At 73.6% G+C, this 56594-nt stretch carries 54 protein-coding genes and 2 pseudogenes (2 of these 56 only partly in view); 38 read left to right on the forward strand and 18 right to left on the reverse strand.

The window, feature by feature from the left end:
- From ACIRO3_RS25245 to ACIRO3_RS25305, 13 genes are all read left to right on the forward strand, one after another.
- Window positions 1-94, forward strand: partial view of a phospholipase gene (locus ACIRO3_RS25245; RefSeq protein ID WP_404140561.1) — the 3' end only. It extends 1514 nt beyond the left edge of the window; 94 of the gene's 1608 nt are visible here — the last part of the coding sequence; its start codon lies off the left edge, out of view; it ends in the stop codon at window positions 92-94.
- A gap of 302 nt (window positions 95-396) precedes the next feature.
- On the forward strand, window positions 397-2244 hold the full coding sequence (locus ACIRO3_RS25250; RefSeq protein ID WP_404140564.1) for a VanW family protein: 1848 nt from the start codon (window positions 397-399) through the stop codon (window positions 2242-2244).
- A 97-nt stretch (window positions 2245-2341) separates the two neighbouring features.
- A complete protein-coding gene (locus ACIRO3_RS25255) occupies window positions 2342-2806 on the forward strand; it encodes a hypothetical protein (RefSeq protein WP_404140567.1) in 465 nt (154 codons plus the stop codon).
- 147 nt (window positions 2807-2953) lie between these two features.
- On the forward strand, window positions 2954-3562 hold the full coding sequence (gene sigK / locus ACIRO3_RS25260; RefSeq protein WP_361771872.1) for an ECF RNA polymerase sigma factor SigK: 609 nt from the start codon (window positions 2954-2956) through the stop codon (window positions 3560-3562).
- Window positions 3559-4377, forward strand: a complete 819-nt coding sequence (locus tag ACIRO3_RS25265) for an anti-sigma factor domain-containing protein (protein ID WP_404140570.1) — start codon at window positions 3559-3561, stop codon at window positions 4375-4377. The genes sigK and ACIRO3_RS25265 overlap by 4 nt, the downstream gene beginning before the upstream one ends.
- 54 nt (window positions 4378-4431) lie before the next feature.
- The gene (locus tag ACIRO3_RS25270) at window positions 4432-5514 is read left to right on the forward strand and encodes a polyprenyl synthetase family protein (RefSeq protein ID WP_404140573.1); all 1083 of its coding nucleotides are present in this window, start codon (window positions 4432-4434) and stop codon (window positions 5512-5514) included.
- A 110-nt stretch (window positions 5515-5624) separates the two neighbouring features.
- On the forward strand, window positions 5625-6257 hold the full coding sequence (locus ACIRO3_RS25275; RefSeq protein ID WP_361771869.1) for a hypothetical protein: 633 nt from the start codon (window positions 5625-5627) through the stop codon (window positions 6255-6257).
- Between the two features lie 104 nt (window positions 6258-6361).
- Window positions 6362-6607 (forward strand): ferredoxin, encoded by a 246-nt coding sequence (locus ACIRO3_RS25280; protein WP_361771935.1) that lies wholly within the window; start codon window positions 6362-6364, stop codon window positions 6605-6607.
- Window positions 6600-7991, forward strand: a complete 1392-nt coding sequence (locus ACIRO3_RS25285; protein WP_404140576.1) for an NAD(P)/FAD-dependent oxidoreductase — start codon at window positions 6600-6602, stop codon at window positions 7989-7991. Before ACIRO3_RS25280 ends, ACIRO3_RS25285 begins: the two co-directional genes overlap by 8 nt.
- 23 nt (window positions 7992-8014) lie before the next feature.
- Window positions 8015-9262 (forward strand): cytochrome P450, encoded by a 1248-nt coding sequence (locus ACIRO3_RS25290; protein WP_404140578.1) that lies wholly within the window; start codon window positions 8015-8017, stop codon window positions 9260-9262.
- A 215-nt stretch (window positions 9263-9477) separates the two neighbouring features.
- On the forward strand, window positions 9478-9909 hold the full coding sequence (locus ACIRO3_RS25295) for a hypothetical protein (protein ID WP_361771866.1): 432 nt from the start codon (window positions 9478-9480) through the stop codon (window positions 9907-9909).
- A gap of 107 nt (window positions 9910-10016) precedes the next feature.
- Window positions 10017-10871, forward strand: a complete 855-nt coding sequence (locus tag ACIRO3_RS25300) for a class I SAM-dependent methyltransferase (RefSeq protein WP_404140581.1) — start codon at window positions 10017-10019, stop codon at window positions 10869-10871.
- A gap of 152 nt (window positions 10872-11023) precedes the next feature.
- Window positions 11024-12217 (forward strand): Gfo/Idh/MocA family protein, encoded by a 1194-nt coding sequence (locus ACIRO3_RS25305; protein WP_404140584.1) that lies wholly within the window; start codon window positions 11024-11026, stop codon window positions 12215-12217.
- A 203-nt stretch (window positions 12218-12420) separates the two neighbouring features.
- On the opposite strand, the gene ACIRO3_RS25310 is transcribed toward ACIRO3_RS25305, so the two are convergent.
- Window positions 12421-12657: a hypothetical protein gene (locus tag ACIRO3_RS25310; RefSeq protein ID WP_361771863.1), complete on the reverse strand. Its 237-nt coding sequence runs from the start codon at window positions 12655-12657 to the stop codon at window positions 12421-12423.
- Window positions 12658-12879: 222 nt separating this feature from the next.
- Here ACIRO3_RS25310 and ACIRO3_RS25315 point away from each other — a divergent pair, with 222 nt between their 5' ends.
- Window positions 12880-13173, forward strand: a complete 294-nt coding sequence (locus tag ACIRO3_RS25315) for a hypothetical protein (RefSeq protein WP_361771862.1) — start codon at window positions 12880-12882, stop codon at window positions 13171-13173.
- A gap of 329 nt (window positions 13174-13502) precedes the next feature.
- Here the strand turns inward: ACIRO3_RS25315 and ACIRO3_RS25320 are convergent, their stop codons facing one another.
- The 4 genes from ACIRO3_RS25320 to ACIRO3_RS25335 all read right to left on the reverse strand — a co-directional run bounded on the left by ACIRO3_RS25320 (window position 13503) and on the right by ACIRO3_RS25335 (window position 16589).
- Window positions 13503-13889, reverse strand: a complete 387-nt coding sequence (locus tag ACIRO3_RS25320) for a VOC family protein (RefSeq protein ID WP_404140588.1) — start codon at window positions 13887-13889, stop codon at window positions 13503-13505.
- Between the two features lie 244 nt (window positions 13890-14133).
- Window positions 14134-14931 (reverse strand): 3-hydroxybutyrate dehydrogenase, encoded by a 798-nt coding sequence (locus ACIRO3_RS25325; protein ID WP_404140591.1) that lies wholly within the window; start codon window positions 14929-14931, stop codon window positions 14134-14136.
- Window positions 14932-15110: 179 nt separating this feature from the next.
- Window positions 15111-15710 (reverse strand): sigma-70 family RNA polymerase sigma factor, encoded by a 600-nt coding sequence (locus ACIRO3_RS25330; RefSeq protein WP_366147982.1) that lies wholly within the window; start codon window positions 15708-15710, stop codon window positions 15111-15113.
- Window positions 15711-15854: 144 nt separating this feature from the next.
- Window positions 15855-16589: a hypothetical protein gene (locus ACIRO3_RS25335; protein ID WP_404140594.1), complete on the reverse strand. Its 735-nt coding sequence runs from the start codon at window positions 16587-16589 to the stop codon at window positions 15855-15857.
- 301 nt (window positions 16590-16890) lie between these two features.
- Here ACIRO3_RS25335 and ACIRO3_RS25340 point away from each other — a divergent pair, with 301 nt between their 5' ends.
- Both ACIRO3_RS25340 and ACIRO3_RS25345 read left to right on the forward strand, forming a co-directional pair.
- The gene (locus tag ACIRO3_RS25340) at window positions 16891-18048 is read left to right on the forward strand and encodes an MFS transporter (RefSeq protein WP_404140597.1); all 1158 of its coding nucleotides are present in this window, start codon (window positions 16891-16893) and stop codon (window positions 18046-18048) included.
- Window positions 18045-19136 carry a sugar ABC transporter permease gene (locus ACIRO3_RS25345; protein WP_404140600.1) on the forward strand — a complete coding sequence of 364 codons (1092 nt, stop codon included), beginning with the start codon at window positions 18045-18047 and terminating at the stop codon, window positions 19134-19136. Before ACIRO3_RS25340 ends, ACIRO3_RS25345 begins: the two co-directional genes overlap by 4 nt.
- 19 nt (window positions 19137-19155) lie before the next feature.
- Here the strand turns inward: ACIRO3_RS25345 and ACIRO3_RS25350 are convergent, their stop codons facing one another.
- On the reverse strand, window positions 19156-20304 hold the full coding sequence (locus ACIRO3_RS25350; protein ID WP_404140798.1) for an acyl-CoA dehydrogenase family protein: 1149 nt from the start codon (window positions 20302-20304) through the stop codon (window positions 19156-19158).
- Between the two features lie 277 nt (window positions 20305-20581).
- On the opposite strand from ACIRO3_RS25350, the gene ACIRO3_RS25355 reads away from it, so the two are divergent.
- Both ACIRO3_RS25355 and ACIRO3_RS25360 read left to right on the forward strand, forming a co-directional pair.
- Entirely contained in the window at window positions 20582-22459 is a 1878-nt protein-coding gene (locus tag ACIRO3_RS25355) for a CoA transferase (RefSeq protein ID WP_404140603.1), read from the forward strand.
- On the forward strand, window positions 22456-24111 hold the full coding sequence (locus tag ACIRO3_RS25360; RefSeq protein ID WP_404140606.1) for a class I adenylate-forming enzyme family protein: 1656 nt from the start codon (window positions 22456-22458) through the stop codon (window positions 24109-24111). The genes ACIRO3_RS25355 and ACIRO3_RS25360 overlap by 4 nt, the downstream gene beginning before the upstream one ends.
- Before the next feature lie 92 nt (window positions 24112-24203).
- Here the strand turns inward: ACIRO3_RS25360 and ACIRO3_RS25365 are convergent, their stop codons facing one another.
- The 3 genes from ACIRO3_RS25365 to ACIRO3_RS25375 are packed head-to-tail and all read right to left on the reverse strand — an operon-like array spanning window position 24204 to window position 26475.
- The gene (locus tag ACIRO3_RS25365; RefSeq protein WP_404140609.1) at window positions 24204-25019 is read right to left on the reverse strand and encodes an ABC transporter substrate-binding protein; all 816 of its coding nucleotides are present in this window, start codon (window positions 25017-25019) and stop codon (window positions 24204-24206) included.
- A complete protein-coding gene (locus ACIRO3_RS25370; protein ID WP_404140612.1) occupies window positions 24977-25843 on the reverse strand; it encodes a metal ABC transporter permease in 867 nt (288 codons plus the stop codon). The genes ACIRO3_RS25365 and ACIRO3_RS25370 overlap by 43 nt, the downstream gene beginning before the upstream one ends.
- Complete coding sequence (locus tag ACIRO3_RS25375; RefSeq protein WP_404140615.1) at window positions 25840-26475, reverse strand: ATP-binding cassette domain-containing protein; 636 nt, start codon at window positions 26473-26475, stop codon at window positions 25840-25842. The genes ACIRO3_RS25370 and ACIRO3_RS25375 overlap by 4 nt, the downstream gene beginning before the upstream one ends.
- A 190-nt stretch (window positions 26476-26665) precedes the next feature.
- Between ACIRO3_RS25375 and ACIRO3_RS25380 the strand changes: the two genes are divergently transcribed.
- From ACIRO3_RS25380 to ACIRO3_RS25410, 7 genes are all read left to right on the forward strand, one after another.
- Complete coding sequence (locus tag ACIRO3_RS25380) at window positions 26666-27613, forward strand: ABC transporter ATP-binding protein (RefSeq protein ID WP_365998718.1); 948 nt, start codon at window positions 26666-26668, stop codon at window positions 27611-27613.
- On the forward strand, window positions 27610-28596 hold the full coding sequence (locus ACIRO3_RS25385; RefSeq protein WP_404140618.1) for an ABC transporter permease: 987 nt from the start codon (window positions 27610-27612) through the stop codon (window positions 28594-28596). The genes ACIRO3_RS25380 and ACIRO3_RS25385 overlap by 4 nt, the downstream gene beginning before the upstream one ends.
- Before the next feature lie 52 nt (window positions 28597-28648).
- The gene (locus ACIRO3_RS25390) at window positions 28649-29044 is read left to right on the forward strand and encodes a GntR family transcriptional regulator (protein WP_361771848.1); all 396 of its coding nucleotides are present in this window, start codon (window positions 28649-28651) and stop codon (window positions 29042-29044) included.
- Window positions 29045-29159: 115 nt separating this feature from the next.
- The gene (locus ACIRO3_RS25395) at window positions 29160-30434 is read left to right on the forward strand and encodes a VWA domain-containing protein (protein WP_404140621.1); all 1275 of its coding nucleotides are present in this window, start codon (window positions 29160-29162) and stop codon (window positions 30432-30434) included.
- Entirely contained in the window at window positions 30434-31243 is an 810-nt protein-coding gene (locus ACIRO3_RS25400; RefSeq protein ID WP_404140624.1) for a hypothetical protein, read from the forward strand. Before ACIRO3_RS25395 ends, ACIRO3_RS25400 begins: the two co-directional genes overlap by 1 nt.
- 200 nt (window positions 31244-31443) lie before the next feature.
- The gene (locus tag ACIRO3_RS25405) at window positions 31444-33300 is read left to right on the forward strand and encodes a galactose oxidase-like domain-containing protein (RefSeq protein WP_404140627.1); all 1857 of its coding nucleotides are present in this window, start codon (window positions 31444-31446) and stop codon (window positions 33298-33300) included.
- Between the two features lie 220 nt (window positions 33301-33520).
- Complete coding sequence (locus ACIRO3_RS25410; RefSeq protein WP_366147994.1) at window positions 33521-33766, forward strand: hypothetical protein; 246 nt, start codon at window positions 33521-33523, stop codon at window positions 33764-33766.
- 7 nt (window positions 33767-33773) lie between these two features.
- Here the strand turns inward: ACIRO3_RS25410 and ACIRO3_RS25415 are convergent, their stop codons facing one another.
- A complete protein-coding gene (locus ACIRO3_RS25415) occupies window positions 33774-34763 on the reverse strand; it encodes a heme A synthase (RefSeq protein ID WP_404140631.1) in 990 nt (329 codons plus the stop codon).
- Between the two features lie 270 nt (window positions 34764-35033).
- Here ACIRO3_RS25415 and ACIRO3_RS25420 point away from each other — a divergent pair, with 270 nt between their 5' ends.
- The 8 genes and pseudogenes from ACIRO3_RS25420 (at window position 35034) to ACIRO3_RS25455 (ending at window position 43694) form a co-directional block, all read left to right on the forward strand.
- On the forward strand, window positions 35034-35696 hold the full coding sequence (locus ACIRO3_RS25420) for a hydrolase (RefSeq protein ID WP_404140634.1): 663 nt from the start codon (window positions 35034-35036) through the stop codon (window positions 35694-35696).
- Window positions 35697-35702: 6 nt separating this feature from the next.
- Window positions 35703-35951, forward strand: a pseudogene (locus ACIRO3_RS25425) (DoxX family membrane protein); the annotation flags it as partial.
- Between the two features lie 304 nt (window positions 35952-36255).
- Window positions 36256-37086 carry an alpha/beta fold hydrolase gene (locus tag ACIRO3_RS25430; RefSeq protein WP_404140637.1) on the forward strand — a complete coding sequence of 277 codons (831 nt, stop codon included), beginning with the start codon at window positions 36256-36258 and terminating at the stop codon, window positions 37084-37086.
- Between the two features lie 281 nt (window positions 37087-37367).
- On the forward strand, window positions 37368-38324 hold the full coding sequence (locus ACIRO3_RS25435) for an alpha/beta hydrolase (RefSeq protein WP_361771839.1): 957 nt from the start codon (window positions 37368-37370) through the stop codon (window positions 38322-38324).
- 8 nt (window positions 38325-38332) lie between these two features.
- Window positions 38333-40223, forward strand: a pseudogene (locus ACIRO3_RS25440) (amidohydrolase).
- Window positions 40224-40302: 79 nt separating this feature from the next.
- On the forward strand, window positions 40303-41028 hold the full coding sequence (locus ACIRO3_RS25445; RefSeq protein ID WP_404140640.1) for a GPR1/FUN34/YaaH family transporter: 726 nt from the start codon (window positions 40303-40305) through the stop codon (window positions 41026-41028).
- Window positions 41029-41196: 168 nt separating this feature from the next.
- The gene (locus ACIRO3_RS25450; RefSeq protein ID WP_361771837.1) at window positions 41197-42642 is read left to right on the forward strand and encodes a glyceraldehyde-3-phosphate dehydrogenase; all 1446 of its coding nucleotides are present in this window, start codon (window positions 41197-41199) and stop codon (window positions 42640-42642) included.
- 185 nt (window positions 42643-42827) lie between these two features.
- Window positions 42828-43694 (forward strand): S1 family peptidase, encoded by an 867-nt coding sequence (locus ACIRO3_RS25455; RefSeq protein WP_404140643.1) that lies wholly within the window; start codon window positions 42828-42830, stop codon window positions 43692-43694.
- Between the two features lie 41 nt (window positions 43695-43735).
- On the opposite strand, the gene ACIRO3_RS25460 is transcribed toward ACIRO3_RS25455, so the two are convergent.
- The 6 genes from ACIRO3_RS25460 to ACIRO3_RS25485 form a co-directional block, all read right to left on the reverse strand.
- Window positions 43736-44707, reverse strand: coding sequence for an NAD(P)-dependent alcohol dehydrogenase (locus ACIRO3_RS25460; RefSeq protein WP_404140646.1), 972 nt, complete (start codon window positions 44705-44707; stop codon window positions 43736-43738).
- Window positions 44704-44877 (reverse strand): helix-turn-helix transcriptional regulator, encoded by a 174-nt coding sequence (locus tag ACIRO3_RS25465; RefSeq protein ID WP_404140800.1) that lies wholly within the window; start codon window positions 44875-44877, stop codon window positions 44704-44706. The genes ACIRO3_RS25460 and ACIRO3_RS25465 overlap by 4 nt, the downstream gene beginning before the upstream one ends.
- 53 nt (window positions 44878-44930) lie before the next feature.
- Window positions 44931-45398: a hypothetical protein gene (locus tag ACIRO3_RS25470; RefSeq protein ID WP_404140649.1), complete on the reverse strand. Its 468-nt coding sequence runs from the start codon at window positions 45396-45398 to the stop codon at window positions 44931-44933.
- Between the two features lie 40 nt (window positions 45399-45438).
- On the reverse strand, window positions 45439-46611 hold the full coding sequence (locus ACIRO3_RS25475; RefSeq protein WP_404140652.1) for a GDSL-type esterase/lipase family protein: 1173 nt from the start codon (window positions 46609-46611) through the stop codon (window positions 45439-45441).
- Between the two features lie 144 nt (window positions 46612-46755).
- Complete coding sequence (locus tag ACIRO3_RS25480) at window positions 46756-47823, reverse strand: biotin/lipoate A/B protein ligase family protein (RefSeq protein WP_404140655.1); 1068 nt, start codon at window positions 47821-47823, stop codon at window positions 46756-46758.
- 60 nt (window positions 47824-47883) lie between these two features.
- Window positions 47884-48816 carry a helix-turn-helix transcriptional regulator gene (locus tag ACIRO3_RS25485; protein ID WP_404140658.1) on the reverse strand — a complete coding sequence of 311 codons (933 nt, stop codon included), beginning with the start codon at window positions 48814-48816 and terminating at the stop codon, window positions 47884-47886.
- 112 nt (window positions 48817-48928) lie between these two features.
- Here ACIRO3_RS25485 and ACIRO3_RS25490 point away from each other — a divergent pair, with 112 nt between their 5' ends.
- The gene (locus tag ACIRO3_RS25490; RefSeq protein ID WP_404140661.1) at window positions 48929-50395 is read left to right on the forward strand and encodes an MFS transporter; all 1467 of its coding nucleotides are present in this window, start codon (window positions 48929-48931) and stop codon (window positions 50393-50395) included.
- A 69-nt stretch (window positions 50396-50464) separates the two neighbouring features.
- On the opposite strand, the gene ACIRO3_RS25495 is transcribed toward ACIRO3_RS25490, so the two are convergent.
- Together ACIRO3_RS25495 and ACIRO3_RS25500 are read right to left on the reverse strand one after the other, a co-directional pair.
- Window positions 50465-51658 (reverse strand): anhydro-N-acetylmuramic acid kinase, encoded by a 1194-nt coding sequence (locus ACIRO3_RS25495; RefSeq protein WP_361771829.1) that lies wholly within the window; start codon window positions 51656-51658, stop codon window positions 50465-50467.
- Window positions 51655-53031 carry an MFS transporter gene (locus ACIRO3_RS25500; protein ID WP_404140665.1) on the reverse strand — a complete coding sequence of 459 codons (1377 nt, stop codon included), beginning with the start codon at window positions 53029-53031 and terminating at the stop codon, window positions 51655-51657. The genes ACIRO3_RS25495 and ACIRO3_RS25500 overlap by 4 nt, the downstream gene beginning before the upstream one ends.
- Before the next feature lie 748 nt (window positions 53032-53779).
- On the opposite strand from ACIRO3_RS25500, the gene ACIRO3_RS25505 reads away from it, so the two are divergent.
- The 4 genes from ACIRO3_RS25505 to ACIRO3_RS25520 form a co-directional block, all read left to right on the forward strand.
- Complete coding sequence (locus ACIRO3_RS25505; protein ID WP_361771827.1) at window positions 53780-53932, forward strand: hypothetical protein; 153 nt, start codon at window positions 53780-53782, stop codon at window positions 53930-53932.
- A 340-nt stretch (window positions 53933-54272) separates the two neighbouring features.
- Window positions 54273-55766, forward strand: a complete 1494-nt coding sequence (locus ACIRO3_RS25510; protein ID WP_404140668.1) for a UDP-N-acetylmuramoyl-L-alanyl-D-glutamate--2,6-diaminopimelate ligase — start codon at window positions 54273-54275, stop codon at window positions 55764-55766.
- Window positions 55767-55960: 194 nt separating this feature from the next.
- Window positions 55961-56140 (forward strand): hypothetical protein, encoded by a 180-nt coding sequence (locus tag ACIRO3_RS25515; RefSeq protein WP_404140671.1) that lies wholly within the window; start codon window positions 55961-55963, stop codon window positions 56138-56140.
- 41 nt (window positions 56141-56181) lie between these two features.
- Window positions 56182-56594, forward strand: partial view of a hypothetical protein gene (locus ACIRO3_RS25520; protein ID WP_404140674.1) — the 5' portion only. It continues 40 nt past the right edge of the window; only the first 413 of its 453 coding nucleotides appear in the window; its start codon is at window positions 56182-56184; its stop codon lies off the right edge, out of view.

Genomic DNA, 56594 nt, shown 5'->3' on the forward strand with positions numbered 1-56594 from the left:
CCGGCAGCTCACGGACCAGCTCCTGAGCCCGCAGTGGCAGTACTCGCGGCAGACCGCCACCGTCGACCACGAGCGGGGCGTCTGCCCCTCCTGACCCGGTTCCCCGCGTCTTCTGCCCTCCTGACCCGGTTCTCCGTCTCTCTCTGCCCGTCCTGCGGACGGCCGCCCGCGCACCGTGCGCGGGCGGCCGTCCGCTGCGTTTCCTCGGGGCCGCCACGCCCGCCTCGGTACGGGGCCGGGCAGCGTGAGAACGGGCACATTTTGCCCGATATGGCGGCTATCTCCTTCATGCTGGTCAGTGGTCTGGCGCGTTTCAGGTTTTCGGGTGGGGTGCCAGGCGCCGCTTCGACGTACCGGAACCACCGCGTACCCAGAACCACCGCCACCGGGAGAGACATGCGACGTGACAACCGCCGGACGCCCCGCAACCTGCGGATCGCCCTGACCTTGGCGGGCGGAGCCGCCGTCCTCGGTTTCGGAGGTCTCTACGCCACCGGTCTCATCCTGACGGGCGACTCCGTCGCCGACGGCACGCGCGTCCACGGTGTCGACATCGGCGGAATGAGCCGCACGGAGGCCGAGGCGGCCCTGGACCGCACGCTCGGCCCGGTCGCCACCACCCCCCTGGAGCTGCGGATCGGCGACCGGACGGAGCGGATCGCCCCGGCCTCCTTCGGCCTGTCCCTCGACGCCGCGGCCACCGTCGACCAGGCCGCGGACACCGGATCCGACCCGTTCACCGTCATCGGGCGACTCTTCGCTCCGACCCGGGAACGCGCCGTCGAGCCCGTGACCCGCGTGGACGAGGCCGAGAGCGCCGCCGCGGTCGACCGGCTCGTCGCCGGCGACCGCAAGGCCCGCGACGGCGCCATCACCTTCAGCGACGGCAAGCCGCAGGTCACCCAGCCCGTCACCGGCGTCGCACTGCGCGCCGAGGGCGTGGCGCGGGCCGTGCGCGCCGCCTACCTGGGCCCGCAGACCGGCCCCGTCGTCCTCCCCGTCGACCGGACGGACCCGGCCATAGACCGCCGGGAGACCGATCGCGCGCTGCGTGAGTTCGCCGCGCCCGCGATGTCCGGTCCCGTCACGCTCAACCTCGCGGGCCGGCCGATATCGATATCGCCGGCCGTGCTCGGCGACCACTTGGACGTCGATGCCGACGGCCAGGGCCGCCTGAAGCCCCGACTCGACGCCAAGTCCCTGCTGGCCGACCCCGCGGTCGCCCACCAGGTGGACGCCGCCACCCCCGAGCCGCGCAACGCCACGTTCCGGGTCGACTCCGCCGACCGGGCGGTCCTCGCGTCCGACGGACGCAGCGGGACCAAGGTCACGGACAAGGCCCTCGGCGCGGCCGTCGAACCGCTGCTGACCCGCACCGGCGCCGCCGCCCGCACCGCCGAGCTCAGCGGGACGCCGATTCACCCGGCCCTGACGGCCAAGGACGCGCAGCGCCTGGGGATCAAGGAGAAGATGTCGTCCTTCACGGTCGACTTTCCCGCCGCGCCCTACCGCACCACGAACATAGGCCGGGCGGTGGACCTGATCAACGGCTCCGTCGTCATGCCCGGCGAGACCTGGAGCTTCAACAAGACGGTCGGCGAGCGCACCAAGGAGAACGGGTTCGTCGACGGGATCATGATCAATGACGGGCAGTACGTGAAATCGCCCGGCGGCGGTGTCTCGGCCGTCGCGACGACCATGTACAACGCCCTGTTCTTCGCCGGCGTCAAGCCGTTGGAGCACGGCGCCCACTCCTTCTACATCGAGCGCTACCCCGAGGGCCGCGAGGCCACCGTCGCCTGGGGCACGCTCGACCTGCGCTGGAAGAACGACTCCGGCCACGCGATCTACATCCAGGCCCGGTCCACCGACACCTCGCTGACCATCAGCTTCCTCGGCACGAAGAAGTACGACGAGATACGCGCCACCCAGGGCCCGCGCACCGCGATCACGCCCCCGGGCAAGCGCACCGGATCCGGCCCCACCTGTGAGGTGCAGACCCCGCTGGAGGGCTTCGACGTGGCCGTCGACCGCGTCTTCGTGCAGGGCGGTCAGGAGGCCAAGCGGGAGACGTACACGACGCACTACACCCCGCGCGACGAGGTCACCTGCACCCCCCAGACCCCCGCCCCCTCGGGTGCCCCGACCGCGCCGACCACCCCGACGGGCTCGTCCGCTCCGGCGGCACCGGCCGCCGCGGAGGCGACCGCGTCCCCCGTCACGGGTTCGGCGCGCCGAACCTGACGCGAACTCATCCCATCCAGACCCACCGCCTGCATCGAATTACTTGTGTCACATCACTCACTGCTCTCACTCGGGTGAGGGCGAGGAGGTGGGATCCATGTCCGTTCCCATCCGTGTCAGACACATGGCGGTGGCCGTGGCCTCGACCGGCGTACTCGTCGGCGGCGCGGCGCTCGGAGCCGCGGCCCCCGCGATGGCCGCGCCGGCCGCGACACAGACCGTGGGGGCTTCCGTCACCGGGGACCGCGGCGAGCAGTGCGTCTGGAAGAAGGCCCACTGGGAGAAGCGGTGGGTCAAGGGCCACTGGGAGAAGCGCTGGGTCAAGGACCACTGGAAGCACGACAACGGCAACGGGAACGGACACGGCGACGGCAACGGGAACGGACACGGCGACGGCAACGGCAAGTGGGACCGCGACCGGGACCGCGGCCAGGGCCAAGACCAGGACCACGGTGACTCCTGGCGAGGCGGCCAGGGCCACTGGAAGTGGGTGTACGTCTCCGGCCACTGGGACAAGGACTGGGTCAAGGGGCACTGGGACTGCTCGTACAAGCACCGCTGACAGCTGTTTCTCCCGCACGACGGTTGGTTGACGAGGGCCCGCGCCGCGGGCCCTCGTCGCTCTTTTCCCCCGCCCCTCCGGATGCGCCCGGCCCCCAACGGTGATGGGATCGGAAGCCGGTGCACCCGAAGGAGCACGGGACCTCTGATGGCGGACAGGACCGACAGGACCGAAAGGGCGGACAGCCCGGACGACGTGAGCGACGGCCCGGCCGACGGGCCGGACGAGCTGCTCCTGCGGGTGGCCCACGGCGACGGAGAAGCCTTCGCCCCCCTCTACGACGCGATGTGCGGGCCCGTGATGGGGCTGGTCTGCCGGGTCCTGCGGGACGAGGACCAGGCGGCCGAGGTGACCCAGGAGGTGATGATCGAGGTGTGGCGCACCGCCGGCCGGTTCCGCCCGGAACTCGGCACCGCGAAGGCCTGGGTGATGGTGCTGGCCCACCGCCGGGCCGTGGACCGCGTACGGTCCGCCCAGGCCCGGGGGGCGCGCGAGGAGAAGGCGGCCCTCCTCGACCGGATGCCCGCCTTCGACGAGGTGGCGGACGAGGTCGAGGGCAGGGAGGAGTACCGGCAGGTGCGCCGCTGCCTGGACGGCCTGAGCGCCCCCCAGCGGCAGGCGGTACGGATGGCCTTCTACGAGGGGATGACCTACCGGGAGGTGGCCCGCTCGCTGGAGTCGCCCGAGGGCACGGTCAAATCGAGGCTCCGCGACGGACTGCACCGGCTGCGCGACTGTCTGGAGGCATCCCGATGAGCATCGCGCCCGACCCCCACGCCCCTCTCGGCGCGTACCTCCTGCACGCCATGGCGCCCGACGAGGAAGCCGCCTTCGCGCGGCACCTGGCCGGCTGCGTGTCCTGCCGCCGCGAAGCCGCCGCGCTGACCCCGGTCGTCGCCGACCTGTGCGGCACGCCCCCGGTGTCGCCCCCCGCCGACCTGCGCCGCACGGTCCTCGAACGGATCGCGGGCACCCCCCAGGAGCCCGCCCTGCCGCCGGTCGTCGTGCCGCCGCCGGCCCCCGTCGCCCTCCACGCCCCGGGCGCGGCCTGGCCGCAGACCCGCCCGGGAGCCCGCCCGGGCCGTCCGGGGCGGCGCGGGCGCTGGGTCCTCGCGGCGTGTCTGGCCGCGGCGGTCGGCTTCGGCGGCATCGCCCTGTGGCAGCACCAGGAGGCCGTACAGGCACGGAGCAGCCTCATCGAGTCCACCCGCCGCACCGGCCCCGTCGCGGAACTCGCCGACGTGCTCGCGGCCCCCGACGCGAAGGTCAGCGCCGCCCGGTTCGAGGACGGGGCCACCGGCTGCGTGATCGTCTCCCGCAGCGAGAGCAGGGCCGCCTTCATCGCCTCGGGGCTGCCGAAGCTCCCCGACGACCAGGTGTACAAGCTCTGGTACGACGACGCGGGCACCACCCGCCCGGCCGGCACCCTGCGGGGCGGCGACAACTGGCACGTCAAACTCCTGGACGGGCCCGTCGACCGGGCGACCTCCGTCGGCGTCACGATCGAATCCGCCGCCGGTTCCGTGGGTCCCACCACCGAACCGGTCGGCGTCATCGACATCCCCGCCTGAGCGCGGGTGCCGCCGGCTTCCGGGAGCGTCGGCGCACACCCGATACTGATCTTCATGGACGCCACGGCCACCGCCACCACCCTGGAACGGATATCCGGACACCGCCGCCGGTTCGACGCGCACTTCGCGCGGTACTTCGACACCCTCGGCCAACGGCTCGACACCCCGCCGCTGAGCGGGTTCGCCCCCCGGTGCCTGGAACTCCTGCGGGACCTGTCCCTGCGCGGAGGCAAGCGCCTGCGCGTCGTCCTCCTCCACGAGGCGGCCCGGCTGGTCACCACCGACGAGGTGCCGGGACTGACGGAAGCCGCCCTGAGCATCGAACTGCTGCAGACCCACGGGCTCGTCCACGACGACATCATCGACGACGCGCCCCTGCGCCGCGGCGGGCCCTCCACCCACCAGGCCTACCGCGAGGAGTTCCCCGACCACGCCCCCACCGCCCTCGGCCTGGCCGTGCTCGCCGGGGACCTCGCGGCGTTCCTCTCGATGCAGGTCCTGCTGGAGGCCGACGTTCCCGCCGAACTCCGCCAGAGCCTCCTGGGCGTACAGCTGCGGACCGCGGCGGAGACGGTGGTCGGACAGATCGTGGACCTGGAGCGCGACACCCACGCCCGGCCCGACGAGGAGTTCCTGCACACCGTCACCGACTTCAAGAGCGCCCGCTACTCGCTCCTGGCGCCGCTGACCATGGGACTGCTGGCCGCGGGCGAGGATCCCGCGCCGCACCACGACCGGCTGCACCGGTACGCACGCCTGGTGGGGATCGCCGAGCAGATGCGCGACGACCACCTCGACCTGTTCGGCGATGACGCGGGGCTCGGCAAGTCGACGGGGGCCGACATCCGATCCGGCCGACGCACCTACGCGGTCGCCGCGGTACTCGCCCGCGCGACCGGGTCCGACGCGGCCCTCGTGGAATCCGCGCTCGGCGACCCGCACTGCACCGACGCCACGATCGCCCGGATCCGGGACATCGCCCGCCGCTCCGGCGCGGACCGGCGGCTGCGCGAGGAGATGCGCTCCCACGCGGAGGCCGCCGCCGCGGAGGCCGCCTCCTGGGAGGCGTACTGGCGCCCGGAAGCCGTCGCCTTCTTCCGCACCCTGCCGATGTGGAGCATGGACCGGACGGGCTGACCCGCCCAACCGGCCGCTCGCCCGCGCGCCGCCCGCCCGGAAGGTCCCTCCCGTCACCCGACCGCCCGGCCCCGCTGGCACACCGGGCCCGGGCCCGGCTTGCTGGAGCCATGAGACAGGGACCACCGGGCGCGATCCCGGCACAGAGCCTGAGCAGCCCGCGCGCCGCGGGACTGGCGGGCATCGTCTTCGCCCTGCTGCTGGCGGCGGCGATCGTGCTCGCCCGGATCGGTCTGCCCGCCGGGGCGGGCGGCGACGACGTCGCCGTCACCTCGGGCCAACGGAGCGCCGTCACCACGGCGGTGGAACTCGTACCGTTCGCCGGCATCGCCTTCCTCTGGTTCATGGGCGCCCTGCGCGCCCACACCGGCGACTCCGAGGACCGGTTCGTCGCCACCGCCTTCCTGGGCAGCGGCCTGGTCTTCGTCGCCTCGCTGTTCGGGGCCGCCGCGGCCGCCGGGACGGTACTGGAAGCCACCCAGCCCCAGGACTTCGGCCGGCACTTCGCGTACACCCTGCTCACGACCTACGCGATGCGGATGGCCGCCGTCTTCGTCTTCGCCACCTCGACCATGGGGCGCAAGCTCGGCGTCTTCCCTCGCCCGCTGACCCTGCTCGGCTACGCCGTCGGCCTGGTCCTGCTGGTGTTCGGCTCCAACCTGCCGTGGTCCGAGATGGTCTTCCCGGCCTGGGCCCTGCTCGTCAGCGCGTACATCCTGCGGGCGGGCCGCCGCCCCGCCTGACGCGTCCCGCCTCACCCCAATGGCTTTCCGGACGCGCCGTGACCGGCGCCGCCGCGCACGCTGGATCCGGTAGCCGCGGGGGTCACCGAAAGGACCGCACCTTGTTGAGGCTTGTCGTCGACCTGAACCGGTGCCAGGGGTACGCCCAGTGCGCATTCCTCGCGCCCGACGTCTTCGCGATGCACGGGGACGAAGGACTGCTCTACGACCCGGCGGCCGAGGAGGCCCAGCGCGAGCGCGTGGCCCAGGCCGTCGCCGCCTGCCCCGTGCAGGCGATCCTCGTGGACGAGATGGACATGGCCGCCGCGGGACGGACCGCCGCGAGCGGTGGGGAGGCCCCCCATGCATGACGGGTCCCTGGACCAGCTGAAGCGCGAGGGACGGATCGTCGTCGTCGGCGCGTCGCTGGCCGGTCTGCGCGCCGCCGAGACGCTCCGGGACAAGGGCTTCCAGGGAACGCTCACGATGATCGGCGACGAACCCCACGAACCGTACGACCGGCCGCCCCTGTCCAAGCAGGTCCTGCTCGGCAGGGCCACCGCCGAGCACACCGCGCTGCCCCGCCGCCGGGAGATCGACGCCGTGTGGCGACTGGGCGTGGCGGCCAGTGGGCTCGACATGGCGGCCCGGCGCGTCAAGCTGGCCGACGGCGACGAGGTGCCCTACGACCGCCTGATGATCGCCACCGGCGTCCGCGCCCGGCCCTGGCCGAACGAGGTCGAGGGCGAACTCGACGGGGTCTTCGTACTCCGCACCCGCGACGACGGGGCGGGCCTGGCCCGCCGCCTCGACGCGGGCCCCAAGCGGGTCCTGGTCATCGGCGCCGGGTTCACCGGCTCCGAGATCGCCTCGGCCTGCCGCGAACGCGGCCTGGAGGTCACCGTCGCCGAGCGCGGCGACGCCCCCCTGGTCGGCGCGCTCGGCGGGGTGATCGGCGCGGTGGCAGCCGAAATGCACCGGGAGAACGGCGTCGACCTGCGCACCGGCGTCATGGTCACCCGCCTGGAGGGCGACGCGACCGGACGGGTCCGCGCCGCCCACTTCTCGGACGGCACCACCCTGGAGTGCGACGTCGTGGTGGTCTCCCTCGGCGCCCAGCGCAACACCGATTGGCTGGCCGGCTCCGGCCTCGGAGCGGGCCCGCGCGGCATCGCCTGCGACGCCGGCTGTCGGGTCTTCGACATCCGGGGCATCGTCACCGACGACATCTACGTGGCGGGCGACGTGGCACGCTCCCCGCACCCGCTGTTCGGCTACCAGTTCCTGTCGCTGGAGCACTGGGGCAACGCCGTCGCCCAGGCCGAGACGGCCGCGCACAACATGCTCAGCGAAAGCAGCGACCGGCGCCCCCACATCTGGGTGCCGGCCTTCTGGTCCTCGCAGTTCGGAGTGAACATCAAGTCGGTCGGCGTGCCCTCCATGGGCACCGAGATCATGTTCACCCAGGGTTCGCGCGCCGAGCGCCGCTTCACCGGCGTCTACGGCTACCAGGGCCGCGTCATCGGCGCGGTCACCTTCGACAACTGCCGCTGGCTCCAGTTCTACGAGCAGCAGATCGAGGCGACCGCGCCCTTCCCGCCGCCGTTCCCCACGGTCGACCGGCGCTCCGACGGGCAGCGCCCCATCCCCGCGGACTTCCCCGACCCCTCCGTGCCCACGCACGGCCCCACCATCACCCTCAGCGGGTACTCGCCGGCCGACCGCCGGATGACCTTCACCCCCGCCGGGCACTGACCCGCACGCCCCGGAGGACCGACATGGCCGAAGGCATCCTGAAGCAGATCCTGGACTACTCGAACCGCGCGAACCCCTACCCCCTGTACGAGGAACTGCGCAAGACCCCCGTCTTCCACGACGGAACCGGGCCGTACGTCATCAGCACCTACCACGACATCCAGAGCCTGCTGCACGACCCGCGGCTCAGCTCCGACGCCCACAACCTCGCCGCGGCGGCCGGCGACCCGTTGGCCGACGGCGAGGGCGGGGGCGGGGGCGAGGAGGCGGCGCTGCCCCCGAGCTTCCTGAAGCTCGACCCCCCGGAGCACGACCGACTGCGACGGATGACCAACCGGCCCTTCGGGCCGCCGCACTCCCCGCACCGCATCGAGAACATGCGCGACGACCTCCACGGCATCGTCACCGGCCTCATCGACAACCTCGGCGACCCCGGCCGCATCGACCTGGTGGACCAGTTCGCCTATCCGTTCCCCGTCACCATGATCTGTCGGCTGCTGGGCGTGCCGCGCGAGGACGAGCCCCGCTTCCACACCTGGGCCGACACCATCGCCGCCGGCCTGGACCCCGACCCGGACGCCGACCCCGCCGAGCGGCTCCGGGTCACCCACGACGCCCGCATGGAACTGGGCATGTACCTGGCCGGGTTGATCGAGGAACGACGCAAGAACCCCCAGGACGACATGCTCTCCGAACTGGCCGCCGGACACGGCCAGGACGACACGATGAGCACGATGGAACTGCTCAGCACCTCCGCCCTGCTGCTCATCGCCGGCCACGAGACCACCGTCAACCTCATCACCAACGGCATGCTCACGCTGCTGCGCCACCCGGACGTCCTGGCGGACCTGCGCGAGAACCCGGAGCTCGCCGTGCCGCTGGTGGAGGAACTGCTGCGCTACGAGCCCCCGGTGCAACTGCTCCCGCAGCGGACCCCGCTCGTCGACATCGAGGTCCGCGGCGTCACCATTCCCAAGGGCTCGTCGATGTGGCTGATCCTGGCCTCGGGCAACCGGGACCCGAACCGCTTCGAGGACCCCGACCGCTTCGACCCGTACCGCAAGGACATCCAGCACCTGGGACTCGGCAGCGGCATCCACAGCTGCTTCGGCGCGCCGCTGGCCCGCCTGGAGGCCCAACTCGCGCTCAGTGAACTGGCCCGCCGCCTGGACAACCCCCGACTCGTCGAGGACCCGCCGCCCTACCGCCGGAACGCGGTACTGCGCGGTCCTCGCCACCTGGAGATCACCTGCGACGGGATCCGCCCCTGAGGGGCCCCGCCAACCTGTCGAACCTGTCGAACCTGTCGAACCGCCGGTGTCCGCCCTGGTCACCGGCGGTTTCGGCATGTTCGGGCGACCGCGGTCCGAGCCGGTCCGCGATTGCGGGCGGGCTCGCCCCATGCCAACGTGGATAGCCGGGGAGCTCGGGGAACGGGGGAGCGGGGCTTCATCCCGGCAAGGATCCCGAAGAGGGGAATCACAACATGAAGCGCATTCTGAGCACAGCCGTGGCCACCGCGGCCACGATCGTCCTGGCCGCCTCAGGAGCGTCCGCGGCGTTCGCGGACCCGAGTGACGACCCGAGCAGCGCCGCGGCGGAGTTGTGCACCAACCTGACCGAACTCAACTCCGACACCGCGGCTCTGCGTGCGCTCAACCCTGCGAACGCCACCAAGGACCAGATCAAGGAAGCGTACGACGACGTCCAGAAGAGCTGGTCGGAAGTGGACAAGTCCACGGCCACCTGGGACGCCGCGAAGAAGGACTCCGTGAAGAAGGCCGCCGAGGACCTGAAGAAGGCCTACGAGGGCCTGCCCGGCGACACGACCGGCAAGGACGCCGCGAGCAAGCTCGCCCCGAGCGTGATGACCCTGGACGACGCGACGAAGTCCGCCAAGAGCGGCCTCACCTGCTGACCGAGCGAGCCGAACCAGGAGAGCCAGAACCGAGGAGAGCCGCCGGGACCCCCGGCGGCTCTCGCCGGACCGGCTCCGAACCCCGTTGGAACGGCGGTGACTTGCACGTGTGCGCAGAAGCCAGGCCCCCCGACGGGCCGAGACCCGGGCCCCGCACCGCGGGCCGGTACGGCGAAGACGTCTTCCCGCCCGATCTGGACGGCGAGGGCGACCGCATCGACCTCGGAGCCCTCACCTACGACGACGTCACCCTGGCCCGCCTGCGCGACCTCGGGGTCGGACCGGGATGGAACTGCCTCGACCTGGGCGCCGGAACGGGAACGGTCGGCAGGCGACTGCTGCGGGAGAAGAACGTCGACTCCGTCCTCGCCGTCGACCGTGACGTGCGCTTCCTGACCGCCCACCCCGTCCCCGGACTCGACGTCATGGAAGCGGACATCACCGCCGCGGACTTCGACCCCGGCCGCCGGTTCCACCTGGTGCACGCCCGGTTCGTCCTCATGCACCTTCGCGAACGCCCGCGCCTGATCTCCGGTCTCGCCCAACTCCTGCTGCCAGGAGGTTGGTTGGTCATCAGCGACGCCTTCGACCCGAACGGCGTCGACCCGAGCGGCGCGGACCCGACGCCGTACACCCGGGTCATGCGGGCCATGTGGCGGGGGCTGCGGGACACCATCGGCACCGACGTCTCCCGGATCACGGACCATCCGCACCTGCTGCACGCCGCCGGACTCACCCGTGTGGGAGCGGAGATCCGGGTGCCCCCACTGTTGCCCGGGAGCCCCATCAGCCGCTTCTGGGCCGACACATGGGAGCGGGCGAGAGCGGCGATCGTGGCGACGGGGCAGGTGGACGACGCGACCGTCGACGCGGCGATCGCGTACCTCGACTCGCCCGACTGCGCGGACCTGTCGGCCGGCATGCTCACCGCCTGGGGCCGGCGCGATCCCGCGCCCGGGTGAACGCGCCCGGGTGAACGGGCCCGGGTGCACGCGCCCCGGTGCACGCTCCCGACGGCCGAACGCGCCCGGTTGTGGTGCGCCGGTGAGGGGAAGCGTCACGAGGCCCGCCGGCGCCTGCGCCGGGACCACGCCCGACGCGAAGGAAGCCGACCTTGACCGACATCCGTATCGGTGTCCTCGGATACGGCTTGCGCGGCAGCCTCGCGCGCACCGCCCACCGCCCCGGCCGGGGCGCCGCCGTCACCGCCGTCGCGGACCCCGATCCGCGCGCCCGGGCGGCCGCCGCGGCGGCGTTCCCGGACGCGCGCGTCACCGCCGACCACCTCACGGTGATCGAGGACCCCGGAACCGACGCCGTCCTCGTCCTCACCCCCGACCACACGCACGCCGACCTGGCCTGCCGGGTCCTCAGGGCCCGCAAACCGGTGTTCGTCGAGAAACCCCTCGACATCTCCGTGGCCGGCTGCGACACCATCCTGCGCACCGCCCGCGAAACGGGCACACGGCTGTACGTCGGCCACAACATGCGGCACATGCCCGTGGTGCGGCTGATGCGCGAGCTCATCGAGCGCGGCACCGTCGGCCGCGTCAGGACGATCTGGGTCCGCCACTTCGTGGGCTACGGCGGGGACTGGTACTTCAAGGACTGGCACGCCGAACGTCGTCACACCACCGGTCTGTTGCTCCAGAAGGCGGCGCACGACATCGACGTCCTGCACTGGCTCGCGGGGTCCTACACCCGTGACGTGCAGGCGATGGGCGACCTGATGGTCTACGGAGAGAACCCGCACCGCCGCGCCCACGGCGAACCCAAACACGAGGACTGGTACACCGAGGACGGGCACTGGCCGCCGCACACCCAGCGCGGCCTCAATCCGGTCATCGACGTGGAGGACGTCTCGCTGCTGAACCTGAGGCTCGCCAACGGCGTCCTGGCCGCCTACCAGCAGTGCCACTTCACCCCCGACTACTGGCGCAACTACACCGTCATCGGTGACGCCGGTCGTCTGGAGAACTTCGGTGACATCCCGGGCGGCGAGGTACGGGTCTGGAACAGCCGGCGGTCCGGGTACCGGGCCGCCCCGGACGCCTCCCACGCCATCGCCGCCCCCTCGGGCGGCGGCGAGCACGGCGGCGCCGATCCGCTCCTGATCGACGAGTTCCTGCGCTTCGCCCGCCACGGGGGACCGACCGACACCTCACCCGTCGCGGCCCGCATGGCGGTCGCGGCGGGCTGCCTCGCCACCGAATCACTGCGGGACGGGGGTACTCCGCGACGGGTACCCCCGCTCGATCCGGGGCCGGCGGCGTACTTCGAACAGGGCCGGCGCCCCGACGCCGGTTGACCGCGCGCACCGGAGCCCGGGCGCGCGGTCGGGGGCGGGGTAGGTCGTCTCTTTCGGATCTTGCCGGGGTCGCGGCGCCCGGTGCCGCCCCTGGCGGCGTTGTCGGGGCACCCGAGTACGTCCAGTACACGGGTGCCCCTCCGCCTTGCCAGGCACGGCACCGGATACCGCGACCCCGACCGACAAGATCCGAAAGAGACGACCTAGTCGCCCGTGCTCGTGGGGGAGAGGGCAGGGCTCGTGGAGCGGTGCACGGCCTTGCCGAAGGCGTCCATGCAGGGAGCGCAGTACCGCTCCGAGCCGGGCTCGGTCATCGCCTTCGCGGCTTGGTCAGGACCGAGCTGGAAGCCGCACAGGGTGTTGAGGGTCGCTTCCTTGGCGATCACGTGCCACAGCAGTTGGTGGCGGTCGGAGGTGGACTCGGCGCGCATTTCGTACATGGGCGTACCCTTCCGTGCTCGACGCGGGCAGCGGGACCGGCGTGCTTTCCATGAGAGCCCCCTGTGAGCGATGGGGCCAATGGGGGTAGACCAAGAGGAGGGAAATGAGGTGGTGGAGGTTTGAGCGGGGACGCCGGTGGTGATCGTGGACGGCCGGTGCGCAGGCCCCGAGTCCCGCCTCCGACGTCTCGCCGATCGCTGCAGGAAGGAGGTGGGTGCCGAATGGCCTGGGCCTCATGGACGACCACGGGGATCTACCCGGAGGCAGGCGGTGTCCGCACCACGGAGGTGGGCGTCATCTCCGGGAACCTGACCGTGCACACGACCTGGACGGGCGCGCGGGCACAGGTGGCGGTGCAGTACAGCGGTTCCTCGGACTGGTTCACCCTGTCCGGCAGCCCGGTGGAGTGCATCTCGGAAGAAGAGAGCCGGGACCTCCATCAGGCTGTGGTCGAGACGGTACGCGCAGGTCGGGGAGCCGAAGTTCCCCGCCACTGGGCCAGACGCGTCGCGTGATCCCGTACGGCGGCCGAGCCCCTCGCGGACCGGGACCCGGCCGCCGTACGGGGCGGCCCCGTCGCTCCCCGCTGCCCGCCCTGGGGCCGAACGGGTGATCCGGGCCACCGCCAGGCGTACCCGCTCCTCCGCCGCCCGGAGCTCGGAGCGCCGAGGGGACGCCGCGCCGGGCCGTCAGGGCGCGGGCTGTAGGCGCGCGGGCCTGATGACGCGGCGTGACCTCCCGTCACCGAGGGCTACAGGGGTACCCTGCCCGGCTCGGGCGGCGCTCGTCCTGGACCGGGATACGCCGGGTACGCCGCGTACGCCGCGTACGTCGCGGTACGGCCTCAGGGACGGAACCGCAGTGGATGGTCGGCGGGCACCTCCACCACGGCGATCCGCACTCCGTCCGGATCCGCGATCCACATCTCGATCAGGCCCCAGGGCTCGCGCAGCGGGGGACGCAGCACCTCGACGCCCCGGCCGAGCAGCTCCTCGTGGGTTTCCTGCGCGTCCGCGACCTGGAGCCACAGTCGAAGCCCGGGCGCGGGCGGGGTGTCGGCGCGGCCCGAGAGTTCCAGGAAGCCGCCGCCCAGGAAGTAGACGGTCCCCCGCTCGGGTCCGGTGCCGAACTCCCGGTGGACGGCGAGCCCCAGGGCCTCGCCGTAGAAGGCGCGGGAGCGTTCGGGGTCGGTGGGTGTCAGCAGGATCCTGCCGGCGAGTACGTGCACCATGCAGACGCGTCCAGTCCTGTCGGGGCAGTCCGCCGGGCCGCGGCCGAACTGCCGTGGGGTGGCCGAAGGGGTGAGAATCGCAGCCGGTCCGGCGGGAGTCCCGACCGGGCGCGGGGCCATGGCACATGATGGCGCGAGAACGGACCCCCGGACCCCGAGATCCGAGGGTCCGTTTGGCGTGTCGGGCCGCCGGGCGGGCGCGCGACCCGCCTCCCCGCAGCGCCGCCGGGCACGATCACCGCGTTCAGTTCGCGCCCCAGCCACCGTCCAAGGAGACCGAGGTGCCGGTGACGTAACCGGTGTGGGGGCCGCAGAGCCACAGGACCGCCGCGGCGACCTCCTCCGGCTCGATGAGCCGCTTGATCGGCGAGCGGGCGAGCAGCACGTCCGACAGGACGTCCTCGGGGCTCACCCCGTGGGCCGCGGCCTGGTCCCGGACCTGCCCCTCCACCAGGGGCGTACGGACGTAGCCGGGGCTGACGCAGTTGCTGGTCACCCCGTGGCCGGCCCCCTCGATCGCGGTGACCTTGCTCAGCCCCTCCAGGGCGTGTTTGGCCGCCACGTAGGCGGACTTGTACGCGCTGGCCCGCAGCCCGTGCACGCTGGAGATGTTGACCACCCGGCCCCAGCCGCCCGCGTACATGTGCGGCAGCACGTGACGCAGGAGCAGGAAGGGCGCGGTGACCATCACCTGCTGGATGAGGGCGAAGCGTTCCGGGGGGAACTCGGTGATCGGGGCGACGTGCTGGAGACCCGCGCAGTTGACCAGGATGTCGACGTGGGTGGGCAGCGCGGAGATGGCCGCCGGGTCGGCCAGGTCCGCGGTGTGGGCCCGGCCGCCGATCGCCGCCGCGACCTCGCGGGCCGGCTCCCGCGCGATGTCGACGACGTGCACCGTCGCGCCGGCCGCGGCGAGGGCGACGGCGCAGGCCCGGCCGATGCCGCTGCCGCCGCCCGTCACCAGCGCGACCCGCCCCCGCGGATCCGTGCCGGCCGGGTCCGGGGCCGGTGGGGGATGGGGGAGGGAAAGTCTGCTCGTCATGCGGGAACACTAGGGACGGCGGCCGCCCTCCGCCCATGGCGCCGCACCACACAGTCCGGGCCCGCGACATGGTGCGACCGCCCATGCGGCGGCCGCGCGCGGGCCGGTGACCGGGTGGTCGCCGGCCCGCGTCGACTGGGGTCTGTTTTTCGGATCAGGCCGGATCAGGGAGACAGCCCCTACGCGCGCAGCAGCGCGATCAGGGACGTGCGGGCACGCGCCACCCGCGAACGGACGGTGCCGATCGGACAGCCCAGGGCCACGGCGGCCTCCGCGTAGGGGAGTCCCAGTACCTGGGTGAGGACGAAGACGTCCCGGCGTTCGGCGGGAATCGCGCCGAGGAGCTCCGCCAGCGCGATGCCGTCCTCGAACCCCGGCAGATCCAACGGCTGGGTCTGTTCGGCCGCGGTCTGCCAGTCGTCCCGCCCGGAGAGCCTGGGCCGGGCGGCCTTGTACCGGAGGTTGTCGACCACCGTGCGCCGCGCTATGGACAGCAGCCAGGTACGGGCGGACGACCGCCCCTCGAAGCGGTGCAGGCTGCCCAGGGCCCGCAGGAACGTCTCCTGGGTGAGGTCGTCCGCGGCCTGCGGGTCCGCGCTGAGGTAGGCGACGTAGCGCCACACGTCGCGCTGGAGGGCGCGGACGAAGCGGTCCACCGCGTCCGGGTCGCCGTCACGGGCGGCGAGCGCGAGCCGCGTGGTGGGCTCGTCCGATCCGGCGGTGTGTCGCGCGGGCGCGGTCTCGGCGGTGATCGGGCGGGGGAGCAGGGCAGGGGTCATCGCCTGATGTCCTTCCGGGAATCCGGGATGTGCCGCCGCGCCGATCGGCGGCGGCGGCGCCGGTGAGGGGTACGGCCCGCCGGACGGCAGGACCGATGCCCGGTACGCGCGGCCGGGGGCCGTCGCGGTCCGGGGAGCCGGCTGTCAGTTGACAGCGGTCCCCGGAGGCGGGCCCCGTGAGGTGATGGCGTGGACGAGGAGCAGACCGCGCAGCGGCCGGGACCGGTGGTCGCGACGGGTGCGGACCCGGGGCCGGTGCGCGGGAGGGGGAAGGTGGAAGAGGAGCCCGAGAGGGAGACGGATCCGGCGCACCACGGCGCGCAGCACGCGGAACGCGCCCTGCTCGCCGTAGGCGAGCCAGAGGCCGCACAGCAGGGCGGCGAGCAGGTGGGCGGCGAGCATCCCGGTCGAGGAGACGTCGGCCATCGGGGCCATGGCGTTCATCCCGGCCGCGCCGCCGGGCACGGGGATTCCCGTCGCCCCGTCCACGGCGGTCGCGGTACCCGGGGGAACCGCGCCCGCCATGTGGTGGCCGGTGTGGGCCATGACGGCGCCGTGGGCCGTGACCGCGCCGTGGGACAGCGTCCCCGGCGGGTGGGCGAGGGCCCCGCCGGTGGTGGCGGTTCCCGCCTGGACCAGCGAGAACCCGTAGTGCAGGGCGCCTTGGGCGGCGACCGCCGCCGAGGTCACGGAGAACAGGCCCCGTTCGTGGCCGGCGAGGATCCAGGCGCTCGCCCCGACGCCGGCGAACCCGGCGGCCATGGCCCACCAGGGGACGGCCCTGTCCGACATGAGGACGTGTCCGACGGCCGCGAGCAGCACGCAGGTGGCCGCGAACATCGCGGCCCGCAACGCTCGGCAACATCGACCCGGTGTCATGGCGGGCTCATCGTCGCATTCCCTTCACGGCATCCCCAGGGGAGCGCCCGAACTTGCCCCGACCTGACAAAAAGTGGTGTGGCGCAGGCCACAACAGGGCTCCGGAACCACGGAGTCGGCTCCCTCGACTCCTGTCCCGACCGCAGCGTCGACCGGATGACCGACGGGGCGACATGACTGACCGGGCGACCGGGCGACCGGGCGGGCGGGCGGGCGGACGGCCGATCGAGGAACGGGGCAACGGGTGGCGGATCGAGAGCAGGCGGCGCGGGAAGGGCAACCACCACGGGGGGAGCACCGGTTGACGGCCCTCCTCACCTGCTCCATGGCGTTCTCCATGCTCCAGTTGTTCCTGCTCGGCGCGCTCGGACCACGGCTGGTGGACGAACTGCACGTGTCGACGACCGTGTTGGGCCTGACGACGACCATCGGTTTCGGTACGGCGGCCGTACTCTCGCCGTTCGGCGGTCGGCTCGTCGACCGGATCGGGCCACGCCGGTCCCTGGTGCTCCTGCTCCTCGTCTCCGGCGGGGCGCTCGCGCTGATCGGCTCCGCGCCCGGCACCGGGTTCCTGCTCGCCGCCGTCGCCCTGGGCGGACTGCCCCAGGCACTGGCCAACCCCGCCACCAACAAGGCGATCCTGACCGCCGTCCCCCCGGCCCGGCGCGGCGCGGTCACCGGGACGAAGCAATCCGGGGTCCAGGCGGGGGCCTTCGCCGCCGGGCTGCCGCTGGCGGCGCTCGCCGGCGGAGTGGGATGGCGGGTCGCGGTGTGGACCGCCGCCGCGGCCGCCGCCGTCGTGGCCCTGTGGGCCTGGCGCGCGCTGCCCGCCGACCCGCCCGCACCCGCCGCCCCCTCGCGGTTCTCGGCGGTACCCCGGGGCGCCATCGCCTGGCTCACCGTCTTCTCCGTCCTGCTCGGCTGCGGGATCGCCTCCGTGAACACCTACGTCGCCCTGTTCGGTGTCCGGCGGCTCGGCATGGGCGCCACGACGGCCGCCGCCCTCGTGGCGGTGCTCGGAGCCGCGGGCATCGTCGGCCGCATCGGCTGGGCGAAGGCGGCCCGGCCCGGGCGGGCCGAGTGGCTGCCCGGGTTGCTGGCGGCCGGCGCGGTGGTGGCGGCCGGGCTGCTGGCCGCGTCCCTCCGGACGGCCCCGCTGGTCTGGGTGGCGGCGGTGGCCGTCGGTGTGTTCGCCGTCTCGGGCAACGCCGTGTCCATGGTGCTGGTGATGCAGCGGGCCGGCCCCGGGCGGGCCGGACAGGACTCGGCGCTCGTCTCGGCCGGGTTCTTCGCCGGGTTCGCGGTGGGCCCGCCGCTGTTCGGCGTGCTCGCGGAGACCGGCCGGTACGGCGCCGGGTGGTTGCTCGTCGCCGCCGAGTTCGCGGCCGCCTGCGCCGTCGCGACCGCCTGGGCGGTACGGGAGCGCCGTGCGCGCGCCCGGGCCGCGGTGACGACGTGATCGGGCCCCGATGGGCCGACGCGGCGCTGGACGACGTGCTGGGGCGGGTGGCCGGCACCCGCGCCGAGGTCGGGGAGCGGTTCCCGCTGCACGCCGACCCGGACACGGGCCGGTGGGTCACCACCGCCCGGGGCGCGTGGACCGGCGGGTTCTGGGCCGGGCTGCTGTGGCTCCTGGCCCGGCGCACCGGGGCCGAGGAGGACCGGGCCGCCGCCGCCGCGTGCACGGCGCGGCTCGCCGAATGGGTGGCCGCCGACACCGCGACCCGCGGGCTGATCCTCTGGTACGGCACCGCGCTCGCCGCCGACGACGCCGTGGCACGGGAGCTGCGGATCCGGGCGGCCCGGGCCTGCGCCGCCGCGTTCGACCCCGAACTCGGCGCGGTGCCCTGGGGGTCGGCCTTCGGCGGCCCCCGCACGCTGGTCCGGGTCGACGGGGCGCCCGGGATGGCGCCGCTGCTCGCCGCGGCCGGCCCCGCCGGGGAGCGGGCCGCCGCGGCCCACCTCGAACGGCACCTCGACCTCTGCCTGCGCGGGGACGGCGTCGTGCTCCCCGCCTGGCAGTTCGAGCGGGAGACGGGCCCGCGGGTACGCGAGGACCCGCCCGTCGGCTGGAGCCGGGGTCGGGCCTGGCTGCTGCTCGCCGCGGCCGACGCGGTGCACCGCCCCGCCGTTCCGCCGGGGACCAGGCGACGGTGCGCGGCCGCGGCCGAGCTGCTGGCCCGCGGGCCGACGCGAGCCGCCGCGCGCCTCGTACCGTACGACCGCGAGAGCGGCCACGAGTCCGGGACCGGCGGCCCGCTGGACACCTCCGCCGCCGCCATCACGGCCGTCGCCCTGCTCAAACTGGGGCACGCCGCCGGGCCCCTGGCCGGGCGGCATCGGGAGCGGGCCGTGGCGATCCTGCGCCGGCTGACCGACGCCCACCTGACACGGGCCGGCGGGAACCGCCCCGCGGGCATGCTGCTGGACGGCTGCCACGACGCGGGGCGGGACGTCGCGACCCGGCACGAGCTGGTCTGGGGCGACTTCTTCCTCGCGGTGGGGCTGGCCGCGCTGACCGGGCGGGTCGACGTCCGAGGGCTGTGACCCGCCCGGCCGGGCCCGCTCAGGCCCGGTGGTCGCGCAGCACCCGGCGGGCCACCGCGCCGATGTGCACCTCGTCCGGGCCGTCCAGGATCCGGGCGGCGCGCCCGGTGCGGAAGAGGGCGGGCAGCGGGGTGTCGGGACCGAGCCCCGTCGCGCCGTGGACCTGGATGGCCGAGTCCGTCACCTGCTGGAGCATGCGCGCGGCGGCCACCTTCGCCAACCCGACCTCCACGTGCGCGTCCAGCCCGGCGGCGATCCTGTCGGCGGCCTCGTACACCAGCGGGCGCGTTCCGCGCAGGGCCAACAGCGCCTCGAACACATGGGACTGGACGAGCTGTTGCGCGCCGAGTGGTCCCCGCGACCCGGTGCGGGAGGCGGCCCGCGCGCACATCAGGTCGAAGGCGCGCCGGCCCTGACCGAGCCAGCGCAGGCAGCGCAGGGTACGACCGAGCCGCAGGCGTTCCCCCGCGATGGTCAGGGCCTGGCCGGGTGCGCCGAGCAGGTGGTCGCCCGGCACCCGGACCCCGTCGAACTCGATCTCCCACTGACCGGACGCGCCGAACACGGGCAGTTCGCGCACCACCCGGAAGCCCGGGGAGGATGTCGGAACCACCAACAGCGACAGGCCCTCGCGGTCGCCCGGCTCCCCGTCCGTACGGGCCAGGACCGTGACGAGTTCGGCCTCCGCGGCGCCCGAGGTGAACCACTTGCGGCCGGTCACGACCCAGCCGCCCGCCTCCCGCACGGCGCGCGTCGAGGTGAGCGAGGGGTCGGTGCCGGGGCTGTCCGGCTCGGTCATGGCGTAACAGGCGCGCCACTCCCCGGCGGTGAGCCGCTCCGGGTACAAGCCGCGCACGCGCGCCGAGCCGTGCCGCAGGAGCATCGTGACGTCGAGCAGCGACGCGGACCCCAGCGCCGCCGGCCCGTGATCACTCGCCCCCTCGGCCTCGGCGATCCGGGCGTACCGGGCCAGCGGGAGTCCCTGGCCCCCCGTCGCGACCGGCAGGGGCAGCGCCCACAACCCCTCCGCCCTGGCCAGGTCGTTCAGTTTCCGCAGCGCGGCCGCGGCCGCCGGGCCGCCGGCGTCCAGCACGCCCTCCTGCGGGTACACCCGGCGCCGGACGAACTCGGCGACCCGCACCCTCAACGCCTCGGTCTCCGGGTCGATTTCGAGCGGCCCCGAGCCCTGTCCGCCACCCACCGCGTCCACACCCGCATCGTCCACCGCGCCCACACCGGCGTGCACAACCGTCCGGTCCACCGCGCCGCTCACCCCGTCGTCCACCACTTCGCTCCGCACCGCTTTCCTTCGCTCGATCGGGAACCCGCGGGAACAGCAGTCCGACTCTCTTCCCGTGGAACTGGTCGGGTGCGCACCCGACCCGGTTCCCGCGTTCCGTACATCCCGGGGCCGGCCACCGCCGCGCCAGGACCAGAGGAGAGGCATGGCCTCACCAGTCACCGCACAGATCGTCCGGCCGCTCGAAGGGCTGCGACTCGACGTCTCGGGACCGCCCCTGCCGAGCGGCCCGGACCGGACGAAGCGATCCGTCGGACCGACCCGAGCGAACCGTCCGGCCGGCCTCTCCGGCCCGACCGGGCTGACCGCTCTCACCGCGCTGGTCGCCGGACACCTGCGACTCCTCGGCGCCGAGACGGGCACCGGCCGCCACGACGAACGGGGCGCCCGACTCGCCCTCACCGGAGGTGGCTTCGCCCGACAGGAGGCCCACACCCGCTGGTCGGCGAACCCCGCGCACGGCATCACCGACGAGGCCACGGCGCAAGCCGCCACCGGCATCATGGCCGTGCACGGCCGCCGCGAAGGCACCCCGCGCGCGCTCGCCGTCGACTACGCGAGCACCGCGACCGCCCTGCTCACCACCCAGGGACTGCTCGCCGGTCTGCTCGGCCAGGCCAGGGGAGGCCCCGCCGGCCGGGTCGGGACGAGCGTGGACCGGGCCGGGCTGCTCACCGTCTCCCAGTACCTCGCGGCGGCCGGCGCCGACGAGGGCGAGGCCGCCGAACTCGCCCCCGGAGGACCGCCCTTCACCTCGGCCGACGGCACGCTCTTCGAGCTGGAGACCCTGGACCCGGGGGCCTGGGCGGCCTTCTGGCGGGCCCTCGACGCCCCCGCCGACGCGATCCGGGCCGGCTGGCGGCCCTTCCAGTTCCGGTACGCCACCGCCTGCGCGCCCTTCCCCCAGGCGCTGCACCGCACCGCGAGCGCCCACACCTGGGCCCGGCTGCGGCAGGCCGCCGCGCGCTCCGGCGCCGAGGTGTGCCGGCTGCGCACCCTTGCCGAGCGGGCCGCCGAACACGACGGGGCCGCCCCCTGGACGCTGGCCCCGTACGACTGCGGCGCGGCACCGCGCCACCGGTCCGTGCCCGCACCGGGACTCGGGAAGCCGCTGGCCGGCATCACCGTGCTCGAAGCGGGGCGCCGCATCCAGGCCCCGCTCGCCGCGCACCTGTTGGGCATCCTCGGCGCCGAGGTCATCCGGGTCGAACCGCCGGGCGGGGACCCGCTGCGCGGCATGCCTCCCACCAGCTCCGGGATCTCCGCCCGGTGGCTCGCGCTGAACCGCGGCAAGAAGGCCGTCGAGGTGGACATCAAATCGCCCGGCGACCGGGCCCGGCTGCGCGAGATGGCCGCCGGCGCCGACGTGTTCCTGCACAACTGGGGCCCCGGCAAAGCGGCCGAACTGGGCCTGGACAGCACCGACCTGGCCGCGGTGAACCCCGCGCTGGTCTACGCGTACACCGGCGGCTGGGGCACGGGCCGGATCGACGACGCCCCCATGGGCACGGACTTCATGGTCCAGGCCCGTACCGGGGTCGGCGAGGCGGTCCGCCCCCGCGACGAACCACCGGCGCCCTCGCTGATGACCCTGCTCGACGTCCTGGGCGGGCTGCTCGGAGCACAGGCCGTCCTTGCGGGCCTGCTGACCCGCGAGCGCGGCGGACAGGGCGTCCGCGTCGACTCCTCGCTGCTCGGCGCGGCCGACGTCCTCACCGCCCCCGCCCTGAGCCGGGCCCGACGCGGCGAGCCGACGCGCCGGCCCGCCAGATTCCGCGCGCCGCTGCGGACCGCCGACGGCTGGATCGTGCCCGCCGACGTCTGTGCGGCGGCAGCCGGCGCCTACGACCTGCGTGAACTGTCCACCGACGCGGCGCTCGCGCAACTACGCGGCCACGGCCTGGCCGCGACCGCGGTCACCACCGACCTCGCCGACCTGCACCACGACCCGCGCTTCGCCGGCTCGATCAGCCGGGACGCGCACGGTGCCCCCGCCGTTCCCGACCCCTGGAGCCACGCATGACCGTCGTCCTGCACGACCTGCTGCCCGCCGACCTCCGCCGCTCCTGGGCGGTGGACGGTACCTGCCCCGACCTCGACCTCTACAGCCTCTTCCGGGCCCGCCAGATCGCCGACCTGCACCGCACCGCCGTCATCGACGCCAAGGGCGCGCTCTGTTACACCGCGCTCGACCGCAAGGTCCGCTCCCTGGCCACCGGCCTGCGGGAACTCGGCATCCGCCCCGGCGACGTGGTCGGCGTCCAACTCCCCAACGGACGCCACGCCGTCATGGCCGACCTGGCCCTCGCCGCCCTCGGCGCGGTGGCGCTGCCCTTCCCCGTCGGCCGGGGCGGCCAAGAGGCGCAGAGCCTGCTGCGCAGAGCCGAGGCCGTCGCGGTCATCGCCTCCGTCGACCACCAGGGCAACCGGCACGCCGCCGACCTGCGCGCCCTGCTCGCGACCCTGCCCGCGCTGCGCCACGTCATCGCCGCCGGGCCCGGTGCCGCCCCCGAGGGCACCGTCGCGCTCACGGGCCTGCTGCGCGCGGACGCGACGGCGTTCGTGGCCGCGCGCCCGGACCCCGACAGCGCGGCCCGCATCCTGGTGTCCTCCGGTTCGGAGGCGGAGCCCAAGATGATCGCGTACTCGCACAACGCGCTCGCGGGCGGTCGCGGCAACTTCCTGGCCTCGCTGATGCCCGACGCCGCGGCGCCGCGTTGCCTGTTCCTCGTACCGCTGGCCTCGGCGTTCGGCTCCAACGGCACCGCGGTGACCCTCGCCCGGCACGGGGGGACGCTCATCCTGCTCGACCGCTTCACCGCCGAAGCCGCCCTGGCGGCCGTGCGCGAGCACCGTCCCACCCACGTCCTGGGGGTACCGACGATGGTGCGGATGATGCTGGAACGCCTCGACGCGGAAGGCCCCGACGCCGGCGCACTGCCCTCACCCACCGCCCTGGTCCTCGGTGGCGCGGCCCTGGACGAGACCACCGCCGAGAGCGCGGGCAAGGCCTTCGGCTGCCCCGTCGTCAACCTGTACGGATCGGCCGACGGGGTCAACTGTCACACCGGGCTCGGGGCGGACAGCCCGGAGCCCGACGAGGCGGGAGTGGCGGCCGGGCGGCCCGACCCCCGCGTCGCCGACATCCACATCATCGACGCCGAGACCCGTGAGCGGCTGCCCGACGGACAGGTCGGGGAGATCATCGCGCGCGGTCCGATGACCCCGATGTGCTACGTGGCCTCCCCCGAACTCGACGCCCGGTACCGCACCCCGGACGGCTGGGTCCGCACCGGCGATCTCGGGCTGATCGACGACGGAGGCGTCCTGCACGTGGTCGGGCGGCTCAAGGACATAGTGATCCGAGGGGGCGCCAACATCAGCCCGGCCGAGGTCGAACGCGAGCTGGCCTCCCACCCCCGGGTGCGGGACGTGGTGTGTGTCGGCGTACCGGACGAGGTCATGGGGGAGCGGCTCGCGGCGTGCGTCGTCGCCCGAGGCCCGCAGGACCTCACCCTCGCCTCGCTGGCCGGCCACCTCGCGCGGCGCGGCCTGGAACGGCGCAAGCACCCCGAACGCCTGCTGGTGGTGGGGGAACTGCCGCTGACCCCCGCGGGCAAGCCCGATCGCACGGCGGTCCGCGAACACTTCGGCCGGGTCACGGCCGACGCGTAGGACGACGGCGGGGCGGGGACGGCCCCGCCCCGCCCCACCGTCATCCGGCCCGTCCGGGCGGAGTGGGGTGCGGCGGCGGGAGCAGGCCGGGCTCAGGAGGGGGACATGGCCTTCTTCAGTTCCGCGGCGGCGTCGCGGTAGACGGGCAGCAGTTCCAGGTCCGCGCCGGGGTAGTTCACGATCTCGACCTGTTTCGCGCCCGAGTCGGGAAGGACGACACCGGTTGTCATGTGCGCGTTGTCCAGGACCAGGGCGGGCTTCTTCGCGGACAGCTCGGCCAGTTGGGCCGGCGTGACCGCCTCGGGGCCGTACGTGCCGACGGGGGTCGCTCCGGACAGCTTGGCGGCCCAGGTGGTGAAGACCTGGCTGACGACGGAGGGGCTCTTCCCGCCGGGCCGGGCGCTCTGGACGTCCTTCACGAGCGCGGCGTACTCGGTGTCGAAGGAGGCGCTCCACCGGGCGGCCGCGCCCTCGGTGCCGAACAGCGCGGCCAACCGTGCCACCTCGGCCTTGGCCTTCTCGGGGTCGTTGTCGAGGTTCACCTCGACGAGTTTCGCCCGGGAACCGGCGGCCTCCTTGATCTTCGCCGCGTACGGTTCGAACGGCGCGTACAGCACGAAGTCGGCCTTGGCCACGGCCGCGAGGTCGGAGGGCTTGGGGTCGTAGTCCGGCGCGTGGTGCACCGACTGCGGAACGATCACCTTCGGGTCACCGACCCCGGCCGCCTTCGCCAGGGCGCCCTCCCACGTCGTGGTGACGACGACCACCGGCGTCCCGGATCGCGCGGGCGTGCCGCTCGCGCCGTCGGCGGCGGGGCCGGAGTCCGAGCCGTTGCCGCAGCCGGTGACCAGGGTCAGTGCCGCGCTCAGTGCGAGGAGGGAAGCGAATCGGACGCGGATACGCGCCATGGGCTGATTCTCCGTTCGGGGAGGAAATGGACCGCGAGGACGACCGCCCCCGCGGTGAGGACGAGGACCGGGCCGGGCGGCCAGTCCAACCGGAGGGCGACGAGGAACCCGGTGAGGTTCACGACGACTCCGATGGCGACCGCCCAGAGGGTGATGGACCGCAACGAGGTGCCCAGCCGGCGGGCGGCGAGGGCGGGCAGCAGGGTCAGGGCGTCGACCAGCAGGGCGCCGGTGAGTTTGATCGCCCCGGCGACCGCGACCGCGACCAGGACCAACAGCACCGCGGTCAGCGCGCGGACCGGGACGCCGGAGCACTGGGCGAGTTCCCGGTCGTACAGCAGCAGGGCCACGTCCCGCCGCCGCCACCGCAAGAGCGCCGGCACCAGCAGGGCCAGTACGCCCAGCACCACCAGGTCGGTGGTGCCCACGGACAGGATCGACCCCCACAGCAGGGCGAAGGCGCCGGACGCGTTGACTCCGGAGACGGCCAGCAACAGCAGCGCGGCGGCGATCGCCAGGCTCATCAGCAGGCCCATCGCGCCCGACAGGCCGTCGGGGGTCCGGGCGAGCGGTGCGACGCCCGCCCCGGCCAGGGCGCACGCCACCAGCGCGCACAGCATCGGGTCGAGCCCGGTGAGCAGCCCCACGGCGATGCCGAACAGCGCCACGTGCATCATGGCGAAGCGCACCGGCATGATGTCGAGGCCCACGATGATCACGCCGATGATCGGCAGCCCGATCGCCGCCAACAGCAGGGCGGCACCGGCCCGTTGCACGGGCAGGAGCCCGAGGAGTTCGCCGAGATCGGCCGCGGCGAGGTTCACCGGACCTCCCGCAGCCGGCCCGCCGCCATCTCCAGCACCCGGTCACAGCGGTCCGCGAGCGCCCGGTCGTGGGTCACGACGACGAGGGTGACGGCCAGGGAGGTCAGGACCTTAGCCGCCTCCTCCTGGCCAGCGAAGTCGAGGGCCGCGGTCGGTTCGTCGGCGAGCAGCACCATGGCGCCGGCGGCGACCCCGCCGATGGCGCGCGCGAGGTACATGCGCTGGAGCTGGCCGCCCGACAGGCTGTGCAGCGGGCGGCGCGTCAGCGGCCCCACGCCCAGCTTCTCCGCCGCCTCACGAGCCTCGGCCGGAGCGCCCGAACTGTCGAGCAACTCGGCTCCCAGCAGGGGGAACCGGCCGGTCGCCGGCTTCTGGGGGATCCAGGCGCAAGACCGCCGGCGCCAGGCCCACTCGGCCGCGGAGCCGGTGCCCCGGCCGCCGACCAGGATGGTCCCGGTCGTCTGCCGGTGCAGCCCGAGGACGGCGCGCAGCAGGGTGGTCTTGCCCGAGCCGTTGGTTCCGGTCAGCGCGATCCGTTCACCGGCCGAGATCTCCAGGTCCACTCCGGTGACGGCCTCGACCCGCCCGTGCCGGCACCCCACCCCCCGCATCCGCACATCCAGTCCGCCCATCCCGTGCCTTCCCGTCCTCGTGCCGCGGGCGGGCCACCGCCGCCTCCGGCACAGGAGTCGGACGGGGGGCGCGTCCGGTTCCGGATCCCGGCGGATCGCTCGCGACCGGGCGGGGCGGCGGTTGACACCCGCCCCGCGTGCAGACCATGATTCCATTAATGAAGTAGTGGAATCATGGAAAGGGGGAGGCGTGCGCGATCTGACCGTTCCCGACACGACCGGCACCCGGTGGGCCCTGGAGGCCCGGGGGCTGGGCAAGAAGTACCGCCGGGGGTGGGCGCTTCGGGACTGCTCCTTCCGGATCCCGGCGGGCCGCGTCTGCGCCCTGGTGGGGCCCAACGGCGCCGGGAAGAGCACCCTGCTGAACCTGGCGACCCGACTGATCGAGCCCACGTCCGGCGAGCTCCGGGTCTTCGGCGCCCCGGCGGGGGATCCCGCCGCGATGCGCCGCTGGGCGTACCTCGGCCAGGACAAGCCGCTGTTCAAGCAGTTCAGCGTCGCGGACACGCTCCGCATGGGCCAGGAGCTGAACCCGGACTGGGACCCGGCCGTGGCCGAACGGATCGTACGGGCGGGCAACGTCCCCCTCGGCGCCCGCGTCGGGGACCTGTCGGGCGGCCAGCGGACCCGCGTGGCCTTCGCCCTCGCCTTCGGCAAGCGCCCCGAACTCCTCCTGCTGGACGAGCCGATGGCCGACCTGGACCCCGTCGCCCGCGACGAGCTGAGCTCGCTGCTGATGTCGGAGACCGCCGAACACGGCACCACCGTCCTGATGTCCTCCCACATGCTCGGCGAGCTGGAGCACATGTGCGACTACCTGCTCGTCCTCGCGGACGGACAGGTCCGCATGGCGGGCGAGGCCGACGAACTGCTGCCCATGCACACCCTGGTGACCGGAATCGTCGCCGAGGACGGCCGGCTGCCCGCGGCCCTCGCCGATCACACCGTCATCGAAGTGCGCACCTCCGGACGGCAGTTCACCGCCCTCCTGCTGCGACAGGGACCCCTGAGTCCCGACTGGCAGCTCACGGAACCCGGCATGGAGGAAGTCCTGCTGGCCTACCTCCGCTCGCCCCGGGCGCCCGCGCTGGTCTCCCCGACCGCCGCCCCCGGCCATCGAGAGGACTTCGCGGCATGAGCACCCTCACCCGCCCCGGCGCCACCGAGAACGCCGCGCCCGCCAAGACCCGCCGGCTGCGCGGACTGGCCTGGCTGATGTTCCGCCGGCACCGCCCGGCCCTGCTCACCTGCCTCGCGCTGATCGTCCTCGGAGGCGCCTGGATCGTGTACCAGCGCGGCGCGATGCTCGACACCCTGCACGCGGCGGGCTGGCCCGGCAAGCCCGCGGACGCCCTCGGCGACAACGTCGCCGGCGACGCGTCGGAGACCCTCAACTCCTTCGCCGTCAACCTGTCCTTCCTCACCACCGTCCTCGCCGTGTTCGTCGGAGCGCCCCTGCTGGCCTCCGACATGGAGAACGGCACCGCTCGGCTGGCCACCACCCAGTCCGTCCCCCGGGGACGCTGGCTCCTCGCGAAGCTGGGCTTCGCCCTCCTGCTCGTCACGGTCACCACGGGCGCGCTGAGCGGGCTCTTCGCCTGGTGGCGCGGCTCCGTGGCCCCCTTCAACCCGCACGACTGGCTGCACGACGTCTCCTTCGACACCACCGTTCCCGTCTTCGTCGCCTTCGGGCTGTTCTCCACGGTCCTGGGCGTCACCATCGGCGCCCTGATCCGGCGCACGGTGCCCGCCATGGCCCTCACCTTCCTCACCGGGTACGCGGCGACGATCGCCTTCGACCTCGTCAAGGACAGGCTCGCCACCCCGCGCCGGATCGCCTTCCCACTGGAAGGGGCGCGGCCGGCCGCGCTCGACGAGGCCGTGCTGGTCGACAACTGGGTGGGCACGGCCTCCGGGGACCTGTACGGGTGGGGCACCTGCGCGAACGACGTGGCTCCGGAGGCCTGCCGCGCCAAGATGGGGATCGTCAACTCGGTGTGGGACTACTTCGGCAAGGATCAGATGGCGGGCATGCAGTGGGCCGCCTCCGGCATCTTCCTCGTCCTGGCCGGGCTCCTCGTCGCCCTGCTGCTCTGGCGCACCAGGCGCGGACCGTTCTGATCCGCGACCTACGCTGACCATCGACGACGAAGCAACGAAGGAGGCGGGCACCGTGGTCGTGTTTCGCATCGAACGCCGCAGCGGCCTGCCCGCCTACCTCCAGATCGTCCAACAGGTGGAACAGGCGCTGCGCATGGGCGCCCTCGTCGAGGGAGACAAACTGCCCACCGCCGCGCAAGTGGCGGCCAGCACCAAGGTCAACCCGAACACCACCCTCAAGGCGTACCGCGAACTGGAACGCGCCGGACTCGTCGAAGTGCGGCAGGGCGCCGGCACCTTCGTCCTCCAGTCGTCCTCGGGCCCCCTGACCGATCCGGAGTCCCCGCTGCGTTCCCAACTCGGCGCCTGGATGCGGCAGGCCCGCGAGGAGGGCCTCACACCCTCGGACGTCACCGCTCTCTTCGACACCGTGCACGCCGAGACGTTCCCGACGGTCGGCACGGCGTAGGCCGGGGCCCCCCGGGCGCGTCCGGGAGGCCGGACCCGGCGCGCGGGGGCGCCGGAGAACGCCCGCACGCCGGTCGGCTTTTGGATTGCCCGACGATCCTCAATACGATCCGGCGATGATCACAAGAAAAAGGGCGGCGGCCGCGGCGTGCGGCCTGCTGGCCACACTGGCCGTCGGGCTCTTCCCGGCACAGGCCTCGGCAGGCGAGCCGGCGGCGAAAGAGCCGCCCAAGGTCGAATTGGTCCTGGACGTCAGCGGTTCGATGCGGGCGACCGACATCGACGGGAAATCCCGGATGTCCGCGGCGAAGCAGGCGTTCAACGAGGTCCTCGACGCCGTACCGGACGACGTACTCCTGGGCATACGGACCCTCGGCGCCACCTACCCCGGCGACGACAGGAAACTCGGCTGCAAGGACACCCGGCCCCTCTACCCCGTCGGCCCGCTGAACCGGACCGAGGCCAAGACGGCCGTGGCCACCCTCGCCCCCACCGGCTGGACCCCGATCGGCCCGGCCCTGCTCGGCGCCGCCGATGACCTCAAGGGCGGCGACGCCACCCGCAGGATCGTGCTCATCACGGACGGCGAGGACACCTGCGCCCCGCTCGACCCCTGCGAGGTCGCCCGCGACATCGCCGCCCGGGGCATCCACCTGACCATCGACACACTCGGCCTCGTACCCGACGCCAAGACGCGCGAGCAGCTCATCTGCATCGCCGAGGCCACCGGCGGCACCTACACCTCGGTCCAACACACCGAGGAACTCTCCGGCCGGGTCAAACAACTCGTCGACCGCGCAGCCGCGCCCGTGGTCACCCCCGTGGCCACCACGGGAACCGGACAGTGCCGGGACGCCCCCGTGCTGGGGGCCGGCCTGTACACCGACCGCGAGACGTTCGGCGAGCACCGCTGGTACAAGGTGGCCGTCAAGCCCGGCCAGGAACTGCGCGCCTCGGTGAGCATCGGCTCCGACCGCGCCGTCAACAACGACTACGGCGTCATGCTGCGCGCGTCGACCGTCCACGGACGGGAGATCGTCCGGGGCTCGGAGGCGGGTGACGGTCGCACCGACCTCCTCTCCACGGGCCTGCGGTACCCCAAGGCCGTCCTCGACGACGCCGACGGCAACGAGGTGACGGAGCCGGAGACGGTCTGCCTCCAGGTCAGCAACTCCTTCTCGGCGCCCGCCTCGGTCAAGACCACCCCCGGCATGCCCGTCGAACTGACCATCGACGTGGTCGACGGCCCCGACGACACCTCCGACGTGGCGTCCTTCGGCCTCGGTCGCGGCTGGTGGCTGCTGGGCGTGCTCGTGCTCACCGGCCTCGTGGTCGGTGTGGTCTGGGGCTGGATCTCCCGCTGGCGCATCTCCGTCTGGAGGACCAACTGATGCGAACCGTACGCGCACTGACGGCCGTCGCCCTGGCCGGCGGCGCCCTCCTCGGCCTCGCCGGAGCGGCCGCCGCCGACACCCCGTCCCCATCGGCGAGCACCGCCGCCGCCGGGCCGACGGAGGCGGGCACGAGCTTCCGTACCGCCACCTCGGTCAAGGTGGGTCAGGAGGCCACCGCCGAGGCGTCCACCGGTGACTACCTGTACTGGGTGCTCCCGCTGGACGCGGGCCAACGGGCCACCGTCAAGGCCACGGTGACACTGCCGGCCGCCGCCTCCCGACACGGCGCGGCCAACTGGCGGATCGACGTCTACGACGGGCTGCGCCGCCGCCAGCCCTGCATGTACGGCAAGCAGGCCGCACCGGCGGCCAAGGACGCCGGCGCCGTCGAGCTGTCCTGCACCCTGCGGCCGGTGCGGACCGGCGCCGACCAGTGGGCCGACGATCCGCTGCCGGGCAGCTACTACGTCCGCCTCACCGTGGTCGACCTGGCCCCGGAGGACCTGGGGCAGCCGGTCCGGACGCGGGTCCGGGCCGACGCGGTGGACACGGGCGGCGCCTACGCCGTGGACGGCGCCCTGTCCGCGCCCCTGGTACCCGGCATCACGGCGGCGCGGGCGGCGGAAGCCGATGGTGAGCAGCAGGCGGCCGGCATCGAGCCGGAGGGCGGCTGGGCCGGCGGCCGGTGGTCCGACCGCTGGATCTGGACCGTGGCCGGCGGGCTGCTCGCCGCCCTCGCGGGCATCGGCGGGTACTCCCTGACCCGCGGCTCGGGCCGTCCCGCACGGACCGCCTCCGGCGGATGACCGGGGAGCGGCCCCCACCCCGCGCCGGGTGGTGGCCGCTCCGCCGTTCGGCCCCCGCGCGCGACGGCGACTCCTCCGTGCGCGTGACCCGTACGGAGGCTGTCCGGGCGGATCCGGCCCGCCGCCGGCCGAGTCGACGTGACGAAGATCGTTCCTCTCCTACGATGGCGGCCCCGTCGGCGGTCGCATCGAGGAGTGCCGTGTCCCGATCCCCCTGGTCCGCCGTACTGGCCACCCTGCCCCTGATCGCCTCCGCCGTCCTCGCCACCGCGCTGCCGGCCTCCGCGAGCGGTCCCGGGCACGACGGCGACGGCCACGCGCCGTCCGGCCCCTCCCACCGGAGGATCACCACCGAGACCCGGCCCGGCGAAGCGGCCTCCCTCGGCGAGGACCACGCCCGGGCCCACGCCGGCCGGCGCCTGGCGGCCCGGGGCGCCCAGGGCTACCCGCAGACGAAGCGCACCGAGAGCCTGGACGCCCTGAGCGCCTCCCAGCGGCGGACCAACGCCGGCTTCACCGCGGCGCGGTCCGGACGCTTCACCGACTACTTCCCCGCCCCCGACTTCGGGGTCCACCTCGCCCAACTCCCCACGGGCAAGGTGCTCTTCTTCTCCTTCGAGCGGGTCGAGGCGGACCCGACCAAGGAGACCGGGCCGACCGACCGGATCGGCGGGACCAACGCCGGCCGGGCCTACCTCTGGGATCCCGCCAAGGGCACCGGAGCCCGCGCCTTCAAGAACGTGCCGCCCCCCACCGTGCTGATGCCCGACGGCACCTACGTCCCGCGCCCGGCCCCCTTCTTCTGCGCGGGTCACTCCTTCCTGCCCAACGGCATGGTCGGCGTATTCGGCGGCAACGGCGGCGGCAAGGGCGGCACCGGGGCCCGACTGTCCTTCGTCTTCGACCCGTGGACCGAGACCTGGTTCCGCAACCGCGACATGGCGGTGGGCCGCTGGTACCCCTCCGTGGTCACCGGGGCCGACGGCCGCCAACTCATCATGTCCGGGCAGGACGAACGGGGCACCGGACACCCCACCCCCCTGGTGGAGAGGTTCCCGGCCCGCAACCGCCCCGTGCCCTGGCGTGCCTACGACATCCCGGTGGGTGTCCCCTCGGAGCGGTTCGGGGCCGACGCCCCCTTCCGCAACGACTACCCGCACCTCTTCTCGCTCCGCGACGGCATGATCTACGGCCTCGGCCGCGACGCCGACCAGCAGTGGCTGTTCGACCCGGTCAAGGAGACCCGCGTCGACCTGCCCCGTCGCCCGGCGGACTTCCGGGGCTACGGATCCGCGGTACCGCTCCCGGCCGGCTTCCGGGGTCCGGACTCGGTGCTGGTCCTCGGCGGCGACCCGCGCGACCCGTTCACGTACCGGCTGTCCGGCGGCGCCTGGAGCACGGACGGCCCGCGCGCCTTCGGCCGCACCCAGGACGACACCCTGATCCTGCCGGACGCGACCCTGCTCACCGTCAACGGAGCCCTCGACACCCGCGACTACGGCTTCGGGCCGTTCAACCCCAAGGCCGACCTCAAGTACCGACAGATCGAACTCCGCGACGCCCGGGGCCACTGGAGCCTGGGGCCCGCCCAACGCCTGCCCCGGGGCTACCACTCCAACGCCCTCGTCATGCCCGACGGGCGGGTCCTCGTCACCGGCGACGAACTCCAACAGATCGCCAACGACCCCGACATCGCGGACGGCATGGACGGCAGCATCGAGCTGTACGAACCCGCCTACCTGCACCGGGGGACCCGACCCGCCCTCGACCGGGTCCCCGGCCACGTGCTCGCCCACGACACCGACTTCCAGGTGCGCACCTCCACCCCCGGCGAGGTGGCGCGGGCCGTGCTCCTCGCCCCGACGACCGTCACGCACTCGATCAACACCAGCCAGCGGCACCTGGAACTGCGCCGCACCGGCACCCGGGGCGACATCCTCGACCTGCGGACGCCCCCGTCCGCCGCCGACGCCCCGCCCGGTTACTACATGCTGTTCCTGCTGAACTCCCGAGGCGTCCCCAGCACGGCCAAATGGGTCAGGCTGGGGGTCCGTTAACGCTCGCGCAGGGCGCGCAGGGCCCCGTCCGCGACGCGTACGCCGCCTCCCGGCGACCGTCCTCGCGCGCTCGTCCATGCACGGCAGGCCATCGCCGCCCCGGCCGCCCCAGCCGCCCCCGCCGTCCCCGCGGTCCCGGGTTCGCCGGCAGACCCATCCGGGGCGGCGCCGGCCCCGAATACCGGTCGACCCATGTCGCCCCGAGGTGAGCGAGGCCGCGATGCGCAACGACCACAACCCCGACGGCCACGAACGGCATCCGCTGGTCGGGCGCCTCGTGCGGGACACCGCGTCCGGTGTCGAGGGACGCCTGATGGCCGTGGTTCGCGAGGAACTCCCCAGCCACACGGGCACCCCCCGCTGGATCCGCCGCGCGTACATCCGCCCGCGCGGCGGGGGAGTGGAGCGCATCGCCGACCCCGCCGACATCGAACCCGTGGACGCGGACCGACTGTCGCTCGTCTGAGGCGGGCTCAACCACGCACGCCGCCACCGACCCCCTCCCGGCGTACGGCGGCCCGGTGCGGGTCCGGCCGTACCTCGTCCGCCGCCCGGACCGTCAGGTGGACCCGCAGCACGCCGACCCACACCAGGGCCGACCCCAGCAGGTGCAGGGTCACGGCGAGCGCCGGCAGCCCCGTCAGGGACTGGAACAGGCCCACCGCGCCCTGGGCCACCAGCACGGCGACGAAGAGCGTCGTCGTGCGGCGCGCCGCACCGTACCCCTCCCGCGGCAACACGACGAGGAGCCGCCCGGCGAGCAACAGCACCGCGGCGGCCAGTACGCCGTGCGCCACCGTCACCGTGGCCCAGTCGAACGGCATCCGCCGCACGTCGGAGGAGTCCCCCGCGTGCGGACCGGACCCGGTGGTCACCGTGCCCACCACGACCAGCAGGGCCGTCGTGGCCACCAGAGTCCAGGACAGCGAGCGGTGCCGGCCGGCGGACCGCCGGCCGGGGGAGAGGTCCAAGGGGGACGCGCCGTCCCCGGCCGGCACCGCGTGCCGGGTCCACACGGCGGCCATCAACAGCAGGGTCGCCGCGAGGAAGTGCGCGGCGACCACGTAGGGGCTCAGCCGCATCCACACGGTGACCCCGCCCACCAGGGCGTTCAGGACGACGACCCAGAACTGCGCCCAGGCGCCGCGCAGCACCGCGGGCATCGGATGGCGTTGAAGGCGGGCCGCGATCACGACCCACCCCACGATCAGGCACAGCACCCCGGTGAGCAGCCTGTTGCCGAACTCGATCGCGCCGTGCAGTCCCATCTCGGAGGTGGGGGCCAGCGTTCCGGTCGTGCACATCGGCCACTCGGGGCAGCCCAGGCCGGAACCGGTGACCCGGACGATCCCACCGCCCACGACGATCGCGACGGCCGCAACCACGGACGTCGTCGCGGCCCACCGGACGCTGCGGGGACCGAGCGTGAACCTGGCCGCCGCCCAGGAAAGAGGAGTGCGCACGATCGACCTTCCCCGAGGCGGCGCCCACCGGGGACGACCGCGCGTTGATCCGGAGGACCCAGCCTACGGCCGTGCCGTGCGCCGTCGTTGACGGGGTGTCGGTACGCGACCGGAGGGGTCGGGGTCCGCGGGTTGTGCGTTCTCGGGCCATCCCGTGCGCACGGCGGGGAAAGAGGCGGCCGCGTTCCGCTCGTACGTTCGGGGAGTGCCGAGCCGCGGGAGCCCGCGGTGTTCGGCCCTCATCGCCTCCCCCTGAGACAAGGACCCCTCATGTTCGACATCACCAAGGTCCGGGCCGCCGGTGGCCGGGACCTGCTGACACCCGAGAACTCCGTCATGCTCTTCGTCGACCACCAGCCGCAGATGTTCTTCGGCGTCGGCAGCGGAGACCGCGCCGCGATCATCGACAGCACCGTCGGCCTCGCCAAGGCCGCCCGCGCCTTCGACGTCCCGGCCGTGCTGACGACGGTCGCCGCCGAGTCCTTCTCCGGCCCGATCCTGCCGCAACTCGCGGCCGTGTTCCCCGAGCAGGACGCCATCGACCGCACCTCCATGAACGCCTGGGAGGACGAGGCCCTCGTCGAGGCGGTCAAGGCGACCGGCCGCACGAAGATCATCCTGTCGGGGCTGTGGATCGAGGTCTGCCTGGTCCTGCCCGCGCTGTCCGCACTGGAGCAGGGATACGAGGTCTACGTGGTCTCCGACGCCTCCGGCGGCGTCAGCCCGGCCGCCCACGAGCACGCCCCGCAGCGCATGCTCGCCGCCGGCGCCGTACCCGTCACCTGGGTGCAGGTGCTGCTGGAGCTCCAGCGCGACTGGGCCCGCCAGGAGACGTACGGCGCCGTGATGGAGATCGTCAAGGAGCACGCCGGTGCCTACGGCCTCGGCGTCGTGTACGCACAGTCGGTCATCGACGAACACGCGTCGGGCTGAGCGGAGTTGGACACCGGTCTCCTGATCCTGCGCCTCCTGGCCGGCCTGCTCGTCGCCGGGCACGGGGTACAGAAGATCAGTTTCCGCCTCGGCGGGCACGGACTCGAAGGCGGGGCACGGGAGTTCCGCGGCGACGGCTTCCGCGGCGGCAACCTGACGGCGCTCGCCGCGGGCGCCGGCCAGATCGGCTCCGGGCTCCTGCTGGCCCTGGGGCTGCTCACCCCGCTCGCCGCCACCGGCGCCATCGGCGTCATGACGGTCGCGCTCACCGTGAAATGGCACAACGGGCTCTGGGTGCAGAACGACGGCTACGAATACCCCCTGGTCCTGATCGCGACGGCGGCCGCCCTGGCGGCCACCGGACCCGGCGCCTGGTCCCTGGACCGGGTGCTCGGGCTGACGCCGTACCCCCTGTGGTGGCTCGGCGTCGCCCTGGTCTCGGGCGTCGGCAGCGGACTGCTCACCCGGGTCGTCCTGCACACCGCCGCCCCCCGCCCGACGGGCGACGCGTGGCCGCAGGGCCACACCTGCGGCACACCATCCGACAGAGGAGAACACCATGCCTTTCATCAAGGTCGCCGAGGGCAACTCCGCCCCCGTCGAGCTGTACTACGAGGACCACGGCCGGGGACGGCCCGTCGTCCTGATCCACGGGTGGCCGCTGAACGGGGCGTCCTGGGAGCGGCAGACCGCCGCCCTGCTCGCCGCGGGCCACCGCGTGGTGACCTACGACCGGCGCGGCTTCGGCCGCTCCGACCAACCCTGCGGCGGTTACGACTACGACACCTTCGCGGCCGATCTGAACGAGGTCCTCACCGCACTCGACCTGCGCGACGCCGCCCTCGTCGGCTTCTCGATGGGCAGCGGCGAGGCGACCCGCTACCTCGGCACGTACGGCTCGGAGCGCATCGCCAAGGCCGTCGTGATCGGGGTCGTCCCGCCCTTCCTGCTCAAGACCGAGGACAACCCCGGCGGAGTCGACGCCGCCGTCTTCGAGGGCATCGAGGAGGCGATCGGGGCCGACCGCTTCGCCTTCCTGACCGCCTTCCTCGCCGACTTCTACAACGTGGACGCACTGGGCGGCGAGCGGATCAGCGAGGAGGCCGTGCGGGCGAGTTGGAACGTCGCCGTCGGCGCCTGCGCCAAGGGCACCCTCGACTGCGTCCGGGCCTGGCTGACGGACTTCCGCGCCGACCTGCCCCGCATCGACGTACCCACCCTGATCATCCACGGCGACGCCGACCGGACCCTGCCCATCGACGCCACCGCGATCCCGCTGTCGAAGGCGATCGCCGGCGCCGAACTGCGCGTCGTCGAGGGCGGCCCGCACGGCCTGACCTGGACCCACGCGGACGAGGTCAACACCGCGCTGCTCGCCTTCATCGGCTGACCGGACCCGCCCACCCGAACCGCGTACGGGAGCGCCGCCGACCCCTCTCGTGCGGCGCCCCCGCACGCCCCGCCCACGGCCCCGTACGGCGCCCGCCCCGCGCGCCCACCCGGTCGGGCCAATCACGCCACACGCCGGGCGGTCTCCCGGCTCGCAGTGGCCCCCGGTGTGATCCTGAACGCCGCGATCACCCAGGTCGCCCCCGGCCCCGCCCGAACCCCCGGCCCCGCCCGAACCCCCGGCCCCGCCCGAACCCTCCGACCTCCCGAAGGAGCACCGTCATGACCTACCGTCAGCCCGTACTGGAACCCGCCGCGCAGGCCTTCGCCAACGCCACCGCCCAGCCGCCGTTCCTCTACCAGATCCCGCCCGCCGACGGCCGCAAGGCCGTGGACGACGTACAGAACGGCGAAGGCGTCACCCTGCCCCCGGTCGACGAGGAGTGGATCACCGTCCCGGGCGGCCCCACCGGGGAGGTACGGACCCGGATCGTCCGCCCCCGGGGCCTCACCGGCCCCCTCCCCGTCATCCTCTACATCCACGGAGCCGGCTGGGTCTTCGGCAACGCGCACACCCACGACCGGCTGGTCCGCGAGCTCGCCGTCGGCGCCGGCGCGGCCGTCGTCTTCCCCGAGTACGACCTCTCGCCCGAGGCGCGCTACCCCGTCGCCATCGAGCAGAACTACGCCGTCGCCCAGTGGATCGGCCGCGAGGGGCGGGAGAAGGACCTCGACGGCACGCGCCTCGCCGTCGCCGGCGACTCGGTCGGCGGCAACATGAGCGCCGCCCTCACCCTCATGGCCAAGGAACGCGGCGACGTCACCGTCGTCCACCAGGTGCTGTTCTACCCGGTCACCGACGCCGCCTTCGACACCGAGTCGTACGAGCGGTTCGAGACGGGCTACTTCCTGCGCCGCGAGGCGATGCAGTGGTTCTGGGACCAGTACACGACCGACGAGGCCGACCGCGCCCGCATCACCGCCTCCCCGCTGCGCGCCTCCCTCGACGAACTCACCGGACTGCCCCCCGCCCTGATCGTCACCGCCGAGGCCGACGTCCTGCGCGACGAGGGCGAGGCGTACGCCGCCAAGCTGCGCGCCGCCGGCGTCCCGGTCACCGCCCTGCGCGTCCAGGGGACCATCCACGACTTCGTCATGCTGAACGCCCTCCGCGAGACCCGGGCGGCGGAACTCGCCATCAACCTCGCCGTCGACACCCTGCGCGAGGCCCTCGCGTGACGGCCGGCATGCCGGTCGCGGGCATAGCCCCGGCCCCCGACGGCCGGCAACCGGCCGCCGACCTGCTCGTGCGCAACGCCAAGGTGTTCACCGCGGACCCGGATCGCCCCGCGGCCCGGGGCGTGGCGATCCGCGACGGCCGGATCGTGGGCATCGGCGACGACCATGAGCTCGGGGGCCTGGTGGGCCCGGCGACCAGGGTGATCGACGCCCTGGGGTGCCGGGTCGTCCCCGGCCTGAACGACTCGCACCTGCACGTCATCCGGGGCGGTCTCAACTACGTGCTGGAACTGCGCTGGGACGGGGTGCGCTCCCTGCGCCACGCCCTGGCCATGCTCCGCGAGCAGGCCGGCCGGACCCCCAAGGGGCAGTGGATCCGGGTCGTCGGCGGCTGGACCGCGGAGCAGTTCGCCGAACGCCGCATGCCCACCGTGGCCGAGTTGAACGCCGCCGCGCCCGACACCCCCGTCTTCGTGCTCCACCTCTACCAGTCGGTCGGCCCTGATGAACCGCGCCGCGGTGCGGGCCGCCGGCTTCGACCGGAGCACCCCCGACCCGCGCGGCGGTCAGATCGTGCGCGGCAGGGACGGCGAGCCGAACGGGGTCCTCCTGGCGGCGCCGAGCGCCCTCGTCCTGTACTCCACCCTCGCCAAGGCACCCACCCTCGACGAGGCCGACAAGCGGACCTCCACCCGACACTTCCTGCGGGAACTCAACCGCTTCGGCCTGACCTCGGCGGTGGACGCGGCGGGCGGCTTCCAGAACTTCCCCGACAACTACGCCACCGTCACCGACCTGGCCCGCACGGGAGAGCTGTCCCTGCGGATCGCCTACCACCTCTTCCCGCAGACGGCCGGCCAGGAGATCGCCGACCTGACCCGCTGGACCGAGACGGTCAGGCCCGAGGGCGGCGACGAGTGGCTCCGCCTGAACGGCGCGGGCGAGAACCTGACCTGGGCGGCCGCCGACTTCGAGAACTTCTCCGAACCGGGGCCCGAACTCGCCGCCGACTGCGAGAACGAGTTCGAGACGGCCGTACGGCTCCTGCTGGAGAAGGGCTGGGGCTTGCGCCTCCACGCCACCTACGACGAGACGATCCGCCGCGACCTCGCCGTCTTCGAGAAGCTCGCTGCCGAAGGCCTGTTCCCCGGCGGTGGCCGCTGGCTCTTCGACCATGCCGAAACGGTCTCCGACGACAGCCTGGACCGCATCGCCGCCCTGGGCGGCGCCCTCTCCGTCCAGAACCGGATGTCCTTCCAGGGCGCCGCCTTCCTGGACCGGTACGGGCGCGAGGCCGCCTCCCGCACACCGCCGGTCCGCGCGATGCTGGACCGCGGCCTTACCGTCGCCGCCGGAACCGACGCCACGCGCGTGTCCTCGTACAACCCGTGGGTCTCGCCGCACTGGCTGGTGACGGGCCGCACCGTCGGCGGCACGTCGCTGTACCCGCCCGGGAACCTGGTCGACCGGGAGACCGCGCTGGCCCTCTACACCCGCGGCGGCGCCCGGCTCACCGGCGAGGAGGACGTGAAGGGCGTCCTCAAGGAGGGCTGTCTCGGTGACCTGGCCATCCTGACGCAGGACTACCTGAGCGTCCCCGAGGCCGCGATCCCCGACATCGAATCCGTCCTCACGGTCGTCGGCGGTCGGATCGTCTACGCGACGGCCGAGTACGAGGGACTCGACGAGCCCGTTCCACCGGTCAGCCCGCACTGGAGCCCGGTGGCCCACTTCGGCGGCTACCAGGCCCGTCCCGAAGGCGGGGCGAGCGGTGTGCGCCAGGCCGAGGCGATGGCGGAGGCCGCGGCGGAGTCCGAGCAACACCGGCTCTGGCGCGTCGCGCGCGGCGCGGCGCCCGCCGTGGCGCCGCCCGTCCTCGACGCCTGCTTCACACACTGATCGGCGCCGGCCCGCGTCACGCGCCGATCGGCCCAATGCGTCGATCGGCTGCACGCATCGAACAAGGGAAACCCACCACATGAGTACCGCCTTCGTTCCCGGCGAGGCCGGGGGCACTGAACCGGCGCCGCCCGGACGCCGGTTCGGACCGGACCTCAGGGCGATGACGCGGATCAACCTGCGGCCGATCGCCTCGCCCGTGCCGCTCGGCTTCTTCACCGTGGCCATCGCCTCCGTGATGACCGGCTGCCTCCAACTCGGCGTCTTCGAGACCGACGACCGCCGCGCCGTAGCCCTGTGCGTGCTGCCCGCCTTCACCCTGCAACTCGTGGTGAGCGTCCTCGCCTTCGGGGCCCGGGACGTGATCGCGGCCACGCTCATGGGGACCTTCGCGGGCAGCTGGCTCGCCTACGCCCTGGTCGTGGGCACCGGCGCGGCCGGCGGGCACCGGGTGCTCGGGGTGTTCAACCTCGCGTTCCTGTGCTTCGGGGCGCTGATGGCGGCCGTGACCCGGCCCAAACGGGCGCTGTGGCTGGTCCTGGTGGTGTCGCTGTCCCGCTGGGCGGCCACCGGCCCGGCCGGGCTGATCGGGGCCGACTGGCTCGGGTACACGGCGGGCGCCCTGGGGATCGCGGTGGCGCTCGTCGCCACGTACGCGGCCTTCGCGTTGATGATGGAGGACATGCGCAGCGAGGAGGTGCTCCCCATCGGCCGCAGCGGGCCCGCCCACACGGCCGTCGAGGGCGACCTCGCGGTGCAGCTGCGAAACCTCGAACGGCAGGCGGGCGTACGGCGCACGCTCTGAACGGCCACGCCCGCGCGACATCGCAGGTCAGCCGGGCCGCGGGCGGCGTCGCGCCCCCGCGGCCGGACGAGCGGACCCCGGGGGAGAGCGCGCCGGGCGGTACCCCTTGAAAGATCAAACTGGTGTCGGGTTAGCATATGAGCGCCGCCTAGCTCGAAAGATAAACCTGTGACTGTCAATGACGACTCGTTCACCAACTGGAAAAACCGCGAGGAGATCGCGGAATCGATGATCCCGATCATCGGGAAGCTGCACCGCGAGCGGGACGTGACCGTCCTGCTGCACAGCCGCTCCTTGGTGAACAAGTCGGTGGTCAGCATCCTCAAGACCCACCGATTCGCCCGTCAGATCGCCGGCGAGGAGCTCTCGGTCACCGAGACCCTGCCGTTCCTGGAGGCGCTCACCCCGCTCGACCTCGGCCCGTCCCAGATCGACATCGGGATGCTCGCCGCGACCTACAAGAGCGACACCCGGGGTCTCTCGGTGGGCGAGTTCACCGCCGAGTCCGTGGCCGGCGCCACCGGCGACAACAAGATCGAGTGCCGCGAGTCGCGTGACGTCGTCCTGTACGGCTTCGGCCGCATCGGCCGCCTCGTCGCCCGACTGCTGATCGAGAAGGCCGGTTCCGGCAACGGTCTGCGCCTGCGCGCCATCGTCGTCCGTCAGGGCGGCGAGCAGGACATCGTCAAGCGCGCCTCGCTGCTGCGCCGTGACTCCATCCACGGTCAGTTCCAGGGCACGATCACCGTCGACGAGGCGAACAGCAAGATCATCGCCAACGGCAACGAGATCAAGGTGATCTACGCCGCCGACCCGTCGGAGATCGACTACACGGCGTACGGCATCAAGGACGCCATCCTCATCGACAACACCGGCAAGTGGCGCGACCGCGAGGGCCTCTCCAAGCACCTCCGCCCCGGCATCGACAAGGTGGTCCTGACCGCGCCGGGCAAGGGCGACGTCCCGAACATCGTCCACGGCGTCAACCACGACACGATCAAGCCGGACGAGCAGATCCTGTCCTGCGCCTCCTGCACCACCAACGCGATCGTCCCGCCGCTCAAGGCGATGGCGGACGAGTACGGCGTCCTGCGGGGCCACGTGGAGACCGTCCACTCGTTCACCAACGACCAGAACCTGCTGGACAACTACCACCCGGCCGACCGTCGAGGCCGCTCCGCGCCGCTCAACATGGTCATCACCGAGACCGGCGCCGCCTCCGCCGTCGCCAAGGCGCTGCCCGAACTCAAGGCGCCGATCACCGGCAGCTCGATCCGCGTCCCGGTGCCGGACGTGTCGATCGCGATCCTCAGCCTGCGGCTCGGTCGCGAGACCACCCGCGAGGACGTCCTCGACTACCTGCGGAACGTGTCGCTGACCTCGCCGCTCAAGCGGCAGATCGACTTCACCACCGCCCCCGACGCGGTGTCGAGCGACTTCATCGGCTCGCGCCACGCCTCGATCGTCGACGCCGGCGCCACCAAGGTCGACGGTGACAACGCGATCCTGTACCTCTGGTACGACAACGAGTTCGGCTACTCCTGCCAGGTCATCCGTGTCGTCCAGCACGTCTCCGGGGTGGAGTACCCGACCTTCCCGGCCCCGGCGGTCTGATCCCGCCGCACGTGCGACCCGGTGTCCCGACGGGGCGACGGTGGGGCGCGGACCGATGCCGACGGCATCCGGTCCCCGGCCCCGCCGCCGCCCCGTCGGCATGTGCGGGGCCGGCGGTCGGGGCGGTCGTGAAGCCTCCCGCCTCCCACGCGCATCAGCCGGGCGCCGCTGGGAAGGACAACCCCATGACCGTTTCCGCGCCGCCGACCAGCCCGCACCCCCCGACCGCCCGATCCCGGACGGTACGCCGCCTCCCGGCGCGGGTCACGGCGGTCGGCGCGGCCGCCGTCCTGTGCCTGGTGGCGTCGGCCACCGGCGCCCAGGCGATCGTCCACGGGAAGGACTCCACCGAGGCGTATCCGTTCATGGCCTCGATCCCGATGACGCTGGACGAGGGCCCCGCCACCCTCGACGGGGTGTGCGGAGGCGCGCTGATCGCCCCCCAATGGGTGGTGACGGCCGCGCACTGCGCCCAGGACGTCGGGGCGACCCACCCGACCGGGACGGTACGGATCGGAAGCGACAAGCGGCACTCCGGGGGCACGGTCGCCAAGATCGTCCGAAAGGTGGTCCACCCGGGGTACGACGGCCTGGGCGAGAAGCGCTCCACCAACGACATCGCCCTCCTCGAACTGGACCGCCCCGTCCGGCAGAAGCCCGTCGCCATCGCCGACCACGGGCCCAAGGTGGGCGCCCCCACCCGGGTCATCGGCTTCGGAACCGTGGTCGACGCCCTGGACCCCGAACACTGGGTCTTCCCCGAACGTCTCCAGGAACTCGACACCCGCGGCCTCGCCACCGGCCACTGCGCGGAGATCAACGCGAAGAGCGAGCTGTGCACGGCCGCGCGCACCCCCCGGGCGATGGCCTGCTCCGGCGACTCCGGAGGCCCCCAGATCCAGCGCCTCGCCGGCCGCTGGCAGCTCGTCGGCGCCACCTCCGGGGACGGCGACCACGCCGCAGACCCGCACTGCGTCGGCGGCCCCGGGATCTGGACCTCCGTACCCGCGCACAAGGACTGGATCGCCAGGACGACCGCGGCGCACCACTGACCGCCTTGCGGGGTGCCGACCGACTCCTTCCGGTCACGGCACTAGGGAACGACTAGCGTCTTGCCGCGCGCCTCGCCCCGGTACATCCGGTCGATCGCGGCCGGGGCCTCGGAGAGGGGGCGGACGTGATGGATGGCCGGCGTCAGCTCGCCCGCCTCGACGTGCCGCCCGAGGACGTCGAGGTCGGCTCGGCGTTCGACGGCCATGAAGGGCTTCAGGTCGTGCCGGACGAAGGGGTTCAGCAGCGCGGCGCGCAGCACCCGGGCCATCGTGCCGATCCAGCGACCGCCGCCCTCGCCGCCGATGAGGACGAGCGTCCCCCGAGGGGTCAGGGCCCGTCGCAGGTGGGAGAGGCCGCGGTTGCCGGCGGTGTCGAGTATGAGGTGGTAGGCGCGGACGCCGTCGGCGAACTCCTCGCGGGTGTAGTCGATGACCTCGTCCGCGCCGAGCGAACGCACCAGTTCCGTCTTCGAGGTGCTGCACACCCCGGTGACGTGCGCGCCGTACGCCTTGGCCAATTGCACGGCGTACGTACCCACCCCGCCCGCCGCGCCGATGACCAGGACCCGCTGCCCCGGTCGGACGCGGCCCGCGTCACGAAGGGCCTGGAGCGCGGTGAGGCCCGAGACGGGGAGGGCGGCGGCGTGCTCAGGGGGGATGCCCGCGGGCACGGGAGCGATCTTGTCCTGCCGGGCGGTCGCGTACTGGGCGAACGAACCCTCGCACACGCCGAACACCTCGTCCCCCACCCGGAAGGCGCTCACCCCGTCACCGACGGCCTCGATCTTCCCGACCACCTCCCGGCCGCGCACGGGCACCTTGGGCCGCCGCAATCCGTAGCCCATCAGGCGCACGAGGTAGGGCCGGCCGGTCATGAGGTGCCAGACCCCGGCGTCCAGGGCGGCGGCCCGGACCGCGATCAACACCTCGCCGCCGCCCGGCGTGGGCGTTTCGACGTCCCGGAGCTCCAACACCTCGGTTGAGCCGTACCTGTCCTGTGCGATCGCCTTCACGGCGTCGTCCCTTCCTCGTCCGCGTACTGGAAGACCTGTTCGAGCGGGACCGCGAAGACGCGGGCGATCCGGAACGCCGTTTCCAGCGAGGGCGAGTAGCGGCCCTTCTCGATGGCGATGACGGTCTGCCGGGTCACGCCGACGCGTTCGGCCAGCTCCGCCTGCGTCATCTCCCCGTGCGCGAAGCGCAGGGTCCGGATCCGGTTCGTGATGCCGGTCGCCTTCACCACGACTGGAACCCCCACCGGTAGGCGGCGAGCTTCACGGTGGAACCGAGCAGCGCCGAGAGGACGAATCCCAGGTAGATCGCGTTGGAGATCCAGAAATGGTCCGCCTCGACCATCGACAGGGCCAGGGCGGCCACGGCGCCGATGACGAGGAAGGACTGCCCGGCGTGATCGCCGAGGCGGCCGATCTCCTTGTCCCGCTGGTCCTTGACGTCGGCCTCGCGGGGCGAGGCCAGCGCGACGGCGATGTTCAGGGCGATCGCGGCGGCGATCGCGCCCCCCACTGTCCACAGCAGGGGGGCCGCGTACGCGACCTCCGCGAGCGGCACGCCGTCGCCGGCCCGCCCCAGCACCACGGCCAGGTAGACGGCGTACCCGACGACGGCCACCACCGCCGCGATCCACGCGCGCTTCTCCTCGAAGGCCACGTCCGCACCCACTCCCGTGTAAAGCAACTTTGACACGAGGAATGTAAAATCATTCGTACACCATGTCAATTATTTCTTACATGGAACCTCGGGTGGGCTCGAACGGGCCGCCGGGACCGAAGACCAGCTCGCCGAAGCGTTCACCGATGCGGCGATGCCCCTCGGGGTCCGGGTGCAGGTCGTCGGGCAGCGGCAGTTCCGCGAAGTCCGCCTCGCCGTACAGCGCACGTCCGTCGAGGTGGTGAAGGTTCGGGTCCCCGGCCGCCCGCCGCGCGGTGATGCGGGCCAGCTCCGCTCGGATGACGGTCAGCGTCAGCCGTCCGGCCGCGACGTCCGCCGGGTCGCCCATCGCGCGGAAACGCAGCCTCTGCCCGTCGAACTCCGGCGCCAGGGGCCCCGGGGTGTCCTCCTGCAAGGGGCAGAGCACGGGGGAGACCACCAGCAGGGGCGTGCTCGGGTGCCCCTCGCGGATGGTGTCGAGGAAGCCGTGGACCGCCGGCGTGAAGGCGCGCAGCCGCATCAGGTCGGTGTTGACCAGATTGATGCCGATCTTGACGCTGATCAGGTCCGCGGCGGTGTCCCGCATGACGCGCGCGACGAACGGGTCGAGCAACGCGTTCCCGCCGAAGCCCAGGTTGATCAGCTCCACCCCGCCCCGGGCGGCGGCGAGCGCGGGCCAGGTCGAGCGGGGACGGTCGGCGTTGGAACCGTGGCTGATCGAACTGCCGTGGTGCAACCACACGCGGCGGCCGTCGGCGGATGCCGGCTCGACCGGCGCGTCGGCGCGCAGAGCGATCAACTCGGTCATCTCCGTGTGCGGCAGCCAGATCTCGACGTCCTTCATCGCCCCGGACAGTCCGGTGAACCGCGCGACGCCGGCCGGTCCCGCGGTGGTGACCGCGGTGCCGGTGGCCATGTCGACGGTGTGGACGTTCCCGCCGGCCACGGTCGCCCGGCCGGTGAGCTCCCCGTCCACGAGCAGGTCGTACACCCCGGCGGGCCGGGGCGGGGCGCCCCGGTAGGCCATCCGCGTGGGGACCGTCTCCAACTCCACGGCGGTGGCGCGGGTTCGGAAGGCGACGCGCACCCCGGAGGTCTGGGCCTCGGCCATCCCCAGGCCGGGATCGGGGAACTGCTCGCGGACCCAGGCGGGCAGCCGGTGCGGCAGGACGCCCCGGCCGGTGCGCTCCAGGTCGATGGCGCCGCGCACGAAAGCGGGCTCCACGGGGACGGTGATCCAGTCGGTCATGTCGGGTCCTCGGGTGTGGTCGGGCACGGCTCGCTGAAGGTCCGCGCGCCGCCATGATCGTGACGGCGCGCGGTGTCCAGCGTGCAACACCGCGCGCGCCACGGCCCGCCCCCGAGGGCCGGTACCAGCCGGCACCCGGCGGGGTCACGGAATGCGCGCCGTCCAATCCTCGGAGCCGAACTTGCCGGCCGCCAACTCCCGGGCCCGCGCCATCTCCTCGGGCGTGACCGAGCCTTCCGTCAAGCCGTGGCGGTCCCGGAAGGACTCGATCATCCGCCGCATCACCGCGTCCCTCGGCAGCCCGGTCTGGCGCCGCAACGGGTCCACCCGCTTGCGCGCGCTCTTCGTCCCCTTGTCCGACAGCTTCTCCCTGCCGATGCGGAGCACGTCGAGCATCTTGTCCGCGTCGATGTCGTAGGCCATGGTCACGTGGTGCAGGACCGCGCCGGCCGTCCCGGCCAGGCGCTTCTGCGCGGCGCCCGCGATCTTCCCCGACTCGGTGGCGATGTCGTTGAGGGGCTGGTACCAGGCCTTCACGCCCATGCCGTCCAGGGCCCCCAACACCCAGTCGTCGAGGTAGGCGTAGCTGTCGGCGAACGACAGCCCCCGCACCAGCGCGTCCGGCACGCTCAGGGAGTACGTGATGGTGTTGCCGGGCTCGATGAACATGGCGCCGCCGCCGCTGATCCGGCGCACCACCGTCATCCCGTGCTCCTCCAACGCCCGCGCGTCCACCTCGTTGCGCAGCGACTGGAAGCTTCCGATGACCACGGCGGGGGCGCCCCACTCCCACATCCGCAGCGTCGGCGGTCGCCGCCCGGCGGCGACCTCGGCCGTCAGCACCTCGTCCAGGGCCATGTGCAGGGCGGGGGACTGGGGGGCGTCGTGGATCAGCTGCCAGTCGTAGTCCGTCCAGTCGGTGGCGTGCGCCACCGCCCGTCGGACGGCGATGCCCACGGCCTCCGCCGTGAAGCCGAACATCACGGTGCCCGGCGGGAGCGCCGCCTCGACGCGGGCCGCCAGTTGCTCGGCGGTGGCGTCGGCCGGCGCGCCGTTCAGGGCGCGGTCGATGTCGAGGATGGCCTCGTCCGGTTCGAGGAAGAAGTCACCCGCGACCCGCACGTCGCGCAGCACCTCGCCGCGGTCCGCGGACTCGACGTCCAGGTCCACGACGACGAGCTTGCCGCCCGGCACCTTGTATTCACCGTGCACCGGTGGCCTCCCCTTGCTCCGCCTGCCGTCCGTCGACGGTCGTCATGACCGCAATTGCCATCAAACGGTATCGCGATCTTCTCCCAGGCGATCCGGGCGGTCCGGCCGGTCCGGGCGGCCCGGGTGCTCCGGGCGGCCCGGGTGGTCGAGGTGTTCCATGCGCGCCAGGCGTTCCAGCCGCGAGCGGGTCTCCTCGTCCAGCGGCACGTACGTCATCAGGCGCGGTCCCGCCGTCGGGCCCAACCACAGATTGGTCTGCTCGACGTGCAACAACCCCACGTGCCGGTTGCGGATGTACTTGGACTTGCCGCCGAGGCCGACCACCTCGTGCCGCGCCCAGATCTCCCGGAACTCCGCCGAGGCCGCGTCCAACCGGGCGAGCAGCGTCTTCCAGGCCGGCTCGGCCAGGTGCTCCGCCATCGACGCCCGGAACTTGGCCGCCATCACCCGGTTCACGTCCGGGACGTCGACCATGGCCGCCCGCCACTGCGGATCGGTGAACGCCAGCCACATGCAGTTCCGGTCCTCGGGCGGCAGGTTGTCCAGATCGCACAGCAGCCGCCCGTAGGTCGCGTTGTAGGCGAGGATGTCGTACCGGCTGTTCTGGACGCACGCCGGGATGGGCCCCAACTGGTCGAGCATCGCCCTCAGCGCCGGCGTCACGCTCGGGCAGGGGGTGTGCGGCGCCGGATCGAGGCTGCCGGCCAGCGAGAAGAGGTGGGCGCGCTCGGTGGGGTCCAGCAGCAGGGCGCGCGCCACGGCGTCCAACACCTGCGGCGACACCTGGATCTCCCGGGCCTGCTCCAACCACGTGTACCAGGTGACGCCGACCGCCGACAGCTGGGCCACCTCCTCGCGACGCAGCCCGGGGGTACGCCGGCGCCGCCCCGGCGGCAGCCCCACCTGCTCGGGCGTGATCCGCTCCCGCCGGCTGCGCAGGAACTCGGCCAGCTCGTGCCGGCGGACGTCGCTCTCGGGGGCCACAGTGGTCATGCCTCCAGAGTGCCTCACCGGTGCGTCACCGCTCAGCCGGTTGCCAGGTACTCCTGGTACCAGGACAAGGAGACTCTGGTACCAGGCTCCGGGAGGGAGGATCGTCGGGGACGTGAGTGAGACAACGGTACGCACGACCCATCCGACACCGGTCGCCCCCACGGCCGCCGGCCGCACGACCCCGGCACCCCGGGCCGCCGCGGGCATCACCCCGCTCGGCCTGTTCACGGTCCTCCTCGGAGCGGCCCTGCCGCTGATCGACTTCTTCATCGTCAACGTGGCGCTGCCCACCATCGACCGCGACCTGGCCGCCGGCCCGGCACTGCTGGAACTGATCGTCGCCGGCTACGGAGTCACGTACGCCGTCCTGCTCGTCCTCGGCGGCCGACTCGGCGACATGGCCGGCCGGCGCCGGCTCTTCCTGATCGGCATGGCCGCCTTCGGGCTCACCTCCCTCGCCTGCGGCCTCGCGCCCACGGCCTGGACCCTCGTCGGGGCGCGCGTCGCCCAGGGCGTCGCGGCCGCGCTGATGCTCCCGCAGGTGCTCGCCACCATCCAGGCCACCACCCAGGGCGCCCGCCGAGCCCGCGCGATGAGCCTGTACGGGGCCACGGCCGGGCTGTCCATGGTCGCCGGGCAGATCCTCGGCGGAGTCCTCGTCGCCGCCGACGTGGCCGGCACCGGCTGGCGCTCGGTTTTCCTCGTGAACGTCCCCGTGGTGATCGCCGGCCTGGTCCTGGCGGTCCGCGCCGTGCCGGAGACCCGGTCCGAACGGCCCGCCTCGGTCGACGTGCCGGGAACCCTGCTGCTGGCGCTGACCCTGGTGTCCCTGCTGCTGCCGCTGACCGAGGGGCGGGCGGCCGGCTGGCCGCTGTGGACCCGGCTCTCGTTGGCGGTCTTCCCCTTCGCCGCCACGGCCTTCTACCTGACGGAACGGCGCGCCGACCGCCTCGGCCACAGCCCCCTCGTACCGCCGAGCCTGCTGCGCCTGGACTCGCTGCGGCGGGGACTGGTGATGCTGGTGCCCTTCTCCATCGGCTTCAGCGGTTTCATGTTCGTGATCGCGGTGGTCCTCCAACAGGGCCTGGACATGGGCCCCGTGGCGGCCGGCCTGACCCTGGTGCCGATGGCGGTGGCCTTCTTCGCCGCCTCCCTCGTCGGCCCCCGACTGGTCGGACGGTACGGCACCCGGGTGGTCACGGCGGGCGGAGTGCTCCAGGCGATCGGCGTCTGCCTGACGCTCCTCGCGGTCCGCCGGGACTGGCCGGATCTCACCATCCTCGCCTTGGCGCCCGGCGTCGCCGTCGCCGGACTCGGCCAGGGCCTGCAACTGCCGCTCCTGATGCGGCTGATGCTCTCCGACGTACCGGCCGACCGGGCCGGCGTGGGCGGCGGGGTCATGGTCACCACCCAGCAGTCCGCCCTCGCCCTCGGTGTCGCGACCGTCGGCAGTCTCTTCCTCGCCCTGGCCTCGTCGACGGGCATGCGGGACGCCCTCGTCACGACCCTGTTCGTCCAGTTGGGCCTGATCGCGCTGACGGCCCTGCTCAGCCTGCGGCTGCCGCGCGTCATGCGGTGAGCCGGCGGCGGGCGGGGGGCGGCGGGCGGGGGACGGCCGACACCGGGGGCCGCTCGCGGGCCGGGGGAGTCAGCTCGGGCCCGGGCCCCGTACGACCAGAGCGTACGGGGGGCCCGACGCGGTCGCCGGCAGGCGCAGGGGGCGGGCGCCCGGGGTGATCGAGCCCAGGACCCGGGGGCCGGCCGCGCCCGTGCACGGCGGGGCGTTGCCCGGCAGGCCGTGCAGGGTGAGGTACCCGAGGACCGCGAACGCGTACGCCTCCTTCGCCGCGGCGGGCAACCCGAGCTCCTCGGAGGTTCGCAGCGCGGTGGCGCCCAACTCCTCGCGCAGCATTCCCATGAGCGTCGGATTGCGGACGCCCCCTCCCGAGGCGAAGACCTCCCCCGCCCCGAACGGCCGCAGCGCGTCCGCCACGGTCCGGGCGGTCAGACGGGTCAGGGTGGCGATCACGTCCGGCGCCGGGATCCGCTCGAACCCCGCCGTACGGGCGCCCGCGTATCCGGCGTCGAACAACTCCTTGCCCGTGGTCTTCGGCGGGGGCAGACGGTAGTACGGCTCCGCCGACAGCCGCTCCAGCAAGGCCTCGTGCACCCGACCGGCGGCGGCGAGCGCGCCGTCCTCGTCGTACGCGAGCCGCCCGGAGGTCAGTTCGCGCACCGCCGCGTCCATCAGCGCGTTGCCGGGCCCGGTGTCGAACGCCACCGGGTCGCCGGTCGCCGCCGTGACCGTCACGTTCGCGATCCCGCCGAGGTTCAGGGCCGCGGACACCCCGGGCCGCCCCCGCAACAGCATCAGGTCGATCAGGCTCACCAGCGGCGCGCCCTGGCCCCCGGCCGCGACGTCGCGCGGCCGGAAACCCGAGACGACCGGGCATCCCGAAGCCTCCGCGATCCAGGCGGGCTCGCCGAGCTGGAGGGTGCCGCGGACCCGCCCGTCGGCCACCCAGTGGTACACGGTCTGGCCGTGCGAGGCGATCAACTCGGCGCGGCCCGAGCAGAGTTCGCGGTCGGCGCGGACGGCGAGCCGGGCGAAGGACCGCCCGATGCCGGTGTCGAGCCGGCACACTTCGGCCAGGCTCGTGCCCGCCGGTGGCAGGGCCGCCGCGAGCGCCGCCCGCAGGTCGGCCGGGTACGGTTCGCCGATCATGCCCAGCGGCGTGAGACGCAGTTCCCCGGCCCCGTCCCCCCGCCCCCGTTCGAGATCGCAGGCGGCGGCGTCGACGGCGTCGTACGAGGTGCCCGACATCAGGCCGATCACTCTCATCGCAGGGGCTCCCGATGGTCGTCGCCGCGCAGGGTCAGCAGAGCCAGGGAGCTCAGGGCGCAGACGCCGGCGGCGTAGTAGGCGGGGACGGCGGTGCTCCCCGTCCGGGCGGTCAGGGCGGTGATGACCAGACCCGCGCAGCCCGAGAACACGGCGTTGGCCAGGGCGTAGGCCAATCCGAGCCCGGTGCAGCGCACGCGGCGCGGGAACATCTCGGAGAGCATCGCGGGCCCCGGGCCCGCCATCAGCCCGACCAACGCCCCCGCGCACACGAGGGCCGCCGCCTTCGCCCCGGGCGCGGCCCCGGGCGACTGGAGGACCCGCAGGACGGGGAGGGCCAACACGACGACACCCAGCGCTCCCGCGAGCATGACCGGCCGCCGGCCCACCCGGTCGCTGAGCATCCCGGCCGGAAGGATCGAGGCGGCGAAGCCCAGATTGGCGAGGACGGCGGCCGGCAGGGCCTCCCGGAAGGAGACGCCCAGGGCGGACTGGAGGTGGGACGGCAGGACGACGAGGAAGCTGTACCCGGCCGCCGACCAGCCCATCACGCGCCCGACACCGAGGACGACGGCACGCGCCTGCTCGCCCCGACGTCGCGGCTCCCCGACACCGTGCGCGCCGGCCCCGCCCGGCGCCTTGTCCGGGATCCCGTCCGATGCCTTGTCCGGGATCCCGGCCGGGGGAGGGCCGGGGGGCCCCTCCAGTGCGGTACGCAGCCACAGCGCGACGGCACCGAGCGGCAGGGCCAGCAGGAACGGGACCCGCCAGCCCCACGCGTACAGCGCGGAGGGGGACAGCGTGGCGGCCAGCCCGGCGGCCGTACCGGCGCCGGCGAGCAGGCCCAGTGCGACGGTGAACGACTGCCACGCGCCGTGGAGACCGCGCCGGCCCACCGGGGCGGACTCCGTCATCAGGGCCACTGCCCCGCCGAACTCCCCGCCCGCGGAGATCCCTTGGAGCACCCGCAGCGAGGTGAGCAGCCAGGGCGCGACGGCGCCGACGGTGGCCTGGGTGGGCAGCAGCCCGATCAGGGTGGTGGCGAGCGTCATCAGGCCGACGACGAGGATCAGGGTGGGGCGCCGTCCGAGACGGTCTCCCAGGCGCCCGAAGAGGAGTGCTCCGACCGGGCGGAAGAAGAACGCGAGCGCGAAGGAGGCGTAGGTCGCCATCAGCGCCGCCGCACCGCCCGACCCCGGCCCGGCACCGGAACCCGTGGCGGGCGCGAAGAAGTTGGCGGCGATGACGGTGGCGAAGGAGCCGTACACGCCGAACTCGTACCACTCGACGAGATTGCCGACCGAACCGGCAAGCAGCGCGCGGCGGGCGGTGGAGCGCGGGGGCGGAGCCGGCCGCAGGTCGGTCGAGGTCACCCGTGCTGCGTGCCCCCCGCACACCGCGCCGACGCCTCGCGGTGCCCCGGTTCAGCCGATCGGCGGCGCGGGCGGGTGGCGGCGCAGGCCGGTCTCCGGGTTCCGCCGGATGCGCCCACCCGGGAGGACTCGCCGATGCCCCCTGCTCCCTGGCCCATCTCGGACACCGACAACCCGCCGCGTCCCCACGCGCGGTACGCACCATCGACCCTCTGCGTCACGGCAGTTGACCGGACGAGCCGAGGCCCCGGCCGCAAGCCCCGCCGACGGTGGGCGAAAGGAGGGCGGCGGGCAGGGCGGGAGTTCGCGCGCCCCGCGCGCCCGCGACCGACCGCGCCTGCTCCCGCGACCGATCGCGCCTGCTCCCGCGGCCGATCGCGCCTGCTCCCGCGGCCGATCGCGCCTGCTCCCGCGGCCGATCGCGCCTGCTCCCGCGGCCGATCGCGCCTGCGGCCGACCGGTATCGTGCCCGGCTGCGATCGTGCCCGGCCGTGGCGGCCTCCGGGCGATCATCCGGGCCAAGCGGCAGGCCCCCGAGAGGTCTCGGTGATCGTCCTCGGGTTGTCCTCGCCGTCCTCGGGACGACCTCGGGACGACCTCGGGCCGTCCTCGGGACGGTGTCGGGACGGTCTCGGGTTCCGGCGGTGATCGTCCTCGGGCCGGCCTTCGGGTCGGCGGGGAGCGGGAGTCCGGCGGGGGACTGTCCGGGTGGCGTCCGAGGCGGGGTGAGCGGCCGTACACTCGGCGCATGGACCGCACACGCATCACGGGGGAGCACCGGCACCGCGCCGGGTCCGCCGCGCGTGCGGCTGCCGCGAGCCGTACGGGCGTGAGCCCCCGGACCGCGGTCGACGGCCAGGCCCCCACGGTCGGCCGCGGCGCCCTGCACGGCCACGGCTAGCGAACCACCGCTCCCGGCCCGGCGCGCCCCCACGGTCGGGCAGCGCCCCCGAGCCGCCCTCCGGACCCGACCGCTGACCCCCGGGCCCGACCCGCGCGTGCCGACCGCCGTGCCCGGCACCGGAATCCGCCGCCCGTACCTCGCACTCCCCTCACTGACTCCCGTACCCCCCCCGCACCCCCCGCACCTCGTACCCGGCCGGGCCATACGCGCCACGGGACCCGGGGGTTCGGGCGCGCACCACCGCACCTCCCGCCATCACCGCGGTTCCGACGCGCCGTCGGGGCCGCCGCCCGGCGGCGGCCGCACCCCGGCCCCCGCCGCCTTCGAAGGGACCACCGTGAAGTTGAGCGGGTTGCTGACAGGCCACGACCACCACGTCCTCCAGGGCGACACCGAGGCCACGCGGATCACCGCGGGTACCACCTTCGACGTGGACCGGGTGACGCCGGGCTCGCTCTTCATCGCGGTGCCCGGCCACCTCGCCGGTGGCCCGGCCGCCATCGGCGCGGCCCTCGCCCGAGGCGCGGTGGCGGTGCTCGTCGACGCCGACGGCGCGGCCGCCACGCACCGGGGTCCGGCGGCGTCGCCCGGCGTGTGCGTCGTGCGGGTGTCCGACACCCGGAAGGCGGCGGCCGTCGTCTCCTCCCGCTACTTCACCGAACCCGGCCGGCAGATGGACATGGTGGCGGTCACCGGGACCAACGGGAAGACCTCCATCTCCTACATGGTGGAGTCGCTGCTGAGGATCTCCGAGGGCGCCGCGGTCGGAGTGATCGGTACGGCGGGCAGCAGGATCGGCGACGAGATGATCCCGATGCCCCCGTCGGTGCTGACCACACCGGAATCCCCGGACCTCCAGTACCTCCTGGGCCACATGCGGGACCGGGGCACCGGCACCGTGGTGTTGGAGGCCACCTCCATGGCCCTCCAGACGTACCGGGTGGACCGGACGTTCATCGACGTCGGCGTCTTCACCAACCTGACCCAGGACCACCTGGACGACCACGGCACGATGGCGCACTACACGGACGCCAAACTGCGCCTGTTCCAGGGCCTGTGCCGGCACGCCGTGGTCAACCTCGACGACCCGGTGGGGGCGGGCATCCGGGCGATGATGCCGGGCGCCGTGACCACGTACGCCGTCGACACCGAGGCCGACTACCGGGCCGATGACCTGGTCGCGGACGCCTCCGGGACCCGCTTCACCCTGCGTCACGCCGGCCGGGAGTACGCGGCGGCGATCCCGGTCCCGGGCCGCTTCTCCGTGTCCAACGCGCTGGCCGCCGTGGCGGCCTGTCACGTCCTGGGCCACGACCTGGGCGGGCTGGTCGCCGCGCTCGCCCTGATGCCGGCCGTCCCCGGGCGCTTCGAACGCTTCGTGACCCCCGCCGGAACCTCCGTCATCGTGGACTACGCGCACTCGCCGGACTCCCTGGACAAGGTGCTCACGGCGATCCGCGGCTTCGCCCGCGGCCGGGTCATCACCGTCTTCGGCTGCGGCGGCGACCGGGACACCACGAAGCGCGTGGAGATGGGTCGGATCGCCGGAACCCACTCCGACCTGTGCGTCCTCACCTCGGACAATCCCCGCAACGAGGACCCCGAGGCGATCCTCGACCAGATCGCCCCCGGCATCGAGGCCACCGGCACCCCGTACGAGCGGTCCGCCGACCGCCGCACCGCGATCGGCATCGCCCTGTCCGCCGCGGGGCCGCAGGACGTGGTACTGATCGCCGGCAAGGGCAGCGAACCGCACCAGATCGTCGGCGAGGCACTGCTGCCCTTCAGCGACATGGCCACGGTGCGCGACCTGGCCCGCCCCGCCGGCTGACCTTCCCCACCCTCCGGGCACGCCCGACACCCTCCGGGCACGCCCGACAGATCCGGTGCCTCGGGCACGGGGCGGTACAGGGCCGTGGGCCCGGGTTCGTCGCCGGAGGGGGGAATGCCCGCGACGGCGTACACGGCCGGACAGCCGTACCGGGTGCCCCGTCCCACCCGCGCACCCGTCGCCAGGCCTGGGGCATGGGCCTGATCGCTGCCGCGTCCCTCATCTGGCTGTGGCTCGCCTACCAGCTGCTGTTCCCGTTCACCGTCGACACGAGCCCCTGGGTCACCCCGACCTCCAGGGGATGGGCGTCGCATCCCGCGGGGGCCGCTCGTTCCGGACACCCCGCCGAAGGCGCTGTCGGTGCCTGCCGCTAATGTCCCGTGTTTGTTCGACCAGTGAATTGACGGGGGCGGGAATGAGCGGGCAACTGAAAGAGATCGCCACGGAGTTGGCCGAGGTCCTGTGGCGGGAACACACCGTCTACCGGGACCGCGCCGGCGGCGTCGTCATCCGGGGGGAGCACGTCCAGCGCTGGATCAGCCTGGCACCCAGCGCCGGGCGTGACGAGGTGCTGTTGCGGGCCGGTCGGATACTCGAAGGCGGTACGACGGCCCCCGCGCGCAGCGAGGCGGTTGCCGGCCTCTCCGCCGGTACGGGGGAACTCGCCGCGGTGTGCCGCCGGCTCCTCGCGGAAACCGCGGCCGGGCCCACGGCCGCCGGACCGGCGCCGCGCCGCTCGCGGTCCTCGAAGCGGCGGCCACGACCCGCTCGGAGAGGCAGGCACACCAGCCCCGCGTCCTGGCTGGTCGTGGTCGGTGTGGTCGCCGT

Source organism: Streptomyces sp. NPDC102278, from assembly GCF_044766345.1.
Lineage (GTDB): Bacteria > Actinomycetota > Actinomycetes > Streptomycetales > Streptomycetaceae > Streptomyces.

Coding starts and splice junctions, on each gene's coding strand:
- ACIRO3_RS25250 (WP_404140564.1), top strand. CDS start 397: ATGCGACGTGACAACCGCCGGACGCCCCGCAACCTGCGGATCGCCCTG.
- ACIRO3_RS25255 (WP_404140567.1), top strand. CDS start 2,342: ATGTCCGTTCCCATCCGTGTCAGACACATGGCGGTGGCCGTGGCCTCG.
- sigK (WP_361771872.1), top strand. CDS start 2,954: ATGGCGGACAGGACCGACAGGACCGAAAGGGCGGACAGCCCGGACGAC.
- ACIRO3_RS25265 (WP_404140570.1), top strand. CDS start 3,559: ATGAGCATCGCGCCCGACCCCCACGCCCCTCTCGGCGCGTACCTCCTG.
- ACIRO3_RS25270 (WP_404140573.1), top strand. CDS start 4,432: ATGGACGCCACGGCCACCGCCACCACCCTGGAACGGATATCCGGACAC.
- ACIRO3_RS25275 (WP_361771869.1), top strand. CDS start 5,625: ATGAGACAGGGACCACCGGGCGCGATCCCGGCACAGAGCCTGAGCAGC.
- ACIRO3_RS25285 (WP_404140576.1), top strand. CDS start 6,600: ATGCATGACGGGTCCCTGGACCAGCTGAAGCGCGAGGGACGGATCGTC.
- ACIRO3_RS25290 (WP_404140578.1), top strand. CDS start 8,015: ATGGCCGAAGGCATCCTGAAGCAGATCCTGGACTACTCGAACCGCGCG.
- ACIRO3_RS25295 (WP_361771866.1), top strand. CDS start 9,478: ATGAAGCGCATTCTGAGCACAGCCGTGGCCACCGCGGCCACGATCGTC.
- ACIRO3_RS25310 (WP_361771863.1), bottom strand. CDS start 12,657: ATGTACGAAATGCGCGCCGAGTCCACCTCCGACCGCCACCAACTGCTG.
- ACIRO3_RS25315 (WP_361771862.1), top strand. CDS start 12,880: ATGGCCTGGGCCTCATGGACGACCACGGGGATCTACCCGGAGGCAGGC.
- ACIRO3_RS25320 (WP_404140588.1), bottom strand. CDS start 13,889: ATGGTGCACGTACTCGCCGGCAGGATCCTGCTGACACCCACCGACCCC.
- ACIRO3_RS25325 (WP_404140591.1), bottom strand. CDS start 14,931: ATGACGAGCAGACTTTCCCTCCCCCATCCCCCACCGGCCCCGGACCCG.
- ACIRO3_RS25330 (WP_366147982.1), bottom strand. CDS start 15,710: ATGACCCCTGCCCTGCTCCCCCGCCCGATCACCGCCGAGACCGCGCCC.
- ACIRO3_RS25335 (WP_404140594.1), bottom strand. CDS start 16,589: ATGACACCGGGTCGATGTTGCCGAGCGTTGCGGGCCGCGATGTTCGCG.
- ACIRO3_RS25355 (WP_404140603.1), top strand. CDS start 20,582: ATGGCCTCACCAGTCACCGCACAGATCGTCCGGCCGCTCGAAGGGCTG.
- ACIRO3_RS25360 (WP_404140606.1), top strand. CDS start 22,456: ATGACCGTCGTCCTGCACGACCTGCTGCCCGCCGACCTCCGCCGCTCC.
- ACIRO3_RS25365 (WP_404140609.1), bottom strand. CDS start 25,019: ATGGCGCGTATCCGCGTCCGATTCGCTTCCCTCCTCGCACTGAGCGCG.
- ACIRO3_RS25375 (WP_404140615.1), bottom strand. CDS start 26,475: ATGGGCGGACTGGATGTGCGGATGCGGGGGGTGGGGTGCCGGCACGGG.
- ACIRO3_RS25385 (WP_404140618.1), top strand. CDS start 27,610: ATGAGCACCCTCACCCGCCCCGGCGCCACCGAGAACGCCGCGCCCGCC.
- ACIRO3_RS25395 (WP_404140621.1), top strand. CDS start 29,160: ATGATCACAAGAAAAAGGGCGGCGGCCGCGGCGTGCGGCCTGCTGGCC.
- ACIRO3_RS25400 (WP_404140624.1), top strand. CDS start 30,434: ATGCGAACCGTACGCGCACTGACGGCCGTCGCCCTGGCCGGCGGCGCC.
- ACIRO3_RS25410 (WP_366147994.1), top strand. CDS start 33,521: ATGCGCAACGACCACAACCCCGACGGCCACGAACGGCATCCGCTGGTC.
- ACIRO3_RS25420 (WP_404140634.1), top strand. CDS start 35,034: ATGTTCGACATCACCAAGGTCCGGGCCGCCGGTGGCCGGGACCTGCTG.
- ACIRO3_RS25430 (WP_404140637.1), top strand. CDS start 36,256: ATGCCTTTCATCAAGGTCGCCGAGGGCAACTCCGCCCCCGTCGAGCTG.
- ACIRO3_RS25435 (WP_361771839.1), top strand. CDS start 37,368: ATGACCTACCGTCAGCCCGTACTGGAACCCGCCGCGCAGGCCTTCGCC.
- ACIRO3_RS25445 (WP_404140640.1), top strand. CDS start 40,303: ATGAGTACCGCCTTCGTTCCCGGCGAGGCCGGGGGCACTGAACCGGCG.
- ACIRO3_RS25455 (WP_404140643.1), top strand. CDS start 42,828: ATGACCGTTTCCGCGCCGCCGACCAGCCCGCACCCCCCGACCGCCCGA.
- ACIRO3_RS25465 (WP_404140800.1), bottom strand. CDS start 44,877: ATGACGCAGGCGGAGCTGGCCGAACGCGTCGGCGTGACCCGGCAGACC.
- ACIRO3_RS25475 (WP_404140652.1), bottom strand. CDS start 46,611: ATGACCGACTGGATCACCGTCCCCGTGGAGCCCGCTTTCGTGCGCGGC.
- ACIRO3_RS25485 (WP_404140658.1), bottom strand. CDS start 48,816: ATGACCACTGTGGCCCCCGAGAGCGACGTCCGCCGGCACGAGCTGGCC.
- ACIRO3_RS25495 (WP_361771829.1), bottom strand. CDS start 51,658: ATGAGAGTGATCGGCCTGATGTCGGGCACCTCGTACGACGCCGTCGAC.
- ACIRO3_RS25505 (WP_361771827.1), top strand. CDS start 53,780: ATGGACCGCACACGCATCACGGGGGAGCACCGGCACCGCGCCGGGTCC.
- ACIRO3_RS25515 (WP_404140671.1), top strand. CDS start 55,961: ATGGGCCTGATCGCTGCCGCGTCCCTCATCTGGCTGTGGCTCGCCTAC.